At 44.9% G+C, this 57,671-nt stretch carries 49 protein-coding genes and 1 pseudogene (2 of these 50 only partly in view); 8 read left to right on the forward strand and 42 right to left on the reverse strand.

Annotation, left to right across the window (positions count from 1 at the left end):
- The 12 genes from EI981_RS24720 to EI981_RS24775 form a co-directional block, all read right to left on the reverse strand.
- Window positions 1-622, reverse strand: partial view of a glycoside hydrolase family 35 protein gene (locus EI981_RS24720; RefSeq protein ID WP_127002768.1) — the 5' portion only. 1,127 nt of this gene lie to the left of the window's left edge; the window shows 622 of its 1,749 coding nt (coding positions 1-622); the start codon lies at window positions 620-622; its stop codon lies off the left edge, out of view.
- 40 nt (window positions 623-662) lie between these two features.
- A complete protein-coding gene (locus tag EI981_RS24725; RefSeq protein WP_127002770.1) occupies window positions 663-1,937 on the reverse strand; it encodes a Gfo/Idh/MocA family protein in 1,275 nt (424 codons plus the stop codon).
- A gap of 30 nt (window positions 1,938-1,967) precedes the next feature.
- Entirely contained in the window at window positions 1,968-2,855 is an 888-nt protein-coding gene (locus EI981_RS24730) for a carbohydrate ABC transporter permease (protein WP_127002772.1), read from the reverse strand.
- Window positions 2,856-2,872: 17 nt separating this feature from the next.
- Window positions 2,873-3,763 (reverse strand): ABC transporter permease, encoded by an 891-nt coding sequence (locus EI981_RS24735; protein WP_127002774.1) that lies wholly within the window; start codon window positions 3,761-3,763, stop codon window positions 2,873-2,875.
- Window positions 3,764-3,846: 83 nt separating this feature from the next.
- Window positions 3,847-5,577 (reverse strand): extracellular solute-binding protein, encoded by a 1,731-nt coding sequence (locus EI981_RS24740; RefSeq protein WP_127002776.1) that lies wholly within the window; start codon window positions 5,575-5,577, stop codon window positions 3,847-3,849.
- Between the two features lie 134 nt (window positions 5,578-5,711).
- On the reverse strand, window positions 5,712-7,058 hold the full coding sequence (locus EI981_RS24745) for a response regulator transcription factor (RefSeq protein WP_127002778.1): 1,347 nt from the start codon (window positions 7,056-7,058) through the stop codon (window positions 5,712-5,714).
- Window positions 7,059-7,062: 4 nt separating this feature from the next.
- Entirely contained in the window at window positions 7,063-8,805 is a 1,743-nt protein-coding gene (locus EI981_RS24750) for a sensor histidine kinase (RefSeq protein WP_127002780.1), read from the reverse strand.
- Window positions 8,806-9,247: 442 nt separating this feature from the next.
- Window positions 9,248-10,864 carry a response regulator transcription factor gene (locus EI981_RS24755; RefSeq protein WP_127002782.1) on the reverse strand — a complete coding sequence of 539 codons (1,617 nt, stop codon included), beginning with the start codon at window positions 10,862-10,864 and terminating at the stop codon, window positions 9,248-9,250.
- Window positions 10,865-10,882: 18 nt separating this feature from the next.
- A complete protein-coding gene (locus tag EI981_RS24760) occupies window positions 10,883-12,622 on the reverse strand; it encodes a sensor histidine kinase (protein ID WP_127004993.1) in 1,740 nt (579 codons plus the stop codon).
- Window positions 12,623-12,824: 202 nt separating this feature from the next.
- Complete coding sequence (locus tag EI981_RS24765) at window positions 12,825-14,354, reverse strand: ABC transporter substrate-binding protein (RefSeq protein WP_127002784.1); 1,530 nt, start codon at window positions 14,352-14,354, stop codon at window positions 12,825-12,827.
- Window positions 14,355-14,477: 123 nt separating this feature from the next.
- Entirely contained in the window at window positions 14,478-15,338 is an 861-nt protein-coding gene (locus tag EI981_RS24770; RefSeq protein ID WP_193556517.1) for a carbohydrate ABC transporter permease, read from the reverse strand.
- Between the two features lie 60 nt (window positions 15,339-15,398).
- Window positions 15,399-16,268 (reverse strand): ABC transporter permease, encoded by an 870-nt coding sequence (locus EI981_RS24775; protein ID WP_193556518.1) that lies wholly within the window; start codon window positions 16,266-16,268, stop codon window positions 15,399-15,401.
- Between the two features lie 289 nt (window positions 16,269-16,557).
- On the opposite strand from EI981_RS24775, the gene EI981_RS24780 reads away from it, so the two are divergent.
- Both EI981_RS24780 and EI981_RS24785 read left to right on the forward strand, forming a co-directional pair.
- Window positions 16,558-17,382, forward strand: coding sequence for an alkaline phosphatase family protein (locus EI981_RS24780; RefSeq protein ID WP_127002790.1), 825 nt, complete (start codon window positions 16,558-16,560; stop codon window positions 17,380-17,382).
- A 271-nt stretch (window positions 17,383-17,653) separates the two neighbouring features.
- Window positions 17,654-18,616: a metallophosphoesterase family protein gene (locus tag EI981_RS24785; RefSeq protein ID WP_127002792.1), complete on the forward strand. Its 963-nt coding sequence runs from the start codon at window positions 17,654-17,656 to the stop codon at window positions 18,614-18,616.
- A 97-nt stretch (window positions 18,617-18,713) separates the two neighbouring features.
- On the opposite strand, the pseudogene EI981_RS24790 reads toward EI981_RS24785, so the two are convergent.
- The 6 genes and pseudogenes from EI981_RS24790 to EI981_RS24815 form a co-directional block, all read right to left on the reverse strand.
- Window positions 18,714-19,734: pseudogene (locus EI981_RS24790) on the reverse strand (HAAS signaling domain-containing protein).
- Window positions 19,721-20,068: a PadR family transcriptional regulator gene (locus tag EI981_RS24795; RefSeq protein ID WP_127002794.1), complete on the reverse strand. Its 348-nt coding sequence runs from the start codon at window positions 20,066-20,068 to the stop codon at window positions 19,721-19,723. The pseudogene EI981_RS24790 and the gene EI981_RS24795 overlap by 14 nt, the downstream one beginning before the upstream one ends.
- A 241-nt stretch (window positions 20,069-20,309) precedes the next feature.
- Window positions 20,310-21,062, reverse strand: coding sequence for an SDR family NAD(P)-dependent oxidoreductase (locus EI981_RS24800; protein WP_127002796.1), 753 nt, complete (start codon window positions 21,060-21,062; stop codon window positions 20,310-20,312).
- Between the two features lie 192 nt (window positions 21,063-21,254).
- Window positions 21,255-21,992 carry an MBL fold metallo-hydrolase gene (locus EI981_RS24805; RefSeq protein ID WP_127002798.1) on the reverse strand — a complete coding sequence of 246 codons (738 nt, stop codon included), beginning with the start codon at window positions 21,990-21,992 and terminating at the stop codon, window positions 21,255-21,257.
- Window positions 21,993-22,073: 81 nt separating this feature from the next.
- Window positions 22,074-22,352, reverse strand: a complete 279-nt coding sequence (locus EI981_RS24810) for a CD3324 family protein (protein ID WP_127002801.1) — start codon at window positions 22,350-22,352, stop codon at window positions 22,074-22,076.
- A gap of 200 nt (window positions 22,353-22,552) precedes the next feature.
- Complete coding sequence (locus tag EI981_RS24815) at window positions 22,553-22,924, reverse strand: MmcQ/YjbR family DNA-binding protein (protein ID WP_127002803.1); 372 nt, start codon at window positions 22,922-22,924, stop codon at window positions 22,553-22,555.
- Between the two features lie 516 nt (window positions 22,925-23,440).
- Between EI981_RS24815 and EI981_RS24820 the strand changes: the two genes are divergently transcribed.
- Window positions 23,441-24,052 (forward strand): flavin reductase family protein, encoded by a 612-nt coding sequence (locus EI981_RS24820; RefSeq protein WP_127002805.1) that lies wholly within the window; start codon window positions 23,441-23,443, stop codon window positions 24,050-24,052.
- 151 nt (window positions 24,053-24,203) lie between these two features.
- Window positions 24,204-24,638 carry a GNAT family N-acetyltransferase gene (locus tag EI981_RS24825; RefSeq protein WP_127002807.1) on the forward strand — a complete coding sequence of 145 codons (435 nt, stop codon included), beginning with the start codon at window positions 24,204-24,206 and terminating at the stop codon, window positions 24,636-24,638.
- Window positions 24,639-24,722: 84 nt separating this feature from the next.
- On the opposite strand, the gene EI981_RS24830 is transcribed toward EI981_RS24825, so the two are convergent.
- On the reverse strand, window positions 24,723-25,547 hold the full coding sequence (locus EI981_RS24830) for a helix-turn-helix transcriptional regulator (protein WP_127002809.1): 825 nt from the start codon (window positions 25,545-25,547) through the stop codon (window positions 24,723-24,725).
- Between the two features lie 161 nt (window positions 25,548-25,708).
- On the opposite strand from EI981_RS24830, the gene EI981_RS24835 reads away from it, so the two are divergent.
- A complete protein-coding gene (locus tag EI981_RS24835; protein WP_127002811.1) occupies window positions 25,709-27,013 on the forward strand; it encodes a Gfo/Idh/MocA family protein in 1,305 nt (434 codons plus the stop codon).
- Window positions 27,014-27,127: 114 nt separating this feature from the next.
- Here the strand turns inward: EI981_RS24835 and EI981_RS24840 are convergent, their stop codons facing one another.
- From EI981_RS24840 to EI981_RS24870, 8 genes are all read right to left on the reverse strand, one after another.
- The gene (locus EI981_RS24840; protein WP_127002813.1) at window positions 27,128-29,035 is read right to left on the reverse strand and encodes an ABC transporter permease; all 1,908 of its coding nucleotides are present in this window, start codon (window positions 29,033-29,035) and stop codon (window positions 27,128-27,130) included.
- Window positions 29,022-29,786 carry an ABC transporter ATP-binding protein gene (locus EI981_RS24845; RefSeq protein WP_127002815.1) on the reverse strand — a complete coding sequence of 255 codons (765 nt, stop codon included), beginning with the start codon at window positions 29,784-29,786 and terminating at the stop codon, window positions 29,022-29,024. The genes EI981_RS24840 and EI981_RS24845 overlap by 14 nt, the downstream gene beginning before the upstream one ends.
- Window positions 29,787-29,939: 153 nt before the next feature.
- Window positions 29,940-30,923: a sensor histidine kinase gene (locus EI981_RS24850; protein ID WP_227011581.1), complete on the reverse strand. Its 984-nt coding sequence runs from the start codon at window positions 30,921-30,923 to the stop codon at window positions 29,940-29,942.
- Window positions 30,920-31,612, reverse strand: a complete 693-nt coding sequence (locus tag EI981_RS24855; RefSeq protein ID WP_127002817.1) for a response regulator transcription factor — start codon at window positions 31,610-31,612, stop codon at window positions 30,920-30,922. The genes EI981_RS24850 and EI981_RS24855 overlap by 4 nt, the downstream gene beginning before the upstream one ends.
- 379 nt (window positions 31,613-31,991) lie before the next feature.
- Window positions 31,992-32,165: a hypothetical protein gene (locus EI981_RS29120; protein ID WP_162616263.1), complete on the reverse strand. Its 174-nt coding sequence runs from the start codon at window positions 32,163-32,165 to the stop codon at window positions 31,992-31,994.
- Window positions 32,162-32,620, reverse strand: a complete 459-nt coding sequence (locus EI981_RS24860; RefSeq protein ID WP_193556404.1) for a flavodoxin — start codon at window positions 32,618-32,620, stop codon at window positions 32,162-32,164. The genes EI981_RS29120 and EI981_RS24860 overlap by 4 nt, the downstream gene beginning before the upstream one ends.
- 65 nt (window positions 32,621-32,685) lie before the next feature.
- The gene (locus tag EI981_RS24865; RefSeq protein ID WP_127002819.1) at window positions 32,686-33,750 is read right to left on the reverse strand and encodes an ABC transporter ATP-binding protein; all 1,065 of its coding nucleotides are present in this window, start codon (window positions 33,748-33,750) and stop codon (window positions 32,686-32,688) included.
- Between the two features lie 347 nt (window positions 33,751-34,097).
- Entirely contained in the window at window positions 34,098-35,666 is a 1,569-nt protein-coding gene (locus EI981_RS24870) for a Vga family ABC-F type ribosomal protection protein (RefSeq protein ID WP_127002821.1), read from the reverse strand.
- Between the two features lie 787 nt (window positions 35,667-36,453).
- Here EI981_RS24870 and EI981_RS24875 point away from each other — a divergent pair.
- A complete protein-coding gene (locus tag EI981_RS24875) occupies window positions 36,454-37,062 on the forward strand; it encodes a DUF1796 family putative cysteine peptidase (protein WP_127002823.1) in 609 nt (202 codons plus the stop codon).
- A gap of 127 nt (window positions 37,063-37,189) precedes the next feature.
- On the opposite strand, the gene EI981_RS24880 is transcribed toward EI981_RS24875, so the two are convergent.
- From EI981_RS24880 to hcp, 8 genes are all read right to left on the reverse strand, one after another.
- On the reverse strand, window positions 37,190-38,044 hold the full coding sequence (locus EI981_RS24880; protein ID WP_127002825.1) for a carbohydrate ABC transporter permease: 855 nt from the start codon (window positions 38,042-38,044) through the stop codon (window positions 37,190-37,192).
- Between the two features lie 3 nt (window positions 38,045-38,047).
- A complete protein-coding gene (locus EI981_RS24885) occupies window positions 38,048-38,863 on the reverse strand; it encodes a carbohydrate ABC transporter permease (protein WP_227011582.1) in 816 nt (271 codons plus the stop codon).
- Between the two features lie 221 nt (window positions 38,864-39,084).
- Window positions 39,085-40,485 carry an ABC transporter substrate-binding protein gene (locus tag EI981_RS24890; protein ID WP_127002829.1) on the reverse strand — a complete coding sequence of 467 codons (1,401 nt, stop codon included), beginning with the start codon at window positions 40,483-40,485 and terminating at the stop codon, window positions 39,085-39,087.
- Window positions 40,486-40,769: 284 nt separating this feature from the next.
- Window positions 40,770-41,570, reverse strand: a complete 801-nt coding sequence (locus EI981_RS24895; RefSeq protein WP_127002831.1) for a response regulator transcription factor — start codon at window positions 41,568-41,570, stop codon at window positions 40,770-40,772.
- 420 nt (window positions 41,571-41,990) lie between these two features.
- Complete coding sequence (locus EI981_RS24900) at window positions 41,991-43,028, reverse strand: alpha/beta hydrolase (RefSeq protein WP_127002833.1); 1,038 nt, start codon at window positions 43,026-43,028, stop codon at window positions 41,991-41,993.
- Between the two features lie 162 nt (window positions 43,029-43,190).
- Entirely contained in the window at window positions 43,191-43,859 is a 669-nt protein-coding gene (locus EI981_RS24905) for a response regulator transcription factor (protein ID WP_227011583.1), read from the reverse strand.
- A gap of 5 nt (window positions 43,860-43,864) precedes the next feature.
- Window positions 43,865-44,815 carry a sensor histidine kinase gene (locus tag EI981_RS24910; protein ID WP_227011584.1) on the reverse strand — a complete coding sequence of 317 codons (951 nt, stop codon included), beginning with the start codon at window positions 44,813-44,815 and terminating at the stop codon, window positions 43,865-43,867.
- A gap of 381 nt (window positions 44,816-45,196) precedes the next feature.
- On the reverse strand, window positions 45,197-46,489 hold the full coding sequence (gene hcp / locus EI981_RS24915) for a hydroxylamine reductase (protein WP_127002839.1): 1,293 nt from the start codon (window positions 46,487-46,489) through the stop codon (window positions 45,197-45,199).
- Window positions 46,490-47,074: 585 nt separating this feature from the next.
- Here hcp and EI981_RS24920 point away from each other — a divergent pair.
- On the forward strand, window positions 47,075-49,507 hold the full coding sequence (locus tag EI981_RS24920) for an NPCBM/NEW2 domain-containing protein (RefSeq protein ID WP_227011585.1): 2,433 nt from the start codon (window positions 47,075-47,077) through the stop codon (window positions 49,505-49,507).
- An 82-nt stretch (window positions 49,508-49,589) separates the two neighbouring features.
- Here the strand turns inward: EI981_RS24920 and EI981_RS24925 are convergent, their stop codons facing one another.
- The 3 genes from EI981_RS24925 to EI981_RS24935 all read right to left on the reverse strand — a co-directional run bounded on the left by EI981_RS24925 (window position 49,590) and on the right by EI981_RS24935 (window position 52,111).
- Window positions 49,590-50,216: a hypothetical protein gene (locus EI981_RS24925; protein ID WP_127002841.1), complete on the reverse strand. Its 627-nt coding sequence runs from the start codon at window positions 50,214-50,216 to the stop codon at window positions 49,590-49,592.
- A gap of 111 nt (window positions 50,217-50,327) precedes the next feature.
- Entirely contained in the window at window positions 50,328-50,909 is a 582-nt protein-coding gene (locus EI981_RS24930; protein WP_127002843.1) for a TetR/AcrR family transcriptional regulator, read from the reverse strand.
- 92 nt (window positions 50,910-51,001) lie between these two features.
- Window positions 51,002-52,111, reverse strand: a complete 1,110-nt coding sequence (locus tag EI981_RS24935) for a fumarylacetoacetate hydrolase family protein (RefSeq protein WP_227011586.1) — start codon at window positions 52,109-52,111, stop codon at window positions 51,002-51,004.
- Window positions 52,112-52,176: 65 nt separating this feature from the next.
- Here EI981_RS24935 and EI981_RS24940 point away from each other — a divergent pair, with 65 nt between their 5' ends.
- Window positions 52,177-53,199: an MBL fold metallo-hydrolase gene (locus tag EI981_RS24940; RefSeq protein ID WP_127002845.1), complete on the forward strand. Its 1,023-nt coding sequence runs from the start codon at window positions 52,177-52,179 to the stop codon at window positions 53,197-53,199.
- Between the two features lie 306 nt (window positions 53,200-53,505).
- Here EI981_RS24940 and EI981_RS24945 read toward each other — a convergent pair whose 3' ends face one another.
- The 4 genes from EI981_RS24945 to glmM all read right to left on the reverse strand — a co-directional run.
- Entirely contained in the window at window positions 53,506-54,162 is a 657-nt protein-coding gene (locus EI981_RS24945) for a Type 1 glutamine amidotransferase-like domain-containing protein (protein WP_127002847.1), read from the reverse strand.
- 466 nt (window positions 54,163-54,628) lie between these two features.
- Window positions 54,629-56,461, reverse strand: coding sequence for a glutamine--fructose-6-phosphate transaminase (isomerizing) (glmS, locus tag EI981_RS24950; protein WP_127002849.1), 1,833 nt, complete (start codon window positions 56,459-56,461; stop codon window positions 54,629-54,631).
- Between the two features lie 221 nt (window positions 56,462-56,682).
- Window positions 56,683-56,868, reverse strand: a complete 186-nt coding sequence (locus EI981_RS29830) for a hypothetical protein (protein WP_227011587.1) — start codon at window positions 56,866-56,868, stop codon at window positions 56,683-56,685.
- Window positions 56,869-57,198: 330 nt separating this feature from the next.
- Window positions 57,199-57,671, reverse strand: partial view of a phosphoglucosamine mutase gene (gene glmM, locus EI981_RS24955; RefSeq protein WP_127002851.1) — the 3' portion only. 868 nt of this gene lie beyond the right edge of the window; only the last 473 of its 1,341 coding nucleotides appear in the window; the start codon falls outside the window, past its right edge — the gene reads right to left on this strand; it ends in the stop codon at window positions 57,199-57,201.

The following is a 57,671-nucleotide window of genomic DNA, read 5'->3' on the forward strand; positions in this document are numbered from 1 at the left end:
CTGTGGCCAGCACACCGTCAACCATGCCGCCCTGCAGCATATAATCTTCCGGTCCATCCGAAGTGAACAGCAGTACATCAATCCCGCGCTTGATCATCGCATCCTTCAGATAGTTCAAATAAGGCTTATCATTGCCGTAGCTTCCGTATTCATTCTCGATCTGCATCGCGATAATAGGCCCGCCCTGCGTGCATAGCAGAGGTCTCAGCTTAGGCAGCAATGCATCATAATAAGCATCAACATGCTCCAGGAACGGCTTATGATAGCAGCGCAGCCGCATATCCGGTTCCGCCAGCAGCCAGGCTGGCATGCCGCCGAACTCCCATTCCGCACATATATAAGGAGATGGCCTTACGATGACATGCAGGCCAATCTTCCCTGCTATCTCAATAAAGCGTACAAGATCGGCGATCCCCTCGAAGTTGTATTGCCCTTTCTGCGGCTCATGGATATTCCAGGCCGCATACGTCTCGACCGTATTAAAGCCACAGGCCTTCAGCTTAAGCAACCGGTCCTCCCAATATTCCGGTACGACACGGAAGTAATGAATCGCCCCGGAGATAATCTGAATCGGCTCATTATTAAAATAGAACGAAAATCCCGAATAATGAAAAGTAGACATAATTCCCTCCAAAGAATTATTTTCAGCCCATAAACTATGATTAGTGCTCCTGCTCCTGTAGATTGAAGCTTTCGGCGAACTCCTGCATATGGATGGTTCGGCCCTGGACGCGGGACTCCTCAGCTGCAAAGGCCATCAGGTGGCTCTGAACAGAATGATTCGCCGAGGTCAACCCCTGGCTCTTGCCATCAGCCCTTACCAAGTTCAGAAAATCCTTTACCAGCTTCATATCGCCGCCGCCATGTCCAACATGGCCGCCCATATCCTCGAAGCTAATCCGCTCCACCTTGCCGCTGAAATGGATCACTTCAATCTCATTCTTCTCCATGGCGCCGCGAATTTCTCCGGTTGTCCCCATCAGCTTGATCGTGCGGCTAATATCCCGTGTGAATGCACTCATGGTGAAAGCTGCAGTGACGTTGTTGGCAAATTCCAGATTGACGACCTGGTGATCGACCACATCATTGTCGCAATGATATACACAGCGGCCATAAGGCCCTTCCTGAAGCGCCTTATAACGAGCCTCATAGCTCATATCATTGCTGATTGCCGAGGTCGGCCAGTCTGTATTGTCTGTTAAATACAGGTTTGGCGCATAATACAGGCATTGATCCGCTACCGGGCAGCCGTCCAGACAGCGAAGCGGAGCGCCTTCTGGCGCCTCCGACGCCTTGAAGTGGTTGAGTGAGCCGAAGGAAGCGACTTGGGTGCAATCCGCATCGGCCAACCAGAGCAGGATATCAAGGTCATGGCAGGATTTGGCCAGAATCATCGGACTGGACTCTTCCTTGCGCCGCCAATTGCCACGTACGAAGCTGTGCGCCTGATGCCAATAGCCAACATTCTCATTATGCTGAATCGACATCAATTGTCCGATCTCTCCACGGCTCAGCAGCTCCTTCAGCGTCGAGAAGAAGGGCGCATATCTCAGTACGTGGCAGATGGAGAATACAAGTCCCGACTTGGCCGCCATTTCCCCCATTTGCATGCATTCCTCAGGATCAGGCGACATCGGCTTCTCCAGCAGAACATGATAGCCCAATTCGAGCGCCTTCATCGTCGGTTCAAAATGCTGCTTATCCTGGGTACAGATTAGTACAGCGTCGGCCAGCTTGGGCTTCGCGAACAACTCATCCCAGTGTTCGAAGCACAGTTCATCTGGAATCCCATGCCGTACCTGAAAAGCCTCTCTGCGTTCCCGTACAGGCTCCGCCACAGCCACAACCTCAAGCTCATGCGGATGCTGCACGGCATATTCCAAATAGTTAACTCCGCGCAATCCAGCTCCGACTAATGCAACCTTAACCTTCTTCATACGACCATCGTCTCCCTTTCTGCCATGTAACTATTCTTTGACACTTCCAACGGTCATTCCTTTAACAAAATATTTCTGTAAAAATGGATATACCACCATAATCGGCAGCGCCCCCATAAATATTTGCGCCGTTCGCAGCGTTTTCTCGCTTAGATTCTCCATCGCCTTGAGCTGCTCAATCGAGATCGAGGTCATCTGTGAATTGATCGCCATAATAAGAGTGGACAAATAGGTCTGAAGCGGATATTTAGCCGGTGAATTCAGGTACAATATCCCGTCAAACCAGGCGTTCCAGTGCCCTACGATCGTAAATAGCCCGATGGTTGCAATCGACGGCAGCGAGACCGGCAAATAAATGCGCCATAAAACTCTCCATTGTCCAGCGCCGTCGATCGTAGCCGCTTCGTCTAGTTCCCGTGGTATCCCCCGGAAGAAATTCAGCATCAGCACCATGTTCCAGACACTAAGCGCACCGGGCAGAATCAAAGCCCAGATCGAATCGATCAGCCCTGTGTTCTTGACGATAATATAGGATGGAATTAAGCCCCCGCTAAAGAACATCGTAACCGCGAAGAACCATACATATGGAGTTCTGAATTTAAACTGGTCATTCGACTTTGATAATGGATAAGCAGTAATAAATACAAGCAGCATATTGATCGCTGTCCCCAGCACAACCCGTTCGACAGAGACACCCAACGATCTGAAAAACTCGACCTTCTGACCCAGGTACCGGTAAGCATCGAGATTGAACCCAACTGGCCACAAACTCACTTCGCCGGCCATAGCCGCTGTGTTAGAGCTTAGGGAAATTGCGGCCAAATGAATAAATGGAATTATACCCAGTAAGGTAATTATGGTGAGCAGCAGTGCATTTCCGAACACAAATATTTTTCTGCTGATGGTTGACTTGTGCATCTCTTATTACCTCCTGGCTAAAAGATTCGATAATCGTTATATTTATAGGCCAAATAATAGGTAGCCGACACCATGATCAGTGAGACTACGGATTTGAACAACCCGATGGCTGCGGCCGGACCAAACTGCATGCTGAACATACCGAGACGGTACACGAATGTATCTATAATATCGCCGCCCTGATAGACGGTCGGATTGTACATAATTAAGATCTGCTCGAAACCTGCATTGAGAATACCACCCAGGCTAAGCACTCCAAGTAGAACCAGAATTGGCATCATGCCAGGCAGAGTAATATTCAACATCTGCTTCCATCTTCCGGCTCCATCCACTTCGGCCGCTTCATACAGCGTTGAATTGATTCCAGTAATCGCGGCGAGCATAACGATCATGTTATAGCCCATTCCTTTCCAGACGTCAGAACCAATGACGATTCCACGAAACCAGCTGTTATTGAGCATGAACATAATCGGCTCCATTCCTAACGACTCAATAACTCCATTCACCGGTCCATTCAGCGAGAACAGTTCGATAATTACGCCGCCTAGAATAGTCCAGGAGAGGAAGAACGGTAGGAATATAGCGGATTGAATAACACGAGAGAACCATTGCTTAGTGATTTCGTTAAGTAACAACGCCAGAATTAAAGGCACGAGCAAGAACAGAACCATTTTACATATGGCAATAATGATGGTGTTCCAAAGTACCTGCGTGAAATCCGGGAGCTCAAACACATATTTGAAGTTGTCCCAGCCGACGAATTCGGATTTAAAGAATCCAGATAAAGGCTCAAAGTTTTGGAAAGCCATAATCAAACCAGCCATAGGTCCGTATGCATATATCAATGTAACGATGACGCCGGGCAGTAACATTAAATGAAGTATAGATTCCTTCTTCAGCGTTTTCACAAATGCGACCTCCATGTTTAATGTAAAACGGGAGGAATTGCCGATTGCTTCAGGCGGATCCTCCCGTTCCAGCATCTCACGATTTATTTCACAGCTTCCTTGCTGTACCAGTCATTTACCTCTTGGGTGATCTGATCTCCACCAAGGGATTTCCAACTAGCGACGAACTTGTCGAATTCATCAAGTGGAGCGCCCATGATGATCTTGGTGAACGACTCCTGCATCAGCTTATCAAGTTGCGGCCCCTTCTCTACCTGTGTAGCCGTAGGCAAAGTATAGAATTCGTTGTTTACATAAGCTCCGCTTTCCTTGATCGTGCGAGTTACTCCCCAGCCGCCGTCTTTAGCCGCACGGCTGTAGTATTGGCCCCAGTTGATACCTTTGCTGGCCTTTTCCGTATTTCCTGCAAGGTAATCCTTCGTTGCGTCGAACACTCTCGCTACACTCGTGTAATTTTCATCATCAATTGTAATCTCTTCTTGATTGGCCTCGAGTGCTTTATTGACTTCCGTGTAGATCGTCTCGATATCAGCAGGGTTATAGATCCGAGGGTTAAACCAGTTATAGACATAACCCTTCTCTGCCCCTTTATCTTCCTTATATTTCTTGTAACCCATTTCAATATAGAAGTTGATCATTTTGATGGCAGCTTCCGGGTTCTTCATGCTCTTATTTACAACGAACAACTTGTTGCTACGGAGCTTAGGCACTAGAGACTTACCCGGTCCGTCCAATCCAGGAATTTGCAAAGCAATCCATTCTGCCTTCGGATCTTTATCCACGTTCAAGTTAAGCGGCCAGTTCGGATACCACCATTCGCCATAAGAAATGCCGACCTTGCCTGCCGTGAGGTCTTCAACTGCTTTGTTCTCATCCTTCAGGGCAAATTCCTTATCAAGGATGCCATTCTTATACCATTCCTGCAATTTGCCAAGTGCCGTCTTCATCTCAGGCTGAATCAGACCTGGGACCAGCTGGTCACCGTCACCTTTGATCCAAGCTGTCTGATTGTCTCCGACCGATGGATAAGCATTATAGCCATTGAAGAAGCCGCGAAGATCAAAGCCCCAGAAGAATAAAGTCTTCTGCAAAGAAATACCATACGTATCGTTCTTACCGTTCTGATCCGGATCGTCATTAACGAAGGCAAGTGCTACCTTGTCCAACTCTTCCATCGTTGTAGGAACCGGAAGTTTAAGATTGTCGAGCCAATCTTTACGAATCCACAGTAGTTGTGTCGACAGGAATGGGTCCTCGAATGCCGGGATAGCTAGCAGCTTGCCGTCAGAAGTGAAGGTACTCATTGCAAAGCCGCCATCGGACTCCATATACTTCTTGAGAGCTGGGGAAGCATAATCATTGTAGGCTTCAGTCAGATCGCCAAGTATACCCTGCTTCTTCAATTTCTCAAAGTCCTTCATATTCAGTTCCATAATGTCGGGCAAATCGCCCGAAGCCATAGCAAGCGAGAATTTCTGTTCGAATTGGCTTTGTGGAACCGTCCATTTGTATTTAATTTCGATGTTCAACATTTCTTTCAGATCTTCGAGATATTTATTCTGTTCCGGCGTAATTCCCTGCGGAGTTCTTGAATCCTCAGGTGGATTATAGCCGAGCACTTCCGTGACGGTTACCATCTCCGGATATTTGCCTAGCGGATCGGGAGGTGTACTGCTGTTGGCATTAGTCTTATTGCCGGCTCCTTGCGAATTAGGAGCTGCCCCATCCTTACTCCCTTGATTTCCACACGCCGTAATTACCAAGAGCATCGACATAACCAGAACAAGCATTTTCCATGGTTTGAAGCTTTTCATTGACTGCCTTCCCCCTTTGTATGCTGCAAAATAACTCTTGCTTACATCTTCATTATGGAACCGAACGTAAGCGCTATCAATTTTGAGTTTTTTACTTTACTTTCACTTTTTTTACTTGTTCCCAGATTGTTGAACTACGCCTGAGTATTGCGGTATTCCTGAGGGGACACCCCCATCTTCTTCTTAAAAAAGGTCGTAAAATAAGAAGGCGAATCGAACCCAACCCGGGCAGCTATCTCATTCAGTTTCAGATTCGTATCCTGCATCAGCCGAATGGATCCTTCCAGCCTCTTCGTCTGGATGTATTCCAGCAAATTATGGCCTGCTACCTGCTTGTAGAAGCGCGATAGGTAAGACGGATTGAAATGAACCTCCTCCGCGATCGCGGTCAAGGATACATCACCGGATAAATGCTCGTTCACATATCGCTGAATTTGATCAATGACGAATAGCTTCATCTCATCCTGCTCCATCCGGCCATATTCGTACATATTCTCCTCATGCGGATGGACTCTGCCCAAATCTACGATGATCATCGTCTGACCTAACGCGGCGCGTGCCTTAAGTAGAGAATGCAATTTCTCATACTGCTGCCCGGCTGTATCCCAGCTTCCTGCCAGATTATCCGATATACCAAAGGAGACCGCTACGCCTAGCAGCTCTTCACACTCATTTTGCACCAGCTCCAATATGCCCTTCATGTACATCGTTATGCTGTTCCAAGAAGTCCCACTGCTGGCGTTCCCCCCACGGAACCGCCCTAGTAGCTCTGCCCCGGGCTGCAGTATCCAGTAGAGGACGTCATCCTGCATGACAGAGCATTCACATTGGAACGAGGTCGGCAAATAGTTCAGGAATGATCTCTGCACGGCTTGTCGTAGTTCGGTGGCTCTGTCCACTTCATTTAAGGTCATTCTTCCAATCAGAAAAAATGCTGGCCGATCGGGAACGATCTGGAAATGCACTTCTTCATAACGAGGCTGGACCAATAATTGAACAAGATCTTCTCCCCCCACCATTTTCCGCAACAGTTCCTGCTTCAACAGCGGCGCAGCAATCTCGGAATGCAGCCTCGCTTTCTCCTCTTGAATTCTGAGTCGATTCTCCTCATCCAGCTTGGCAATAGACCTCTGCACTGCTTCGAAGATCAGCTCAATGCCTTCTGTCTTCAGAATATAATTGTCCACATTCTTGCGCAGCGCTTCATGGACATAATCGAATTCACTATATCCAGTGAGAAGGATAGAACGGCAATGCGGCCAGTAATAATTAATTTCATCGACGAGTTGTAGTCCACTCATCTGCGGCATTCGGATGTCGCTGACCAGAATATCCAGCTTCATTTTTTTGGCCATTTCAAGAGCCTCTTTGGCGGAATAAGCTTTACACACTTCGAGCTCAAATTCGGTATTGTCCTGGAACAGAAGAACCAGCCCATTCACAATGACAGGCTCATCATCAACAATCAACAATCTGTACATGATCTCAATCCTCCTCTTCTTCAACCACAATGATCAGATCTACTCTTAGGCCGCCATAAGCGCTGCGCGAGACGAACAGCCCGCTGCCCTTTCCGTATTTAAGCTGTAGCCGATTGTTCACATTAATAAGTCCGGTCTTCTCCATATATTTCGACTTGGTGGCCAGCTTGTCACGCATCTGCTCGATCATCGACCCAGTCACAAGCTTTCCGTTGTCCTCCACAGTAACGCGCAGCCTGCCGTCCGCATATTCCGTCCCCATATAGATCACACCCTCCATCGTCCCATCCTCAAAGGCATGCTCGAACACATTCTCTACAATGGGTTGAATAATAAGCCTGGGCACCGAGATCGATGGTGGTATATCCTTCACATCGCTATATTCGAAGGTGATCCGATTCGAGAAGCGAATGCACTGAATCTCGCAATAATCAAGCGCATGCTGATATTCCTTGTAGAAGGGGACCTCATCCGACCCACTTCTCGTAATATATTGATAATAAGTACCCAGCTTCTGAGAAAGCTCAGCGGCACTTTCGGCGTCTCCTACCTTGCACATCATATATATGTTAAAAAAGCTATTGTACAAAAAATGCGGATTGATCTGCGATTGGAGCTGCTTTAGCTGTGAATGCTGCAAGGCGATTTTCTGCTCATAATTTTCTCGAATCGAATTTTTCAGCTTAAGCGCCATATTGTTGAAGCTGCTGAATACGTAATGGAACTCATCATTGGTTCGCGATTCAATCATAATGTTCAAATTGTCGGCCTCAAGCATCCGGAACGCCTTGACCAGACGCGATAAAGGACGGTGAATCATTAAATTGACCGAGAAAGCGTACAGCACCATGATCACAATAGCAATAATGAACAATAAATAGGACCAGGTCGTAAACTGATTCAACGGACGGGTAATTTCATTCTGATTGACGTACATGATCAATGATAAATTCAGCGCGCTAACATCGTTATGGATAATAAAATAATTAACGCCATGAACCTTCTTCATTTCAGAGGTGCTTTGTTCCTGGAGACTCTGCTCAGAGATTTGTCCGAGAATCATGTTCGATTCCTGCACCTCCTTCGAGGTCGTCAGGACGGTGCCTAATTCCTTGCTGCCCAGCAGTACCTCTGATTCCTGATATAAATTGGAAATTTGCTCTAACGCTTCAAGTAGCTTGGGCCTGGAAATCTCGATATAAGACCATATTCCGTCGTTGTTCTCGCTCTCAATCAGGAAGATCCGATTTCCGCTCTGATAGAACGAAGGCTTCGGCTTCACGGATACAAGCGAAGCAACCAGGCTCATCTCAGGATTCGGTGCATTCGTTACTCCGGACATCATCGAAATGGTCTTACCAACCGCTTCGACATAGACGCCGGCATTCACGATATAATCGCTGAAGGCAGTCAACGCCATTTGTCTATCCCTTACCTGCTCAATCAGCTCCACTTCCTCGTAATTCTCCAGCATACTGCCGCGGAAGCTGAGCTTCTGCAAATCCTTGTCATTTAACAGTTGAAGCTGTAAATTTCGGATGAAATACATCTCTTTATCAAGCTGCTTGGAGTAGAAGGTAGCACCGGCTAGAGAAGAGCTCAGTATTGCATTTTTACTGATCGACATTCCTTTGTAATTGAACCAGATATTCATCGTAATGAGCGGCAGCAATAACAAAATAAATATAGCGATAACTTTCTGATATACGAACCACTTCGATTTCTTTCTAGCGATCCTAAGCTTCATCGCATTACCCCCGTTGCTGTATGATGGATGGTTGTCTTGTGGGCGCGCCGGCTAACAAAAAAAGAACCATCCCTGCGGGAGATTCCTTTCTTGTTCTTACCACTAGAAAGAGTACGGCTTCAGGATTTATTCCGAGATCGGAGGCAATTCAGAACCGCAACTTATGGAGCTCCGGGTGGCTACCGCCGATGGTACAGCTCCAGCTCATTCATCGCGAAGTTGCCCCATTTCAGAGTTGCCGCTTGGATATTAAGCCGTAGTTAATGATATCTTGCTGAAGGCAGCCGATCATATATACTATTTTCGACTACTGTTACTAAAATTGTAGACCTGCCCGCAGAGGCAAACAATTTAAAAACCTTTACCTGGACTTGCAATATTTTTACTTGTTTGCATTCGAAGCCCTCTAAGTTCACATTCAGAAAGTTCAATTGAATTTCCTCTATAGAGCTTCTCTTTCTCTTTGTCCGTCTGGGGGCTGCTGTCTAAGCTGCTGCGGAGAGACATCGTATACTTTTCTGAACATTTTGGAGAAGTAGGAGAAATTATAATAGCCCAAGGTCTTGGCGATATCCGAGATTGGCAACGTTGAAGTCGTGATCAGGTCCTTGGCCAAGGACATACGTGTATTCAAAATATAATCCGTGATCGATTCCCCTATCTCCCGCTTGAACAATCGCGACAAGTAGGCCGGATTCAAGTGCACGTAGCTGGCAAGCTGCTCTCTAGTAATCGGCTCACTCAAATGCTCGGTAATATAATATTGAATCCGCCGAATGACCGAATGATTCTGGTGCAGCTCATTATGGATGATTCCAGCCACCTGGAGTGCCTCTTCTTCCAGCTGCGGAAGACTGCGAGGCTGATCATTCAGCAGCAGCCCATCCCGGCCCTTCAATAGCTCAATGGCATTCAGTCCATTCTTATGCAAAACATAGTGCGCCATCTGCATAAATTCATTGCGGAAGGCCTCCAGCTCAGCCATAGATAGACGTTGGAACTGTGCCATCTCCGATACTCTAATTCGGATTTCCTCCTGCAACTCCTCCAGCTTGCCCTGCTCCAGCAGAATCGTCCACGTTGATATCCGTGGGATCATGGATTGGATGGAAGGAGTGCAATGCGAAGCCAGCATGTAGACCTGATTGGATCTATTCACATTGTTGTACTCGATCTCCAGAAGCTGTTTGCAAATGTCCGCAATTTCATACAAGCTAACGTTCCTGCCAATATAACAGGATATATTACAGTCGAAATATTCAAGGCAGCTCTGAATATATTTCTCACATCGCACATGCAATCCGGAAGGATCGTTCATCTCTTCCTGATCCCCCATCATGATGACGATGTTAACCCCCTGCTTGGTCTGGATTACCTCCCCTCTACCACTCATAAGCAGCACCTCAGCAGCACCTTTGCGAATCGCATACTCAATAATTTCCTCATCCCGCGTAGTGAACTCGCGCAGCCAAGATTCCACGCTGACAAGCACAGGCAGGAAGACGAACTGCTCCAGCCCTGATAACTGATGCTTCTCCAAAATGCCCGCGATATTATTCGGAGAGCATACAATCCTGCCCGTGAACAGGTCATTCCAGAATTTATCGGTAATCAGAGGCTTCTGTCTACGCCACATCTCATAATAAGGCTTATACTGCTCCCGCAATCTGTGTAATTCCCGTTCCTGCAAAATAGACTCTAGCGCCCGATTGATCGTGTCCTGAAGCACATCGAATTCAATCGGCTTCAGCAAATAATCGAACCCATCCAACTGGATCGCTCTCTTCATGAAGTTGAAGGCGGAGTGGGCGGTAAGGAAGATCGTCTCTGTCTCAGGAGAGATCTCATTCACTTTCTCCAATAGCTCAATTCCCGTCCCCTTGGGCATTTCGATATCGCAGATCATGACGTCGATTGACGTCTGCTCGAACACTTTCAACGCATCCCGCATATTATAGGCCTCGTATACCTCGGACACCTGCAGCCTTTCCCAATTCACACCACTGCGAATCCCCATTACCGCATAGATCTCGTCGTCTACTATCAAAGCCTTAAACATGCTTCTCCCCCATTCTGATCAATAAGATGTAAATTGTTCAACAGTTCGAAATGGAAGTACAATTTGAATTCGCGCCCCCGAGGCATTATCGAACTCCAGCCGGGCACCGTCTCCGAACAGATGCTTAATCCGGTACTGTACATTGGAAATACCGAGGTGCTCTCCGTTCTGATGCTCCAGATAGCTACCGGGCCCTAGCTTCTCCAGCATATCCTCTGGAAATCCATTGCCATTGTCCATGATCACGATACGCACCCTCTCCTGTTCTATTAAGCCAATAGCGATATAGATATGGAATGGGTGATCCATGAAGTCAAAGCCATGCTTAATAGCATTTTCAATGAACGGTTGAATCAACAGCGGTGGAATCGCAGCTTCTTCCGCACCGCTTTCCATCTGAATCTCATAGGTAATGCGTTCTGGAAAGCGAACCTGCTGAATTTTAATATAGCTCTCCATATGCTCCATTTCTTCTCGGATGGTGACAGCGACCTGATTCGTCCTCGTCGTGAAGCGGAAATATTTGACTAGATTCATACACATCAGCTGTATGACGTTATAATTTTTAATCTCGGCCAAGTTATAAATAATGTTGATCGTGTTCAGGAGGAAATGAGGATTAATTTGCAACTGCAAATGCTTGAGCTCAGCTTTATGTGCTTTAATCTGCTCCTCATATACACTGCTCGTCAATTCATGGATTTCAGCAGCCATGCTGTTAAAGGTCTCGTTAATAATCGCAAACTCCTTGGCTTTAGAGGATTGAAGCCGGATATTCCAATCCCCATACTTGATTCGACGCATCCCATGAACGAGGTTGTTCATTGGCTTAAGAATGATATCGTTCAAATAGACCAAATAAATGACCAGAATGAATAGCGCACCTACGGAAATAAGAATAATGCCGCGGCGAAAATTGTTCAGATCCTTCAACATCTGCTCTTCGGGCACAAAGACACTGAGAATAACATCCGTACCCTGCACCGGGTTCGTAACGGCAATGTATTTAAGGCCATCCTGCTTCACTACTTGATACCCTCCGTTGGTCCCCGAGTCCAGTGAAACGGAATGGGTCGGGTCGATAATACCCGCATTTGTGATCATCTGTCCCTGATTGTTGAGGAAACCGGCAAAACCTTCCTTCGAGTGAATGATATCGAGCGGAATCACCAGGTTCTCCAATTCGATAAAGGCTCCGAGATAGAAATCATCCCCTGTATTCACCAGACGAATTAGAGCATACTTTCCCTTGCTGTATTCAACCGCCTTCCATTCCCGAAAAAAATCGCTATTCGGCTCGATGCTCTTGACTATTCTCTCGATGGTCGTCTTGATCGCACTCAACCGTTCATAGGACGACTCCCTAATCGGCGTAGTGAAGAGATCTCGATTCCGCAACGAATAGATGAACTGTAGATCGACGCTATTATCAAACCGATGATACTTGCTAAAAGTACTCAGAATCCGGGCCTTGGCCAGATAATAGTCATTCGGGTCATTCAGCAGCTGCGGCAACGCGGCGAGATTCGGATCTTCTACGGCAACGTTATAGAGAAAATTTGTCTCTTTGTTCAATGCCGCCTCGATTTGTTGTGAATACAGGATCATTGAATTTTTGTTGGATTCGGCGACCTGCTCGCGGATCGTATTCGAAGCGTAATAATTGTTATAGAGCATGAGTCCAACTAAAGGAACTGTAATTACTATGAAACCGATGATCAGCTTGAATCGAAGCGACTGCTTAATATTCGACCTCATGAACATGCTTATCTACCCCGGATCATGCAAGATTAGTATGAACCCTCTAACATTCACAGCGACCCATCTTAAATGTTCAAGGCCCATCTACACCGAGTATAAATTCCGGTAGGACAAAAAGGAATCCCTAGTTAGGACTACTCTCGTCCCGGTTCAGAATTCCTTTATAGAGGTTGTTCAAAAGTTCGCCTTCCACTACTATCTATTTCTGTGTTGCAGCCCATTCAGCCAACTGCTTATCGACCTCAGCCTTTACTCTGTCAAAGCCAGCTGACTTGCGTTTCGCCTTCCACTTCTCGATCAGCTGCTCCGGCTCCACTGCTCCAGATCGCAAGGTATCTTCGAATTCCTTCTTTACATTCTCAATTGATGCCATTTCCGATTTAACTGGCTCCTGGTCAAAGGAGAAGCCTAGCGCAATGGAACGCTCCGATCTGTCATTGAACTTCTGGAATTCCTCCCATTTACCCGGATCTTCGTTCACCCATAGATAAGAATTGAACTGATTGCCGAACATCCAACCGCCTGGGTTAGGATAACCCTCTGTATCGGCATTAACACCCTCTGGATAATCGATAACATTGTCACTGACTTTCACATAATGCTTGCCTTCAATGCCCCAATCGAGCATATTCAACAGCACCGGATCCGTATAGAGCATGTTCAGGAACATCATCGCCCTTGCCGGGTCTTTCGAAGTCCGAGAAATACCAAGCATCGCGCCTTGGGCGTCCCCCGTTGTCGTGAATGGCTCCGCCGTCTCAACCTGAACCAGCTCCACGCCAGCGTTGATGCTCATCTCCTTGTCCTTACCGGGCTTCAACGATTGAGCAACGGCGAAGGCCTTCCCTGCTTTGATCATATTCATGCCCTGATCTGAATCCGAAGTCAGAATATCCTTGTCAAACCAGCCATTCTGACTCCATTGATGCATCCGTTTGTAGAAGTCAATGAATTTAGGGTCTTCCAGCGTATCAATCGCCTTAATCTCGGTGCTTCCCCGGGGGATACTCAAATTTGCCACGATCCCATCATAGTTGGCTGCTTCCCAAATATTCGTAAATTTTCTTGATACGATAGGAATTACGCCCGGCTCCTTCTCTTTAATCGTCTGGAACATTACCTCCATATCTTCAAGAGACTTCACACCATTAATATCAAATCCATATTTATCTTCTAATTTCTTGTCCAGCAGGAAGCCGAAGCCTTGACCGAATTCCTTCTTGGTAGGAAGGGCGTAAAGCTTACCGGAGATTCTTGCTCCTTTGATAAAGTCATCGCCAAGAACGCCAGGGATGTCTTTTCCATACTCAGCCATCAGGTCGTCCAGCTCCATATATTGCCCTTTGGCGACATCCTTCGCATACGAAAACCAGCTAGCTGTGAACATCAGGTCGAACGGTTCATTCGAGACCTTCATCAAGTTCGTCTTGTCGTCCCAGGACGCCCACTCGATCGGCTTCAGCTCAATCGTCGCATTAATCTTCTCTGTCAAATACTTGCTCATTTCGTCTTGGACAAGCTGCAGATCCTTAGCCGCTCCAGCCGGATAGACCATCGTGATTTTATACGGGCTGAGTGCGCTGGCTCCTTCTTTATTTCCCGCCTCTGTCTTATTGCCAGAAGTGTCCCCCGGATTGGCCGACTTGTTGGAATCCCCTTTGCCGCATCCCGTCAATACCAGTATTCCGCACAGCATAATCACGAACAGTAAATGAAATGCCTTCTTCATATTTGTGCTGTTCTCCTCTCAAATCATACTTGTACTAACCTAATCCCCCGGAATTCAGTAAATCTTATTCGTGGCGCTCAGCCCCACCTCCTTCAAGGAATGAACTCTATATTTCTGTCTTGTCTAACCTTTTACTGCACCAGACGTAATTCCGCTGATGTAATACTTCTGGAAGAACGGATAGGCAAACAATAACGGAGCCACCCCGACGATCGCTAGTGCCATTCGTACTGACTCTCGCGGCATCTTTGCCAGCAGCTCTCCAACCTGGGCTGAGCTATTGGACTTCATCAGCAGATATTGAATGTTAGTAAGCGTCTTCGTCATCAAGTATTGAATGTTGTACAGATCCGGCTTGTCGATAAATAGCATACAGTTATACCAATCATTCCAGTAAGCCAGCGTGTTGAAGAGTCCGATCGTCGCCATAATCGGCAAGGATAGCGGGACGACGATCTTGAAGAAGATCGTAATCTCACTTGCTCCATCAATCGTCGCTGATTCGATCACCGTCTCCGGGATAGTCGTGGAGAAGAAGCTTCTCATCAAGAGCACATTAAAGGCGCTTAATAGCAAATTCGGAATAATCATAGAGAAGATTGTATTCTTAATTCCGAGCATATTGACATAAGTAATGTACCAAGGTGCGAGTCCCCCACCGAACAGCATCGTGAAGAAGATGTAGAAGGATAGCGTCCGTCTGAATGGCAAGCTCGGCCGTGATAACGGATAGGCGAAGAGTGCCGTAATCAATAGGCTTACGACGGTACCTATAAGAGTAGCAATGATGGTAACTCCATACGCCCGGGCGATTTCAGAGAAATCATTGAACAAGAACTTATAAGCCTCGAAGCTGATCTCGTTGGGGAATAAGGAGAACCCCTTCTGCAAAATAGAATCCTCGCTTGAAATAGAGACCATGAATATGAGGATAAATGGTACCAATGATATGATCGTGAAGCACCAGAAGAACAGGTGAATCATCGTAGGGCCGATTCGTCTCGATATATTTAATTCTCTCACGTTGTTCTCTCCCTCCCCGCCCTAGAACAAGGCACTCTGTTTATTAATGCGTCTAACAGCGGCGTTGGCTATTAGAATTAAGAAGAAGCAGATTACAGATTGATAGAAGCCCGCTGCCGTAGACATTCCGATGTCTCCCGATTGGAGCATCGCGCGGTATACAAACGTATCGATGGTCTGTGTGGTCGGTATAAGCGCGCCGGTATTCATTGGCACTTGATAGAACAGACCGAAGTCTGAGCGAAGTATCGTGCTTACCGCGAGTAAGGTCATGGTGACGATGACCGGCATAATCAACGGTATCGTAATCCGGGTCATTTGCTTCCATTTGCTTGCCCCGTCGATCGTAGCCGCTTCGTAATATTCCTTGTCGATACCAATGATGGAAGCAAAATAAATAATCGATAAATATCCGGCGTTCTTCCAGGCGTTAACAATAACGAGAACGTAAGGCCAATATTTCGGTTCTCCGTACCATGAGATGCCATCCATACTGAACCACTTGAACAACAGTCTGTTCACCAGCCCGTTCTCTGCATTCAAGAAGCTGAATACGAGATACGCAACAACGACCATTGAAATGATATGCGGGAGCAAGAAAGTGCTCTGGTAGAAACGGCTGATCACTTTATCCTTGATCTCATTAATCAGGAGCGCGATCAGAACCGATAGGATGAGATTTAATAGAATGAAGACAGTATTATATAGAAGCGTATTTCGGGTAATGATATAAGCATCTTCCGTGTTGAACAGAAATTTGAAATTGTCCAGTCCGGACCAGGCGCTGCCCCAGATCCCATCCACATAGTTGTAATCTTTAAAGGCAAGGATAACGCCGTACATCGGAATATAGTTGTTGATGAACAAATAGATAATCCCCGGCACTGTCATTAGAAGCAGCCATTTATACTTTTTTACATCTCTTTTTAACCGTGATAGCTTACTCACGCTCCCACCCCTCCACGATGTTGTGTAAACCCTTACATTACCCATTCTAGAATTTCAGTCTAGACTCAACCACCATCTTGATGACTTTCTCATAACACGTTCGTGACTTCTTCTCATCAAGTCAAAAACAAGCGTATAACAAGTCAATAAAAGACATTGACAGTCCTATCCACGATCATTATGCTAAGGGCGTGATATCGCTTCATACATCTATTGAGGAGGGTATTCTATCATGAACACCAAGCAGATTAAACGTGTCTTTATACTAGGAATGGACGGAGCAGGGAACTTCATTCAGCATACGGACACGCCAAATATTGATGCATTCTTAAGTAACGGAGCCGTTACATATATGGCCCAGGCCCAATCGCCTACGATCAGTGCGGAATGCTGGGGCTCCATACTTCATGGCGTAGTTCCGGAGAAGCACGGATTAAATAATGAGATAGCTTCCACTCAGGCCTATCCTGCAAATTCCCCATATCCATCGATCTTTCGAATTGTGCGGGAAGCCCAACCTGAAGCCAAGCTTGCAGCCTTTTCTAGCTGGTCACCTATCATCAGCGGGATCATTGAGGAAGGGCTCGATGTTCACAAGGAAGCAATGCCGGACGATGAGCTCGTAGACGCTATCGAGACTTATATTCACAACAACAGCGACGTTAAGCTACTCTATATGCAGCTCGATGACCCAGACGCCTCTGGTCATAAATATGGCTATGGTCCTGATTCACCAAATTATCTCAAAGCTATTACCAAAATGGATGAGCTATTTGGACGCATACTGCGCGCAATTGAACAGCAAGGTCTGTTGGAGGACAGCCTCGTTATTCTCCTTACGGATCATGGCGGCGGTGGAGCTAATAAGCATGACCACGGCAGCGATCATCCAATGGACAAGAATGTATTCTGGGGCTGCGCTGGTCCTGGGGTAACTGCAGGTACTGTTCTTCCTGAGCTATTCATCGTAGATACTGCAGCAGTCGCACTTCATGCTCTTGGTTTTGAACTGCCTGCGAATTGGGATGGCAAATTTCCCGCTTCTTTGTTCAGCTAATCGTACGTACTTAGTAAGTTGGGAACTAGCTGCTCGTTTTTCGTCTAACGAAACTACAGAGCGCTATTTTCGCAGAAACAGCGGTGAAAATTTTTTAACGAAACACCATATCGTTATTCCGGGTAAATCCCGGCTTTGGGCCTCAAATTGGCTCCAATAGAGATACCCAGTTTCGTTAAAATTGGGGACAGTCCTTTTGGGCGCAAATAGCGATACCACGTTTCGTTAGCTGTTGCACGTTAGCAAAAGCGAAAAGGGAGGATTGTGCGGGATGAGAAAGCAGTTGCATTTCAAGGGGGATGGAACGTTCAAGATTGTTCAGTTCACGGACACGGAATTCTGTGAGCCGTGTGAGGAAGAAGCACGAATGAGTGCCATGATGCGGGCTATCCTTGAGGCAGAACGCCCGGACCTTGTAGTGTATACCGGAGATGTTATTGCCAGCAATAAGAGTCCTGACCCGGTACAGGCGTTCCGTGATGCTGTTGCGGTGCCGGAGGAACTGCAGATTCCTTGGGCAGCTGTATTCGGCAACCATGATTCCGAGGCGCCTGATTTCACACGAGAGCAGTTGCACAAGCTCCAGTTAGTGCATAAATTCTGTTACGCGAAGCCCGATCCGCCAGGTGTACACGGCTCAGGCAACTACGTGCTTGAGCTTCTGGATGGACATCATTTGCCTGCTGCAACACTTTATTTTCTCGACACAGGAAGCTATTCTCCCTTAGTGCATCACGGGGTAGGCTATTACGATTGGATAAGAAGAACTCAGATCGACTGGTATACAAGGACTTCCCATCAACTGACAGCAAATCATGGCGGATCACCACTGCCTTCGCTCGGATTCTTTCATATCCCACTGCCTGAATATAGTGATATTTGGGATTTCACCATATGCTATGGACAAAAGCTGGAGCGATTAATCTGCGCCCCACCATTGAATACAGGATTCTTCGCGGCTATGGTTGAGATGGGCGACATCATGGGTACCTTCGTCGGTCATGACCACGGCAACGACTTCTGGGGGACACTCCACGGAATACGTCTCTGTTACGGACGGACTACCCGGAACGCTTACTTGAATCAGCCGTTCGCTACTGGCGCTCGGGTGATTCAGTTAACGGAGGGACAGCGCAGCTTCGATACCTGGCTGCATCTTGAGGACGGGACGATCATCCGTGACCAGCCTAAGCATATGCCAGAGGGCCGTGCACCACAGATATCATTAAGCTAGAAGTTCTCAGTTCCACCAGGTGTATTCTCATAATAAAAAGGGGGTTATCTCTGTAGTAGACATTCTACCTACGAGATAACCCCTTTATTATGAGCCGTTAACGGATTTTTGCCTTGCGGAATCCCCCAATGACGCTGAGTGCACCGAACAACATAAAGAGGAAAATGCCTCCTCTAACAATGCCGGCTTTAAAACCCTCGACACTAACTGTAAACAAATCAGCCATATAAGCGATAAAGTCTGCATTGAAGAGATTCGGGTTGAGTAGGATGACGGTCATGATAAAAATACCTATCAGTTGAACTACCATATTAAATATCGCCAATCTCGTTGTCCATTGACCGACGATATATTTATACAAAGCTAAAGCGACCTCTAGTCCGGCCAGAATGAGTATAAGCGGCCAATATTGAAGCAGTACTTCTTGGTTAAACGTTGGATACTTCAGTAAAATCTCGTTCTCTGTTCTCAGATATACACCTACAAATACACCTACAAAATGAGCAGCATAGAAATATAGGCTTGCCCAGATCGTCGTCCATAGTAAGCTTCCAAATACATCAGCCTTAGAGATTGCTCTCTTCTTGGGAATATGAGCAAGCTTCTTCAAATCATCCGGCTTCCATTGTTTAAACTTGGAGGTGGGTAGCTCAGTCCCCTTATTCACATCTGCCCGCTCAATAATCGCAAAAAATTACCGTAATCCAGAAAAATGCCTGAGTAATTACTCCGAATGAGCCGACGATTCCTTCAACAATCAGATTCACAAAAGTATTGCTCATTGCATTCAATTCTTCACCGCCGCTATAATTGATCAGATGCTCAGCAACGGTAGAAATTACCGAGATAATGATGGCGATCGGTAATATTATCTTCAGTAATGAAACGTACATCTCATAATAACGTGGTCCAATCAAATGCATTGGCTGATCCAAATAGCCGCTGGCTAGCACGGCTGGGTTGCCCAGCTTCGCAAGAGCCTCCTTGATATCATCCTCGTTATAATCATCCGGTAGCATATCTTCGATCGTGGATCGCAGCTCCATCGATACATCGTCCCGATCCTTCTCCGGCAGTCGCCTAGTGACTTCCTGAATGTAAATATTAATCAGATCCATCGTCATCCCCCTCTTCTAATAAGTGATACAGTTCTTTCGAATTGCTCAACCACTCCTGCTTCAATTGCCTATAGATCTCAAATCCATATTCACTCAGCACATAATACTTACGCGGTCTGCTCTCGCTTGTATCCCAGCTGCTGGTGACCAGTTCCTGTTTCTCAAGCCTCCTTAGCAAGGGATACAACGTGCTCTGATCAATTCCAATACCGGACTCCTCTAGCAATTGCACTAGTGAATATCCATATTGAGGCGTTCGCAATTGACTTAATACGGCTAAGGTCAATGTCCCTCGTCTAAGCTCAGTTATTAGAGAATTCAGTAGAGTACTCATGAAGTACACCTCTTTTTCAACATACTTACTATGTGTCGTACAGTATATGATTTATACTATGCATCATACAGTATTGTTGTTTCGAAATCAATTTATTTTTTTCACTATTTCACAAATTCCTTTTATGTGCCCGTTTATCAAAGGTCAGCAGCCACAAAATATGCAAAAAAAATCGGCGGCTCGACTTCGGTATAACACCGAGATCAAACCACCGATGATAGCTATATTCAAATCCTGCAGCTTACTTGGCAGTTACGCCGCCGTCTACAGGCAACTCTATCCCCGTAATATAAGAAGATGCATCCGAAGCAAGGAACAGAACGGCCTTAGCTACTTCAGAAGCTTCACCTACGCGTGGCAGTGCCGTCTGCATCAAGAACCATTGTAGCATTTGCTCATTTTTAATCAGATCCGAACTCATTGGAGTCTCGATAAAGCCAGGGTGAACGGAGTTCACACGGATATTATCCTTACCAAAATCAACGGCCGCCGCTTTGCTCAGCATCCGAACCGCTCCCTTCGATGCCGTATATGCACCTGCACCACTACTACCCGTCAATCCGGCGATCGAAGATATATTGATAATCGAACCGCCTTGCTTCTTCTGCATATGTGGAATGACATATCTCATTCCCAGGAAGACGCTCTTTACATTGATATCCATCACTTTATCCCATTGAGAGACCGTTGTATCCAGTAATCCGGTAGGCAAAGATACACCTGCATTATTTACGAGAGCATCGATTTTACCGTGATTTTGTATGGTTCCGTCTACGACCTTTACCCATTCTTCTTCAGAAGCTACATTGTGTGCATAAGCGACTGCTTGCCCGCCCGCAGCTTCAATCTCTTGAACTACAGCTTGCACTGCGGCTTCATTAATATCTGTAGCTATTACATTAGCTCCCTCTTTGGCGAACAGAATAGCCTCTTCACGGCCCATACCGCTTCCTGCACCTGTGATGATTACTACTTTACCTGTCATGCTTGCCATACTTACATCCCCTTTGTGATTGGTAAGTAAATTGTCGATATAAATAATGATAGATATACTATCACTATGATATTTATCATATCACTATCTATTTACAAACTCAATCTCTCATCAAGCCCACCCGCGCCAGCAATACAAATATCAAAAAGCCTTCCTTTCGTCTAACGAAAAGAAGGCCTTAAATGAGTATACCTATGATGTATATTTCTGGACGAGCTCTTGCAGGGCTGCTTTTACATCTCCGTTATAGAGACCACCATGATAGCAGATGATACGCTCTATATCATAATCCAGCAAACGCTGGACAGAGCGTACAGCCTCTTCCAAATCAAGAGTAAATTGTGGATTGGCGATATTCAGCTGACCCTGCTCAATAACTACGGCATCTGCCGCAATTAATGTTTTGCTGGAGGGTAGATATAACGAGATATGACCTGGCATATGGCCGGGCGTATGAATAATCTCGATTCCCCCACACCAAGGCAGAAGTTCGTTGCTGTGGACCGTCTGATCGACAAGCGCCGGTTCAAGCGATTGCAGCGAACGAATAAGTTGCTCCGCCTGCGGTTTGGCTTCATCCGTTATAGCATTGAGGGTGGATTGCGCTTGCTCGAGCCGTAGCGAACGTCTCGTTCCGTCAACATATGGTGCATCCAATTCATGTGCAATGATCTTGATATGCGGATAAGTCCGCTTGATCTCCGCAAGGGAACCAATATGATCGATGTCGTGATGTGTCACGATCAGCTTGGTAATCGACTCGAAGGCGATGCCCTGCTTGTCAGCCGCAGCTTCCAACAGATGCATAAAATCAGGATAACCACAGTCAATGAGAATCGTATCCCGCTCATCCTGCAGAAGAACTGGAGTAATCACCTGCTTGTGCCCGCCATATTCAAATTCGATATGGAGTAAATGATAATTATTCATAGCTGCCTCCTTGATCTATGTTGTTCAAGACTAAGCTTAGCCGATAACATAGCTAGGGAAAAGGACAAGCATGACCCAGCATCAAAGTCGTCCGCCTCGCTGTTCGTGAATAATTCTTCTTACGCTACGCTCACTTAAATAATAATGTTGTGCAAGTTCCTTCACCGATATTCCTGAACAGAAGCTTTGCAGGATCTCGGCATTCCGTTCTTGAAGCATTCGCCTATAACCGGAACACTCCCCCCATTGCCGCTTCTTCTCTTGTCGGATCGGAATATATAAATAGTCGCCCTGGATATATTGTTGAATACTGCGTATCAGTTCCTCTGGTAATATCGATTGTGCATTCTGGTATTTCATCTTTCTACTCCCATCTATATAGCTTATTGCGATATATAGAGGAGCAGAGAGTTCCAGCTCAGTATGTGACAGGCTCTAAGCAAAGATACGTTGGAACCCTCTGCTCAGAGCCATATCCATAGATACGTACTAGCAAGTTTTTCATGCAATCAACTCCTGTCTTTTAGCAATGTGTAATGATGTATAATCCGTACTGCCTACTATTTTATTCTCAGGTTCTTCGTGATGGATTCACGCTCGCTCTTCGTCAGACTGCGGAATACAAGGTCATAGGAATGGTCGACCATCGCCTGCAGATCCGCAAATGGAAGACTGCCGTCCACAATGACTGTATTCCAATGCTTCTTGTTCAAATGATACCCTGCTACTACGCATTTATGCTGTTCCCGTAGGTTCTCGGCAATGATCGGATCACATTTCAATGAGATGTTCACCGTGTCCTGCTGTCCATGCTCACTCAGAAGGGCGAACATCTTCCCCCCCACTTTCATCACGAGGGGCTCCGGGCCGAATGGATAATCTTGGGCCGCCCCTTTTTTGGAGGTACAATAGGCACTCAGCTTACTATACACAGGAATCTCTCCTTTATCCTAAAAAATAATATGCTGGTGCTAATATACCATGTTTGCTGGAAATATCGTATCATCTGTGAGTTCATCCTTCCCCATGGATAGCTTTATCTTTAAAAAATGTCGTGTTATACTTACTTTTATAAAGTTACTTAATTTATCAATTCATTAGCAATAGAGTGTCGTACTCCAGAAACTCCTACAATCATTGACTTCTCTAACGAAACTGGGTATCGCTATTTAGGCCGAAAAAGGCTGCTCCGAATTGTAACGAAACTGAGTATCGCTATTGAAGCAAAAAGGTGGCCTAAAGTCTGCATTTCTCTCAACTAACGATATGGAGTTTCGTTTTCCTCGCTGTTTTTGGCGAAATAGCGATCTATAGTTTCGTTAGAGATTCAAACGGATTGATTTTTGCATGAGCCTGATCGATCAGTCTGAATTACCTTCCCTGGTCCGCTTTCTTATTGAATCCGAATCCCAGGGTACACTAAAATACTACACAAGCAGAGGTGACCTATGTTAACGATCTACCCGGAAAATCAGGCGGAAAGAGACAATTATAAGCTGCTAATTGGCAGCATCATCCCGCGCCCTACAGCGTTCATTACAACACAGTCCAATGCTGGCGTAGTGAATGCCGCTCCGTTCAGCTATTTCAATGTCGTGACCGCAGACCCGCCAATGATCTCTGTATCGATTCAACGGAAACAAGGCGATTATAAGGATACTTCAAGAAATATCATGGAGACGGGAGAGTTTGTCGTTCATATCTCAGATGAGGATTATATCGAAGCGATCAATCAGACGGCTGCCAATCTTCCGCCGGAAGAGAGTGAAGTAGAACTTGCCAAGCTCACCACCGTCCCCAGCGAAAAGATCAAAGTCCCAGGTATAGCTGAAGCTAAAATCCGTATGGAATGCGTGCTGGAGAGAGCGATTGAGTTGGGCGGAACGCCTTCATCCCCGACCTGTGACCTTATTATAGGCAAGGTCGTATGCTTCCATATCGAGGACAATCTGTACGAGAATGGGCGAATTGATGCCGAGAAGCTCAAGCCGGTCAGCCGCCTTGCTGGCAACAACTATTCGAAGCTAGGTGGAATTTTCGCGATTGCACGTCCAGAGTAAATAAGCAGATGCTAGCTAACATTCATAAGATGTCTCCCGGACAGGTACTAGGGAGCATCTTTTTTATTTCCCGATGAAAAAGCTGAAATCATCCTGATTCTTACTTGAGATGCTATAATAACAACAAGCCATATGAGAGGAGACAACTAACATGCATAATCGAAAAGCATCGGAGAAGGATTATGGTCTTATTCTGGATCTATGGGAGAGGTCTGTTATAGTTACCCATCATTTCTTGGCTGTCGATGATAGGCTCAAGCTAAAGGAAGAGATTCCTTTATACTTTCCACATCTTGATGTACGGCTATGGTATATTGAAGATCGATTCATCGGATTCTCAGGGGTTCATGAATCCCATCTCGAAATGTTATTTCTAGATCCCGATCTTACCGGAAAAGGGTTGGGGAAACAAATTATCCGCTCTTTGATCGACGATTATGGAGTAACGAGCGTGGATGTGAATAAAGACAATGAGAACGCCTCATGGTTCTACTTAAAAAGCGGCTTTACCGTTGTCGGCGAGAAACCGACCGATGGCGAGGGCCGCCCCTATCCAATCTTAAATCTAAAATTAAAATCCCGATGATTATCGCAATCATCGGGATTTACTATATCTCCTCCCCCTTCAACCCCGTCGTCGATATGCCTTCCACGAAGTATTTCTTCACCTTTACATCTGATTCTGCTTGCGGTACTGCAGCGGAGAACGCTTCACAATCTGCTTGAACACCCTGCCGAAATGAGCAATGCTGTCAAAGCCCGTCTCCTCAGCAATCCTCGTTATCTTATCATCCGTCTCCCGCAACAGGGTCTGCGCTTCCCGAATTCGAATATAGTTCAAATATTCAATGACGGTAAAGCCCGTAGTCTGCTTGAAAATACGGCAAAGGTAGGTCTCGCTAATATAGAATTGCTCAGCAATCTCCGGTAAAGTCAGCTTCTGCATATATTCCTTATTCAGATATTCTATGATGCGGTACACTCTGCGCTGCTTCTCGCTCGATTCAGGCGGAACCGGCTCCGGCTTGGCTTCGCGGATACGGGTCATAAGAATTAGCATCTGTAGAAGCAAAGCAAGCAAATATTCTGTTGACCCGCTTCTTGCCTCCTTCTGCTCACGCAGCATGGTATGGAACAGATCTTCAATCCGCCCCTGCTCATGTACATCTGGACGAAGCAAGAAGCTCTCCCCGTGATACAGAGGCAGCTCCCCCACTCCCCGGCCCAGCAACGGCTCAATGAACAGGTCATCGAAATTAACCAATATCCGCTCATGGGAGGACCGTCCCTTGCTTGTCGTTCGGTGTAAATGGTTCTTGTTAATGAACAGCAGATCGCCGACCTGCAGAGCATAAACCCGATCATTAATATAGTAGTACCGTTCTCCGGACAGTAAATAATAGATTTCATAGCTCTCATGAAAATGATCGGAATCCATATTAAAATGGCCGGTTCGCTTGATCTGCTCTACAGCAAAGTATGGTGTTGTACTCACAGAACATCCCTACCTTCTCGGTGCTGAAAACTGAACTTTTTGAACATGAAATTTTGGATAAAATATGCATAGTTTTTATTGAAATGACTAATAAATGCTTAGATTCTTGCATTTCATATACTATAAAATAGATTTATACCAATGTAAATGGAGTGATCATCTTGTCCAAGAAGAAATACGTCATCGTAGGTACCGGAGGTCGAGCAGAGTTTTTCTATAGTGAGTTGGTAACTACTTTCAAAGAGACTTCAGAGCTGGTCGCGATTTGCGATGTCAATCAAACTAGAATGAATTATGCGAATAAACTATTACAAGAGAAATACCATTATCATGAGGTTCCTACTTATAAGACTGAGAAATTCGATCAGATGATCGGGGATACAAAACCGGATTTCGTGCTTGTATGCTCGATTGACCGTACACATCATAAATATATCGTCCGCGCGATGGAGCTCGGCTGTGACGTCATCTCCGAGAAGCCGATGACAGTGGATGAAGAGAAATGTCAGGAGATCTACGATGCAATCGAACGCACCGGGCGGAACCTGCGCGTGACGTTCAACTACCGCTATGCGCCGCATAATACGAAGATTCGTGAAGTGATCATGGATGGAACTATCGGCGAAATTCTGTCGGTCAACTTCGAATGGCTGCTTAACACCCAGCATGGCGCCGATTACTTCCGTAGATGGCATCGCGATAAACGGAACAGCGGCGGACTGCTCGTACACAAGTCTACACACCATTTCGACCTGATGAATTTCTGGCTGGATTCCAGACCAGACACCGTATTTGCCATGGGCGATCTACGCTTCTATGGCAGGGAGAATGCTGAGAAGCGTGGAGTTACTGAATTTTATCAACGCGCTTACGGCAGCGAAGCGGCAAAGGACGATCCGTTCGCGATCCATCTCGACCAGAATGAGCATTTGAAGAGCATGTACCTCGATGCCGAGCATGAGGATGGCTACCAACGCGATCAGAGCGTATTCGGAGACAATATCAGTATTGAAGATACGATGAGCGTGATGGTCAAATACAAGAACAAGACGGTGATGAACTATTCGCTGAATGCTTACCTGCCATGGGAAGGCTTCATCATCGTATTCAATGGTACAAAGGGCCGTATGGAAGTACGAATCACCGAGCAATCTTACGTCAATTCCGGTGGCGATAAGGCGGATGAAGGCGCATTACAGGGCATGGACATCATGATCTACCCTCACTTCGCAGCGCCATATCGCGTTGAGATTGAGCAAGGCGTCGGCGGCCATGGCGGTGGCGACCCAGTTATGCTGGGGGATATTTTCGATAAGAAGCAGGAGGATCGCTTCAACCGTGCCGCTTCACATATCGACGGAGCAATGTCGATCATGACCGGCATTGCAGCCAATCGCTCCATCCGTACTGGCCAACCGGTCAAAGTCGACGACCTGTTCAAGTTCCCTACCGGGAGCTTGAAGTAAGAGCATTTAGGGACCCAATATCCACATACAGCAACAGCCTCCTGGTGATTCCAAGAGGCTGTTGCTTATTAGGGCTCTAGTCGGAGATGAGTTGATCCGTTCTAGCGCCATTTTTTATACCAAATCCTTAATCAATGCTCTTCTATATCTGTTGTTCACTGCCAGGTAACCCAAGCATTGAATGACCAAGAAGATAACAAAGCTGGCTGCTGTAACACTATCTAAAGAACCGCCGATGACATCACGCAGGAAGGCCACACCAATTAGGAAGAACAAGCTTGCCACAACAAAAGGCACGAATATTAACACAGCAAGTTGCCTCGACACGATCGAAGACAGCTCCTTCTTGGACAGCCCGATCTTCATAATGCCCTTATATTTCTCACGTTCCTTGTCCAAATCCGTAATCAGTCGGAAATAGATCATACTGAGCGCCGCGATCATAAATATCAAGCTGAGCATAAAGCCTACATAGAACATTAAATTTTTCGAGCTTTTCTCCACATAGAACAGATCCCCAGCGCTGAAGAAGCCAAATTCCCCATGATCACTGAATCCGATGCGGTCTATTAGGGCCTGTGTCGTAGCTACATCCTCTTTCCAGTTATCAACGTTATATGCAAATACATGTAGCAGATTCAAGCCTTGCATCCGTTCTATCTTCATGTAGTCCTGATTCGATACCACCATGAGACGATTGAAGTAACCGGTAGGCATGATATTCTGCCTACTTCCCCCCACAACCTGAGGATTCATATTCGTCTGCTGAAAGATCTTCTGCATAGGGGCAGGAATGTTGAGATCCGTCTTCTCCTTAGGCAGAACGTTAATCGCATAAATCTCATCCTTATCTAAGGAGATGGGTTCTCCACCCAGCCCTTGAATCCCTTCATTGTAGTTACTAAGAGAGATGATGGCCTGCCTCCCATGCTCATCAATATAGAGAACATCATATTTATAAGGGGCATAGCCAACCTGATCTTGCAAGTTTTGCTGCAGCAACTCCACATGCTCCGATTCACGCAGGTTATCCGCTTGAGACACATACATGTAGTCATACGGATAATTCGCCTTCGTATTCTGCTCTACATTAACATTCGCACTATACAATCCCACAATGGAGAAGTATGTTCCCATAAGGAGCAATGAGACAAGATACATCATCTTCACGTTACTTCGTAACTGCGACTTCATTGCGGATATGGTAAGCATATTCGTCTTCTGAAGATAACGCTGCTGCTTCTGAACGAGCTTCAACACGAACAAGGATAACTGCATATATAAGAAATACAATCCGATTACAAAGACGATGAATAAGGAAAGTACCCCCAGCGTGTTACCCGATATCTGACGCACGAACGCTGCATTGCGCCCAATCGTCATCATAGACAGGGTTCCTCCCGTTGCGATCAAAGCAAGAATCAACGTGATTGGGGAGAAGCGGACCTCTGCCTCAATTCTCTTATCCGACTTGAGCAACTGAATGATTCTTTGCTTTCGGATGAATATCGGAGAGAAGAAGGAGACGAGCAAGAACAAAATAAAGAACATTACCAAGGTTAAGACGATAGCCTTGATTGGAAAATACATCGCAAATCCTTCCACCTGCATAACCTTCCGCGTCACCATCAGAAATAATGGAGCAAATACCAGTCCTAACACAAGCGCAGCAATGATCGCCGCGATGCCGATGAACATATTTTCTCGGAAGACCATCTTCTTAATCTGCCGCTTGGAAGCCCCCATAATGACGAATAGCCCGAGCGTTTTCTGCCTTATCCTCATAAATGACATGACCGAATAGGAGATGAACACAAATGAGAATAAATACACCAGCACCGTGCCGACCATCATCGCCAAGGATAGAGATGAACCATTCGCAATAACCGATAGATCGGGATGGAACATCGATACTGAGAACGAGAAAAAGATGAAAATTGAAAATACGCTGCTTAGAAAATAAGCGAAGTACGTCCATTTATCCCGTAAAATATTGTTCAGTACAATGTTATTGAATGTCACTACGCCCACCTCCAAGGAAAGTCAAGGTGTCCATAATATTTTGGTAAAAATCCCCCTGATGGTTGCCGCGGTGGATCTCGTTATATAGCTTGCCGTCCTTAATGAAAATAACACGGTTACAGAAGCTCGCCACATAGGGATCATGAGTAACCATAAGAATCGTCGTCTGCAGGGTCTGGTTAATGGACTTGAACAGCTCCATCACATCTTTGACCGATTTCGTATCCAGATTTCCTGTAGGCTCATCCGCAAGCAGCAGCGAAGGCTGATGGATAATTGCTCTGGCAACGGCCACCCGCTGTGCCTGTCCCCCAGAAATCTCGAAGGTACGCTTCGGCAGCAATGACTCGATCCCCAGCAGTGAGGTTGCTTGCTCCAGGCGCCGCTCCATCTCAGGTACAGGAACGCTGTCTAAGGTAAGCGGCAAAAGAATATTCTCCCGGACCGTCAGCGTATGAACCAGGTTAAAGTCCTGAAACACAAAGCCCAGCTCATTCCGTCTGAACTTGGCCAACTCTCCATCATTCAGGGAGTGAGGATGCTGTCCATTCACGGTAATTTCTCCACCGCTGGGAATATCAATCGTGGAAATACAATTCAACAGTGTCGTCTTGCCGCTTCCGGAAGGCCCCATAATCGCCGCGAAATCTCCTTGCTCCAGATCAAAGGAGACGTCGTTCAACGCCGTATAGTTCACTTTACCAACATATATTTTCTCAAGTTGATGCACTTGTAATATTTTCATACTCATAAAATCTCCTTACTTCGTTGTCGTATACTGAGCCTCTGCCTTTCAAAGCATCTTCATCATAAGTGATGTACGACCAGCCAACCATTCACGTTCATTTCAGTTCCCTTACAAGTTCGTAATATTAAAAAATCTTGATACAAAAAAATCATGACCTTAATCATGATTTTTAAAATATAGATAAAATGTAGTAGCCCCATCGACAATCGATTCCAGCTTATATTCATGTTGCAGCATATCAGCTATTTTCTTCACCAGGTACAATCCCATTCCTGTAGATTCGCCGAACCTTCGTCCATTCTCACCAGTAAAGAACAAATCAAACACCCGGTATAGATCACTCGGCTCGATCCCGGCTCCTTCATTCGTAATACTAAGTACAACGGCATCCTCCGCTATTTTTGCTGCCATTTGGACGTTCTTGTCTGGTTCGCTGTACTTAATGGCATTATTCATGACCTGATATAACATGATTTTCAGCCATTTTCGATCTGTATAGACTGATAAATCTCCTTCGATAGAGACGCTCGGATAGACGGAGCTGGAGATGAAGAAATCCTTCAAATCGTTGATCACTTCAGACATGGCATTTCTTAGCGGCACCTGCTCAATTTTAAGGTCTGCGGCAAAATCCTCTGTGCGAAGATAAGTCAGGATCTGCGATAAATTGTAATTGATCTTGTTAACGGATGCCTGTATCTTAGCGAAATCTTCATTGCCTTCATTCATCTGTGTGAGCATACTGATGACTGACACCGGAGTCTTAATCTGGTGCACCCAATGACCCAGCATTGTCTGATATTCTTGTTGTCGATTCTTCAAATGGTTCATTTGGGAATGATATAGCTGTAAATTGGCGTACATACTCTGGGCATAGGCTTCCTCCAGAACCGAGTGCGGATTCTGAATGAGCATATCCTCTGGCTTGGTCGGTCTGGAGGATAACTGCCTATACACCTTCCGATGCGTGAAGTACCGATAAAGAAGAAATAATAACAAAAGAACCAAACTTACAAAGACAAAATAAACCTTCCCATCGACCTCAAACCCATCCAGCCAATCATATAGAAGAAATAAGCCGAGAAATGTAACTATATATAGTATTACAATAGACAGATGGTCCTTGATAAACAGCTTCATATCGGTTCCTCTATCAAGCGGTACCCAACACCGCGCACGGCCTCAATTCCGGCATCGGCCCCGACATCCTTCAGCTTCTTGCGGAGTCGAGCGATATTCACATTGAGTGTATTCTCCTCCACGAAGCTCTCATCATCCCATAGCTTGGAGAGCAGGGTCTCCCGGCTCTGCACCTTTGGAGCATTCTCTAGCAGCATACTGGCCAGCATAGCTTCCTTCTTGGTCAACGACACTTGTTGTTCCTGGTATTCCAGGATCAGGCTCTCCAGATACAGCTTCAGCTCACCGCGAACGACTGTACGCTCCGATGGATTGGCAGCATAATCCCCGTAAGTTCTACGAATCTGCCCGTTCACCTTAGCGACCACCACTTCTAGCGAGAAGGGCTTGGTAATATAGTCATCAGCCCCATTCTCTATGCCATAGATCTGCTCCACCTCACTGCTGCGTGCAGAGATAATGATGATCGGACAGATTGAGAATTGCCTGATTTTCCGGCACCAATAGAAACCATCATATTTCGGTAAATTAATATCCAGCAGAATCAGATGGGGATCGAACTGCTCAACCTCCCCCGATATATCGTTAAAGTCAGAGCAAACCTTACATTCATAATCGTATTTCTGCAAATGACCGGACAGTAATTCCGCAAGCGATTGATCATCTTCCACTAACAATATTCGATACATAGTCATCACCTAACCTATAATTCACATCATAAATAAGCTGTCTTTCTTACTATTATCTACATATTTTGGAGCAAATAAAAAGCCTGTATAGAGTAAAACATACAAACTCCATACAGGCCAATCAACAAATTCATAAACCTATGTTCACTTGAGGCTGATTTCTCCTTTACTTTCTCAGGGAGTTCATTCGCACCAATTACCGTAGGTTCACCAGCCTTCAAGACTGCGGGAAATACGACTCTCTCTCCTCTTCTTGCCTTCACTTTATAACAGAGCAGCATCAGTAAGGAATCGAGCTTCATTTCAGTTCAATTACATTTGTGTAATGTTAGACCGGTTTGTGGAACGGAAGGCCGATAATTGGACGGCTTAAAATTTATCAGGCCCAGGCGATTCCTGGTGATACCACTGCGTCCCGTTCCTTCTCGCCCGTCCCTTGAATTTCACTCTCCCTGGCATCGGACAGCAGCCTGACGTAATCCAACGATGCCTGCAAATCCAGTGATTCCCCGGCTATATCATGCTTCTGACCATCCGCAATCCGTCTCATCATGCTTGATGCAGTCCCTCCAGGCTTTTGGCGAAATTTGCCCCGAATTCCCGGCATAGCACCTTCTCTTCCCCGCTTGGCCCATACTCTACCTTCAAGCTTTCTTGCACAACCACAACACCAGAGTCCTTAAGCCGCTGCTCCACTTCATCGACGGCACCGCAATACAGCCGATAAGTGGTATCTCCGCTTCCAAAGACAGTGCTGCGGGTCCCTTGCAAATCCAGTTCTTTCATTTCGTCCAAGAAGTCCTCGAATTCATCAGGAATCTCCCCGTCCCCCCAAGTATAGGCTCCTAGCAGGTAAGCATCATATTCAAGCAGGCAGATAGCATTGCAGTCCTCCACCATTTTCAAATCCGCGGTTGCCCCTGTACTGCGCACACCTTCGGCGATCAGTTCGGCCATTTCCTCTGTATTACCGGTCAAGCTGGCGTAAACGATGACAATTTTACTCAATCTCTTCAACTCCTCCATCAGAGTGACTTGATATATCGGAGTATAATTGATAATGATTATCATTGTCAATTGAGTTCTGTAACTAAAACTGGATACTCATAGACTCCCTCCAAAAGGCGCCGTTTTCGGGCTATCGCTTCAGGCGGGGTAACCGTCGGAGCATGAGGATGCATCAGCCATGATTTCACTATATGGGTATCCGATACCCGGTATAAAGGGGGCTCTTGCTCGTAATCGATCTTCATCGCATATTGGCTGCGCAGAGCAAAAGCATCCCCCTTCGGCAGACGAATCAGATCTGGTGGTGTACCAGGGATTGAAGCCAGCTTCCCTCCTTGCCCGTCGAGGCTCGGCATCGAAGCCAGGAGTCCCCACGTATAAGGGTGCCGTGGATCGTAGAAGATTTCCTCAGCCGTCCCTGTCTCCACGATCTGCCCAGCGTACATCACCGCGACACGATCGGCCATTTTAGCCACGACGCCCAGGTCATGCGTGATAAAAATAATCGCCGTCCCGATCTTCCGCTGTAAATCCTTCATTAGTTCCAGAATTTGCGTCTGAATCGTAACGTCCAGCGCCGTGGTCGGTTCATCGGCAATCAATAGCTTTGGACTGGCTGCCAACGCAATGGCAATCACTACCCGCTGTCGCATCCCGCCGCTAAATTCATGCGGATACCGCTGAAACCGTCGCTCCGGCTCCGGAATCCCTACCAAGTCCAACAGCTCGACCGCTCTCCGGTACGCTGCTTGTCTGGACATTTTCGCATGGGTATGAAGCACCTCCGTGATCTGTTTGCCCACTTTCATCGTCGGATTCAGCGACGTCATCGGGTCCTGGAAGATCATTCCGATCTCTTTGCCGCGAATCCGCTGCATTTGCTTCTCCGTCTTCCCAATCAGTTGCTGACCGTCGAACCAGATCTCACCCCGCTTATATATTCCATTCGGCTGGGGTACGAGCTGCATCACAGCTTGGGATGTCACACTTTTGCCCGAGCCTGACTCGCCGACGATAGCCAGTGTCTCCCCCTTATCTACATGAAAGTTAACGCCGCGGATAGCCTGCACCTCTCCTTCCCTTGTGTTGAATGAAATCGCCAAGTCCTTTACTTCCAATAAATTGTCCATAATATCTGCTCCCCACCTTACTAAAATAAAAAGCCGCCGTCCGCAAAACGTCGCGTAACAGCAGCGGGTAGTTTGAAATACTGTTAATGATAATTGTAAAAAGGCAAATCAAAATAAAATTTGATAATTCATAATCAACTCTTAATTGATAATGATTATCATTATTAATTATATCATGGGCTTTCTCCTGACTCAATCAGGAATCTACTTCCAAACTCCAAGCTTACTATTCATCAATTGCCTTAGGCATTCCTTCCCTGAGCAATCCATTCTAACCTCTTACATCTAAGCCGCTATTTTGCATAAAAAAACAGGATAAAGCCGAGTGGCTCTATCCTGCTGATTTTTTATCGACTCATGTCTCTCTTTTCTTTTAGCAGCCGCTGGAACTCCATCTCTAACTCCTGGGACGGTTCGAGGCTTAGACGGCTTAGCACTTCTGATATTTTCGTCTCGAGCAAGAGATAGCGGTCTTTCTCCGCATCATGACTGCTCTTAGGAGGTGCTTGCTTCATCTGCTGTAACGTCCCTTCGAACAGTTCCATCTTCTGATCATGAATCGTCAGAACCCGCGTAGCCACATGATCAATAAAGCGACGGTCATGAGAGACGAAGATGACGCTGCCTTCATACTCCTTGAGAAGTGACTCCAACGCTTCCACAGCTTCCATATCCAGAAAATTCGTCGGTTCATCCAGAATCAGCGTATTGATATCGCTCAGGAACAGCTTGGTTAGCGCCACCTTCACCCGCTCTCCCCCACTTAGCACAGAGACTGGCTTATATACGTCCTCTCTAAAAAAGTGCATCCTGGCCAGGACCGTCCGTATTACGGTCTCCGTCTGCTTCGAAGACGATTGCACATTCTCCAGAATCGTCTTATCCAGATCAAGTATATTTAAATTTTGGCTGAAGTAGCCTACCTTCACCGAGGGAGAAAGGGTCACGCCCGCCTCTTCCCTGATGATCTTCTTCACTAGCGTCGTCTTCCCACTGCCATTCGGACCTGTGACCGCTAATTTGTCACCACCCCGAATCTGAAAGCTGGCAGGATCCCACAATTTTCGTTCGCCGATTCTGCCTACTACATCTTCTATACGAATAATGATACGATTCATAAACGTATCTACGTTTGGCAGATCCATTTTTAGGGGCGGCAGCTCTCGCACCTTTTCGACCTTTTCGAGTTTTTCCAGCCTTGTCTCAATCGCGGAGGCCGTTTGCTGCAGCTTCTTTTGTTTTTTAGCAAAGTAAGGCTTGGCTCCTGTAATCCGCGCTTCTGAATTACTTACTTTCTTGGGAGTCTTAGTCGCTCTTTCGGCCTTTCTCTCTTTCAGCCTTAAGGCTTCCTCCAGCTGTGCTTTCTTCTTCTCATACTTCTCATAAGCCGCTTGCCGCTGGTCCTGCTCTAATTCCTTCTGCTTAAGGTAATCACTGTAATTCCCAATATACTCCTTCATCTTGCCTTCATGGATTTCCCAGATCGATGTGCAGAGCGCGTCCAGGAACGCCCGGTCATGGGAGACCACAATAAATGCCCCTTGCCACTCTCGCAGCTTCTTCTCAATCCACTCGATATGCTCTGTATCCAGGTTCGTCGTTGGCTCATCTGCAAATAACAGCACCGGATCTCTGACCAGCGCCTGTTGAATGTATTCCTGTGTAACTTCACCACCGCTCTTGGTCGCATCGCTCCGTTTGAGCTGAGGCAGCAGTTCACATTGAACATGCCTAACAACATGCCCTTCATCCGGAACAATCTGATTCGCTAAAATTTGCAGCAGCGTTGTCTTCCCGCAGCCATTGCGGCCCACCAAGCCAATCCGGGCATCTTTATAAACTTGCAGCCGGTCAATATCCAGTAATAAACGGTCTTGTACATAATACTTAATATGTTGTGCTTCTAGTAAGAACATATGAACATCTCCCTTCATTCGTACAGGAGACAAAAAATGCCCCCTATGTCCATACAGAATAGGAGGCATTTATATATAGGTGTACACCAAAAGAGATTCTTATAAGAGTGCTCCTTCAGGCCAACTATAGAAATCCAATCCTATTCTGAAAATTAACAATTGATGGCATCACAAATTAAGCAGTATGGGTCTGCTTAAAATCACCGTCAATTGTTCTCTTCAACAAATAGGATTAGTACTTCATTTCAGTTGGGTCACCCTTTCGTTCTTTTAGAGGTTGTTTAAAAAGTCCCCCTTTGATCACGAAGTATCACTTGCAGCATATTCGACATCGAATCTTGAATTCAACCGAGCCTTCCGGTGCTCACGTACAAATTACGTACGCTCCGCTCCTCATGCCCTAGCTTCATCCAACCTTCTCGGTGCTGAAAGTCTGACTTTTTAAACATACACTTTAATTAAGATTATTGTAAAAAGTGGCAGGTGTCAATATTTCTCGAATCCTTACCTCTTAAAGATTTGCAATTTTCCGTAACTGTATCCACATTATATGGTGTCCCAGCGTATCCGTTATATTCTTTAGTACGAATCTTTTCTCACAAATATCGGCGGAAACTGGATGCTGCGCGAGCAATTGCAATACTACACCTCCTTTTCAGCAAAAAATTATCATCTAGGCATTTGAACAGGCTAAATTCCTAGATACCCATACAATAGGAAATGAGTAGGGGAAATGCTATGTATTCGCGTATATTCGCCCAATTATTTGAATTTGAGGTGAAGATCATTGGACTGGGATCAAAACAGAGGAACTTACCATGCCTTTATCAGCCTTGGAGCAATGTGCCAGACTGCACATCAATTAAGAAGATTGGGACTCCGCAGATTTAGTGGTCCACTTGATTGGTTCATTACCAATTCTTCACCGAAACTTTCCCATCTTCTCAACACAAGGTTCAATGGATTTATGGAATTGAACAATTTGCGTCATATAAACATAGTCGATAATCACTATGTTTTACGTGATACGGTATACCAAGTAGATTCGTATCATGATTTCCCCGTTCATTATAATCCCAACCAACTCTACCCCCAGTTTAAAGAGCAAGTTGACCGTAGGATATCTAGATTTTTAAATACGATAAAAACCGGCCCCGTTTGTTTCGTGCGTACACACACTTCAAGTTCGGAGGCGCGGCTCCTAGAACAAGCTTTATATAACATTTCGCACAGAGATTTCAGGATGCTCATAGTTAATCTCCATAATCAGCGGGGAAAGGGCGTCATTTATGAAGATTGGGGATTGCAACGTGTTTCTTCTGTCACAATTCCATCAGGCAGGGATTGGAGAGGCTCAAACCATCATTGGGATCTCATTATGAAAGGGTTTAATTAAAAAAAGCCAAGCAAATGCCAGGAAATGATCCAAGGATTCACTTGACTCTTATAAGACTTGTATTTACTCAATACGAGTTTATTTTGCTGGTAAAGGGCTTTATTTGCTTGTTACCTGTATGACGGGGTTATTCTTTGACTCCCCCCAATGCTACGCCCGCGATGATATAACGGGACAACAGGAAGTACACAATGAACAGTGGTAATGCCGTCAAAGCCAGACCTAGGTATATCGAGCCAAATTCCGTCTTGTAAATATCGCCTTTCAGCAAGCTCACCATGATCGGCATCGTATATTTTTCCTTCTGTGTCAACAGAATCAGCGGCATGAACAGGTTGTTCCAGTTACCTACAAAGGCAAAGATAGCCTGCGTCGCTACTGCCGGAATCATCAACGGGAGAATAATTCGGTTGAACGTTTTGAATTCACCAGAACCGTCTACACGCGCTGCTTCCACGATTTCTAGCGACAACGTTGCCAGCAAATATTGGCGCATGAAGAACACCACTGCCGGCGCCGCAATCGCAGGTAGAATCAATGGAAGGAAGTTGTTCGTCCAGTGCAGCTTATACATGAACTGATAGAATCCAATTGCGCTTGCTTGAGAAGGAATCATCATGATACACAGGATAAAGGTAAAAAATGCATTACGTAGTTTCCAATTGTAAGTAACGAGTCCATAGGCTGCCAGGGACGAGAAGTAGACCGTTAGGATTGTCGCTGAACCAGAAATAATGAATGAGTTCAAGAATCCTTGAATCGGATCGAAGCTCTTATTGATCAACACATGCCAGTTATCCATAAAGTGGGTAGAAGGAAGTAGTGAAAGACCCCTTTGGATTTCAACAGATGAGCGTGTGGCGTTTACAAACATGATCCAAAACGGAAAGATGCTGAGAATCGCCAAAGCAATGCAGACAATATAGATAATCACTTTACTTAATTTCAAGCCAGCGGATCCGCTTCTTTTAGTCTCTTCCATGTGTTACACCTCCCTCTCAGCTGCTGCACGAGCAGACCGTCTATACATTTTTTCCGCTTTTTTTATTTTAGCCGCATCACGATCCCGCATTAAATAGAACACTAGGCCTGACAATATCGCAGCGATCACGAACAGGATCATACTCGCCGCTGCTGCACGGTTATACATATAACTGCCTTTGAAGGCCTGCCCATAGATGAACATGGTTGCGGTAGTCGTGGAGCTGTCTGGTCCGCCATTAAGGAACAGCTGCGGAATATCGAACATCGTAAGACCGCCGACCATCGATGTAATCAGGGTAAACAACAATATCGTACGCAAACTCGGCAGCGTAATCCGGAAGAAGGTTTGAACTCCGTTCGCGCCGTCGATCGCTGCAGACTCGAAGAGAGCCGGATTTATGCCCATAACTCCTGCAATCAGAATAATCATCGTGTTGCCGTACCACATCCAGAACTGGATGAACGACACAATACCACGCGCTGTCGCCTTACTCTGGAGGAAGTAGATTGGAGCGTCGGACCATCCTAGCATCTGAAATAAACTATTTATGGGACCCATCGGATATGCAAACAGAGAGCTAAAGAGTACGGCGATCGTACTCGCAGTGATAATATTAGGCATATAGAGCAGAACCTTGAATGCTCCCTGTCCCTTTATGTTAAGGCGCCGATTCGTGAACCATGCAGTGAGTAAAAGCGCAAGACCGATCTGAGGGACGAAGTTGACAATCCAGAGCAATGCCGTGTTTTGCAGAGACTTAATGAACAAGGGATTATCAAAGAGGAGATCTTTAAAGTTCTGAAAAGGGTTATCCATAATGTGGATTGGTTTTGGTATTAATCCCTTCATATCGGTGAATCCAATAACTGCGGTGTATAAAATTGGATATAGCGAAAAAATCAGAAATGCAACTACAAACGGAAAGGTAAAAATATAGCCGAATCTCGAATAGTTGACATTTTTGCGACGCATGGCCCTCACCTCACTAGTTGATATGGAAAGGGGCGGGGGAACTCCCCCGCCCCTCCAATTCCTTCTTATTCGCTATCAATGCCAAGTTGGTCTTTGACTTGCTGTTTGAAGTCTGCGATCGCAGCATTGCGATCCTTGCTACCTGCTGTATATTGACGTACTTGATCGCGCCAGATAGTGTTAATAGACTCGTCATACTGGGTCAAGTTCTTACCTGAAGCGTTAGCGTTAGCTGGAACGAACACGTCGAACATGTTCTGCCCGCCGACCAATGCTGTTTCGCCATTTGAATTTGACATAACGACGGAGGATGCGACGCTGTCCTTCGTACCTTGCTCGCCATCCTTCATTGTGCCGTTAGCCCAGTAATATTGGAGGCCCGTGTCAGAAGTATCGAGCGTAACCCATTTGATAAAGTCTGCTACTGCCTGTTTCTTAGCATCGTCCTTGGCTACATCCTTGTTAGCGAGCAGCCATGTGCCTCCCCAGAAAAAGCCTGTTGGCGGCTCAGTAACAGCCCAGTCACCAAAAGTATCTTTCACATTATCTTTCAATGTATAGTTGATGAGCCATGCAGGACCGAAGAAACCGAAGACCGGTTTAGGTCCAGTACCGGACATATCTGCAAACCAACCTTCCTGCCAGTCTTGAGTATCATTAAAGTAGTCATTATCCTTCAGCTTCTTGGCGAGATCAAGGAACTGTTCACGCTTCGGATCGATATGAAGCTTGCCATCGACAATCCAACCCTTGTCAGAACTGTTCTCGATTGGGTGCCAAATGTCGCCGTCGCCAGATACGATACCGTATCCTTTAGCTTTCAGCTTCGCAGCAGCTTCGAAGAACTTATCCCAGCCAGGTCCAACTTCATTCTTGATTGTAGCTGGATCGTCCGTTCCAAATGTCTCTTTCGCAAGTGAACGGCGATAGATAAAGGCGCCACCGGTCGCTTGATAGCCGAGGGCTTTCAGTTGGCCGTCTTTGCTGCCGATATCAACTGAATATTGAGCGATGCCTGCGTCCTTAACCATTTGGTCGTCAAGACCCAGGTCAGCATAGTTTGCTGCATAGTCGGATGCATCGCCTTGCGAATACTTAAGCACGAATGCAGATTCAGCTGCATAAATATCAGGGGCATCTTTGCCGCCTCCGGCCAGAGCCTGGTCAAGAGCTGGCTGATAAGCTCCATCGGTAGTTGCGATTACTGTTGTTTTAAATTCCACATTTGCGTCAGGATGAGTTGCAATGTACTTTTCCGTCATGTTAGGAATCTCGTCCGTGAAGCTCCAGAGATTTACAGTAACCTTCTCATTTGACGGTGGTGGAGTATTAGAATTGTTGGTTGTTGGGGCTGGACTTGAGTTCGGCGCGTTCGATGAATTTGATTTTCCACCACACGCTGCGAGTACGGATGACATTACAAGCAGTAAAGAAAGTCCTACTAAAACACGTTTCATTTTTTTCATACTTTTTCCTCCCCTTTTTTATCTCATTGTTCGGTTTTTGTGTAACCGCATACACAATTATAAATCCTATACTCTCTGTGCATAAGGAGCCTGTGTTTGGGGAAAGTTCCACTATTTTTGGATTTTGGGCAAATTACATAAAACCGCGTTCACAAAGTATGGTTTTTGAATCCAAACTTACACGTTGGCTTCATTTTTTTCAAAACCTGATCAGTTCAAATTCAAAAAAGACACCATGGACCTCTCCCCTGGCATCTCTACAATCTGTATATTTAACTGAGTCACTATTGAATTTGGGCCTCCATTCCGTTCCTCATCGATCGATACCGCCCCGGACTCATTCCTTCATATTCTTTGAACAGTTTATTAAAATAATTGACTCTCTGATAACCGCTACGGCAAGCGATCTCTGCGATAGGCAGATTCGTCTTCAGCAGCAATTCTTTCGCTTTCTGTAATTTCCTACGGGTGACATATTCGCTAAAATTGATCTGGCATTGCTCCTTGAAAAGTGCGCTAAAATAACTCCCGTTCAGATGCACATGCCCGGCAACTTCCTGCAGACTTATCACTTCATCTATATGTGTCTCTATATAGTGCATCGCCTGACGGACAGCTTCGCTTAATACGGCCTCTTCATCCCTGATAGCCATGAGTTGCGGATCAGCCGTCTTCCGCATGAAGATGAGATGTTCCTTCTCTTCCCCTGCCTTCAGAGCACCCTCTACGGATGCGATCAACTTCTCCCGGCCAACCGGCTTCAACAAGTAGTCCACCACGGACAAACGAAGCGCTTCCTGGGCATACTCGAACTGAGCATGACCTGATACAAAAATAACGGAAGGTTGACGCTGAATCCTTTTCGCCCTCATCTGACTCACTAAAGCAAGGCCGCTGATTTCCGGCATACGAATGTCCGTAATCATCAGTTCTATAGGCGTCTCCTCGAGAATCTGCAGAGCGGCTCCCCCGTTGCTCGCCGTGAGGATTTCATATTGACCGGCTGCCCATACCCCGAGTATCTTCTTCATTCCTTCTCTCGATCTCGGTTCATCATCAACGATAAGAATCGTTCGGCTCCTCATGGCATTCGCCCCCTCGGATACAAATTATTTCTCTTGCCCTGATTGCCTTTGGAAAATCCTTATAATGCAGCATCGATTATTTATTATGTATTAGACATCCTAAGCTCCAAATAAAAACAGGGATAGCCCATTGATATTTACCATTAGGACCACCCCCAGTTGCTATCATTATTGTGTTATCATTTGCTTTAAGTACTTCCTTTTTATCATTGAACAAACACAAGATCAAGTTTAAATTTTTACTATTTCCTGTGCGATAATCTTCTGAAAATCTACACCAATTCTCCCCCTGGTTCTTCTTTCTTGCTGCCTTAATTTATTGGTCTTCTAGATAAAATAAAGAGAGGCATCGGAAGGAATCTCCAATGCCTCTCTGTGATTATTTAAGCTTGCTGTTTCTTAATTAAATCAACAAATGCATCAATGAAGGATTGTAGCATTTAATACAAATGTATCGCACATCCATTCATAAAATTTTTCCTTCTCCTCAAAATTTGGATAATGAGCTGACTCTTCAAAAGAAATGAACCCCTTTTGGTCCGCCTCAATCTTATCAAAATACTTTTTTGCTGCATTAGATGAAGTCATAGCGTCGTATTTACCCATTACAAAATAAAATGGTAACTCAAGTTTGGTAACGATCTTAGGTAGCGGCTTATCCAAGGTTTCTTTTACAAGTCGTTCTTGTGAATTAGCAACTCCATATGTATAGCGAATTGAATCTAATAAATTATATTCACGACTTAATAGTATATCGCCATCCGACATATTAATAAGTCTTGTAGCGCCGCCGTACTTATACACATAACCTCTTGGAGTCACTGCCTCTCCAGCATGTATTTTTTCAGCGATCCTCTCTAAGTACTTCACATCTTCTGTATTTCCGGCTTTTTTCGCTTCACTTATCGTATTATTCAAATTATCTATTTCACTTTCTTGCATATTACTCATCTGACCAACCCCAATATAGGCTTCATATTTTTCAGGAGCTTTATAAGCAGCCATTGTTCCTAAGTATGTGCCGTAAGAATGACCTATTAAGATCACTTTCTCTTTACCAAATCGTTTTGAAATATAATCCGTAAGTTCTAATAGATCATCTACAAGTACATCTGCCGTTAAGTTAGAATAATCCTCATTAAAATGATACGATTTGCCGCTTCCTCTTTGATCGTAATTAACGACCGTGAAATCCTTTTCTAATAAGTCCTCGTACTTGGCATAAGGAATTTCGGACACACTCGGTCCCCCATGTACATATATAATGACCGGGTTATTTTGATCACGACCTCTAATCATGATTTGCTGTTTTGTGCCATTGATCTTCACCTGTTCTAAGACACTAATACTGTTATCCCCTTTTATATTCGAAGTCCATGTAGGCCTGAAAAGTGCGATTACCAGTATTATAATAATGAATACACCGACATATTTTATTAATCTCTTTAAGTTTCTCATCTAATCCCTCCTCACCCAATACTCTACAATTGAAAAGTAATCTACTGTAGTGCCGGTAAGTCATAAATAAAGAAGACAAATAATGACCTTTGGCTAAATAAGGGGCTGCAATCAAAAAAGAATGCAAACAAAGTCGATTTCACTTTGCTTACACTCTCTTACTTAATATTTCTTATCTCCTATAAGACTCTCTTCCATAGCTTTAATAATCGCAGAAGATCTGTTTTTTACATTTAATTTCGAATAAATGGTAGAAACATAATTTTTCACAGTTCCCAGGGATAGATACATTTTTTCTGAAATATCTCTATTGGACAATCCTTGGGTTAAACATCTTAGAACTTTTATCTCTTGATGATTCAAATCATATGGATGATTCATATAGCTAAGGTCCTGATCTGAGTTGGAGTTACTTAATTCTATCTGACCAAACACTTCTTTGGCTAATTGTTGAGGAATGAGGGAACCTCCGTGATACACTAGTTTAATTCCCTGAACTAAAAATTCTGGATCAACCGCCTTTAATATATAACCCTCTGCACCAGCATTTAAGGCATTCAATACGTAAGTAACATCTTGAAAAGTAGTAAGTATGATCACTTTAATATTAGGCCAACGTTTTTTGATTTCTTCCGTAGCCTTTACCCCATCCATCACCGGCATTTGAATATCCATTAAAAGAACATCAAGGTTTTCCCTTTCACATAAAGCAATGGCCTCTTCTCCATTTTCCGCAGTTCCAACAATCTCAATGTCAGAAATATTTTCAATCACAATTTTCAAGCTTTTTCTTAAAATCTTTTGATCTTCAACGATTGCCGCTTTAATCATGATCATTAAACTTCCTTTGCCATAGGTATGTTACACGTTATCTTCATGCCACTATTCAATTTAGAATCAAAGTTAACTGTACCTGCTAATGCCGATATTCGATCTTTCATGGAGCGTAAGCCAAATCCTAAATTCAATTCGTCACAGCCGTTTCCATTATCTTCGATATGAACCATCAATTCTTCCTGTTTAAATGAAATATTTACTTTAATGAAAGTGGCCTGACCATGTCTTTTTGCATTTGTAAGACCTTCTTGGATACAACGAATAATGGTAAACTTTACTCTTTCGCTGATTATGACAGATTCCCCTTCGACATTTAGTTGTATATCTGTTGCCGTATGTTTCATAAAATCAGCAATCAGCTCTTTCACTGATTCAACAAGCGTTCGATGACTCGTCGGCGACATATGGTGAATTGTTTTTCTTACATCGTTCAATCCGTTTCGTGCTAAATCTGAAATCTCTTTTATGCTTTTTTCTGCTTCTTTTTTGTCTGCCTGATATATAAAAGGAAGTGCATCTAAACTTGTTATGACTGATGTGAAAATATGGCCCACTGTATCATGCAAATCTTGTGACACTCTATTTCTTTCTTCCTTAATCGTCAGTTCCTCAATCTTTTTTGAGTAATATTCCAGATCCTTATTCTTTGCCTCTATTGAGGCAATTAACTCTTTATTAGCTTTATTAACGATGGTCACCCTACCTAAGCAAAACCCAATCCCATAGAAAATAACTGTGTCAATAAAAATGGCAAAGAAATCCTTACTAATGAAGAGGCTTCCAGCCCAAGTACCAACTACTAAGATAGGTCCTAACCAAATTAATGGCTTAGCTTGACAAGCATAGGCAACTGTAAGGATAGGCACGAGTAGAAAGCTATAAGTCACTGTTATTTCATACTGGCTTGATAAGTAAATAAACAGAGAACCCGTTAACAACACCTCAGCCATTAAATAATATTGGAACTTTATAAACCGAGGCCGATAAAATAGATGGGGTATTAAATAAGAACAAGCAGCCCATAAAAGTATGATCCACTTTTCTGAACGAGTCGAACTAACGAATATCGCGTAGCCATTAAATATAAACCATACCGTACGCATGAGAAATAGAAAATAGTCGGGCCAATGCCATTTCCTTTGATCGATAATTGCGTTCATTCTTCTCCTCCATCTTCGGTGTCTATTAGTCCAATTAAAGGATATAACTTTGTTTAAGGATTTGTCCATACTTTAGATTAGAAGAAGAAACACCCCTCTAGATTATCGTCATCTAGTGGGGTGAGGCTATTTCAGATTTAATTAGATGGGCTATTAATTTAGGGGGGCGCTCTACGACAGTGCCAACATTGCGTTCATATCCTCTTCAGCGGTAGTGATCAACTTCAATCCAAACATCTCTACCAGCACATCAAGCACTCCCGGCGAGATAAATTCGGGCGGCTTTGGTCCGATGCGAATGTCCTGAATGCCGAGGCTGAACAGACCCAGTAGAATGGCGACCGCTTTTTGCTCAAACCAAGACAGCACGATGCTGACGGGCAGCTCATTTACGGTACAGCCAAAAGCATCAGCTAGGGCCAAAGCAATTTTCACGGTCGAACCCGAATTATTACATTGCCCAAGGTCAATATAACGCGGAATGCCTGTGTCTCCTACGGTACCATAATCTACATCATTAAAGCGGAATTTGCCACAAGATGTAGTTAAAATAACAGTGTCGTTCGGCAAGGAAGTCGCCAACTCGCGGTAATAATTCCCGCCTGTACCCGGTGCGTCGCAGCCTGCAATGACGAAAAAGCGGCGGATATGTCCGTCTTTGACGGCTTGAATAATCTCAGGAGCGAGTCCGATCACGGTTTCGTGGTGGTATCCGGTCGTGAGCACCTGCTCAGATTCTATATTTGCCGCAGGTAGTGATAAAGCACGCTCAATCAGCGGAGAGAAATCATTATCCATAATCTTCGTGACACCTTCTAGCCCCGCTACATCATAAGAGAAGAAGCGATCCGCATATGTGCCTTTAATCGGCATCACACAGTTCGTTGTAGCGAGAATTGCACCGGGGAACCGCTCGAACAGTCTACGCTGATCATACCAGGCCTTGCCGATATTGCCTTTTAGATGTCCGTACTTCTTAAGCTCCGGATAACCGTGAGCAGGCAGCATTTCCGAGTGGGTATATATATTAATGCCCTTCCCCTCTGTCTGCCGCAGCAGTTCCTCCAGTGCGTACAAATTATGTCCTGTCACTACAATACATTGACCTTCAATTTTATTCTGACTGACTGTTATCGGCTGCGGGATGCCAAAGCGATCTGTATGCGCGCGATCCAGCACGTCCATGATCCGTACCGCCGCATTTCCAACCTTCATCGCCATCTCCAGATGCTCCTGCGTATTAAAGTTAGAATTGGTCAAGGTCATGTACAAGGCTTCGTGAGTAATTCGATCCACCTCGGGATCGCTATAACCCAGCTGTCTAGCATGCGTCGCATAGGCTGCAATCCCTTTTAATGCAAAAATCATCGTATCTTGCAAGCTCGCTATAGTTTCATTTTTGCCGCATACCCCAACAACTGTACATCCACCATCCGGTGTCTGTTCACACTGATAACAAAACATATCGTTAACCCCCATAAATGAGATGATAGATCGTTATCATCAACGTAACAAAACCAAAAAAATCCATGTGTGATTGCACTCACATTCTTTATTTCGAGTTCTTGAACTATATGCTGATCTGCAAAGCCGGTTACGAGCCTCCTGTCCTGTAATGGTTCGAAAGTGCCGGGAAGAATCCAATATTAAATACTATCGGGAATTGAATTAATCCTGTTCCACAAATACGCAATAACTTAGTTCTGAGCACTAAATTAAGACGACAGCCAATTACCGGCTGTCGTCTTAATTGCTTTTGGATAAAAAGGTTAACTTTACCTGCCCGTTAGCTTAGAGGCTCTGACCCATCTGTAAAAGTCGTCCTATTCATATCGATCTGTCGCATAGCCTCGGTTGCATCAAAATCGCTACGTAAAAAAACCACAGCTTATATTATGATTTTCCTTTTATTATTTAAATAAGAATAAAAATGGTATTTGCTCAGTAGAGATATTGAGCAGTCTGAAATTCATTTAATACCTATCAAGATGGATATGCCCGCATTTAAATGCCGGCTATACATAAATTAATTTATTTTAGGAGGATTTGATGAGAAACCTTAAGAAGTCGCTTCAAATTTTAACTCTAATGGTGGTAACCGCAGTTGCAGTACCTGTCTCGCCATCCTGGGCTCTAGCCCAAACTTCAGAGGCAGCCATCATACTGACAGAGGAAGCCACTACACCACCTGAGGGAGCCATCACACCTACAGAGGAAGCCACTACACCACCTGAGGAAGCCATCACACCTACAGAGGAAGCCACTACACCACCTGAGGAAGCCATCACACCTACAGAGGAAGCCACTACACCACCTGAGGAAGCCATCACACCTACAGAGGAAGCCACTACACCACCTGAGGAAGCCATCACACCTACAGAGGAAGCCATTACGCAGCAAAGGAATCTTGTTGTACAGCGGAATTTTGAAGTAAAAGCTCTTGGAGATATATGGGCGGAAGGCGCGCGAGAGCGTAGAGCGGCGGGATATGCAGATGCTCGAAAAATATTTCAGCCAACAGGTCTATATGCAGCAGCTAATGAACAAATTGTGATTGAAGTCTCAGGTGACAAACCAATTACAGCGATTATTGGGACACATCGTCATGATAACGAGTGGGCGATTAGGTATCCATTACAAGCAGGTACAAACACTATTTCCTCACCCAATGGCGGTTTGTTGTCTTTTGATAACAGCAACAATGAAGGCAGTATTAATGTAACTGTAGTGAGTGGGGGGAGTCCTGTTCCATTCTTTGTATTAGGCAAGAATACAAAAGCGGATTGGCAGGCAATGATGAGTGCTTATCCTAATGCACCTTCTGTTGTTCTTCAATCAGAAAAAGCCCTCTTAGTCTTTACTTATGCTTCTGCTCGAGACCATATCTTGAATCAAGACCCAGTTCCTGTTTTACAGACTTATGATACGTTTATTGGAGCACAGGATAACATTTCTGGACTATCAAATTCTGATGCTGATCCTAGACATCGGTTAGATAAGCATCTAATTGGCGTTATTGAACAACCAAACTACACAGGCGGAGCGTATGCATATGCAAGTTGGGATGGGGCAATTATGCCTACAAGTACCGGAGCAAATGCGGATGCTTTAGACCTTACTAGAATGGGTTGGGGGCAGTATCATGAGGCAGGTCATTTGAGACAACAAGGACCTTGGACTTGGGGTGAGATGACTGAGGTAACAGTAAATCTATATTCTCTAGCCGCTAAGAAGGTTCTTAAACCTACGGAGCCTGCAAGGTCACAAGGCGAGTACTTAGCTGCTTTCACGTTTGTAGATCAGCCAACCAAGAATTTTTCAGACTCTAATTCAAAATTAGAAATGTTGTGGCAGCTTAATCTTGCATTTGGGGATAACTTCTATCCAGCGTTACATCGATTATATCGTGAGTTAGCACAAGCAGATCTGCCAACTACAGATGATCAGAAAAAGCAGGCATTTATTCTAAACACTTCAAAAGTAGCTCAATATGACTTGACGCCTTTCTTTGATAAATGGGGTTTACCTGCAACAAATGAAACAAAAAACAAGATTAATGCATTGAATTTACCTCTTCTAACTGCACCAATTTGGTTTGGTTCGGAGTATAACAACATTAAACCGACAGATGGAATGGATAAGGTAAAAGGTATTATTGGGGTAACAGCAAATAGCCAAGAGACTTCAAGTGCTTATGATGCCGCAATAAATGCATTTGATGGAGATACAAATACTATCTGGCACAGTGCATGGAATAAACAAAATCAGTTCCCTTTCAATATTACAGCAAAGTACGCAAATCCGCTAACTTTTAACAAGTTGACATATTTACCACGTCAAAGCCAAGAAAATGGTATTATTACAAATTATAAAATCCTAACTAGTCTTGATGGGGTAACGTTCACTGAGGTTGCAACAGGCACTTGGGCAAAGAACAGCACAGAAAAGACAGTAACTTTCACACCTACTCTTGCTAAATATGTTCGACTTGAAGTACCTCAAGGTGGTGGAACAAATGGTTTTGCATCTGCAAGTGAGATTAAAATCTTTGAAACACCACAACCTGTTACAACGTATCTCAGCGATATTGATTGGTTTTCTGCCACAACTGGTTGGGGAACAATCCAAAAAGATCTTAGTGTTGATGGAAATACACTTAAGTTAAATGACAAGACCTATACAAAAGGTTTGGGCACACATGCTAACAGTGAAATTGTCTACAAATTGAATGGGCAGTACACATCCTTTGCCGCGCTAGTTGGGGTAGATAGTGAAGTAGGTTCTGTAGGTACTGTGGAGTTCCAAGTTGTTGTAGACAATCAAGTTGTATTCTCTAGTGGTGTAATGAATAAAAATATAGAGGCAAAAGAGGTAAACGTTAATCTTACTGGAAAGAATGAGCTGAAACTTATTGTAACAGATGGTGGAGATGGTATAAATAGTGACCATGCCGATTGGGTAAATGCTCGTCTTCTCAAATAGTATTGAAGGTTAATGCACGTCAATAGCCCTTACCTTGTTATCAAGATGAGGGCTATTTTCTTTTTAATCGGCCTTAAATGCGCTACAAGTCAAGGTATTTCATGAAAACTTTGTGCTTTTCTATTACTTCAGGTGAGAAAACATAATCGTCATTTGCAATTATTATTTTCACCCAACTATCTTGTATGGGATCTAACTTGCTTTTCTCTCTTATTTGATTTAATTGATCTATCGTTTCCAATATTATCCGTAAGCTCTGAATCTCCTCTTCCGATAACTTGAGATATTTCCTTGATTGTTCTTCCCCTACTGCCGATGTTTTAGATAAATAGTCAATGAACCCAGAATAGTCCTGTAACATTTCTAGTAACGGATAAATGCCAATTACTCGATTACCCTTCCATTCGTGCAAATTCGCATATAGTTGAATTAATTCTTGGTACGCGCTCCGTACCTGCATTAATGACCTTTGCAAATAGGCTGCTTCATCAAGATACATCTTTTTTTCAGAAATGGCTTGGTTTAACGAAAAGGAAATAGAACTAATTTTGTCGTAATCAATAAAATCGTTATGGATTACAATATTAGAAATTTGATTCAGAGTAGCTTCTGTTTTAGTTAATTCCCGATAAAAGTAATAGTTAAATAACAAGGATATAGGAAGTAACACTAGTAGCACGGTTTTAAGGATTTTACTGTGTCTTAACATGCATTTCCCCCTTTACCGAAAAAACAGGTATTGGCGGCCCTTTCGAGCATCTTGGTGCATCTTCTTTCAATTATTCTAGAGTTAGAGTCATATTAAATAAATCAACAAAGCTTATGACTGGGACAAAATTCCTTTAACAAACAATGAGACACTGTGCTTGTAGAACTCTTCCTCGGTGACGAGTTGGGACTGATATTGCCGGTGAATCAGATCGCTCATCTGAAATCCGTAGCACATCGAGAGAAAAGACATGGCGGCAAGACGCTCGTCCTGTTTGGCTATAACTTTTTTCTTCTGCAGGCGTTCAAAATATTCAACCAGCAAAGAGTGCAGCTTCACCGGCGGATCGGCCAGCATTCTGTCCAATTCGGGAAACATTCCTTTGTCGCGAATGCCAATCAAAATGATGTCCGCATTTTTATGGAAAAACGATCGGTACTGCTGGCTTACATTCAGCAGATCGACTTCTGGATTATCGGTCGCGTCCTCTTTTAACAGCTTCTCAAATTGTGGGATATCCGCATGTCTTTCAATGATGGCTTCCAATATGCCTTGCTTGCTTCCAAATTGCCGAAAAATCGTAGATTCATTGACTTTAGCTTCCGTTGCAATGGCTTTGGTGCTTACTCCCCGATAGCCCTTCTTTTTGATGAGCTGTATCGCCGCTTCAATGATTCTGTCCGAAGTATGCATTGTATTTCTCCTTTTATATATGTTAAACCTATTCTACTACAAGTTTTGCATATTCAGCAGAATCAAGGTTCATCATTTTCATAAATGTTTACTTAAGGAAAATCGATTCTTTTTTCCCAGCGACTTGGTTCCGTAATCTTGACATGATCAGGCACCAATTGCGTGAGCGTGCCTAATTTATCAAATGTAATCAGGATTCGGTCAGAGGGCAACAGCCATTGTTCGGTCTCGATTGCGCAGCAATCCGGTATCGTCCCCATTCCTATTATCGTGCCCGGGAGCGGCGTGAAAACTTTGAGAACCTCCTCCATCACTTTTGCAGGGTGTGTAGAATACTCGGATGTGCTTCCCTTCCAGTGTAATCTCTCCCCGATGCGTACATCCACATCTAGTGCCAGCGGGTTGTCGATTTCATCCGGCGTAACCAGAAATGGTCCTATTCCTTTGCTGCGATCAAAATCTTTGCAGCGCGTCGGTCCGGTCAGCGCCTGGAAATCCGGCCACTGCACATCGCGAACAGTACTGTCGTTAAAAATAACATAACCTGCAATGCAGTTCCCCTTCCCTGTAACAAAGGCCAGCTCCGGCTCGATATCCAGATAGGAAGAGTACGAAGGCCAATGAATCGTATCCCCATCGCCAATTAATGCATTATGGTTACACTTGTAATAACTGAAAGTTACTTTATTCGGATCTTGCTGAAATTTTTCAGCAATTTTTTGTTTAAGCTCTTCTCTTTCCGGCCCTGTATATTCTCTTTGCAGCAGATTTACGCCAGCATTTCTTAGATGTCTTGGCGTCAGCCCGAAATCGATAAGCGCAGCCGGATTCGGGACCGGCGGCAGCAGTTTTACTGCTGCAATCGGACAGATTTCATTTTCATTGAATTGATGCGACTGTTCAACAGCATATTGCATCAATTCCTTAGCAGCATCATAACTTGCCGGCAAATAATGAAGATAGCTATCCATACTTTCAAGACTGTCAAAGAATGTTCCCTGCATTTTCATAATTGCGGCAAAAGACACAACAAATTTCTCGTTAATTACAAGCCAAACAAAGGTTCCTGGGATGTCTTCGTTTGAAAGGTTACTAGCTTCATATCGAAGCGCCTCCATCCATGCAGTGTGATGTTGTTCTGTTGCTATCATATAGCATAGAATAAATGCAAGCAAGTACTTGCTTGCATTTATGTTTTCCATTCTCTATAATACAGACATAGTCAGTATTCCTTACCTCAAAAACATATACGTAAAGGAGAATTTTCATGAAGTATGGACGTATTATCCAAAAGCCTCGCGTTAAATTTTTTGAAGTCGCAGATGGCGTCTTTGCCGGTATTTCGCCGTATCGCGGCATCAGTTGGGCCAATGCCGGGTTCATCAACAAGGGTGAAGGGCTGGTGTATGACACGTTCTTCGATTTGTTCCATGCGCGGGAAATGCGGGAGGCTTTTATGGAAGTAAGCAACGGCAGCTCTCCCGCATATGTGGTGAACTCGCACTATAACAGCGACCATGCCTGGGGAAACAAAGTGTTTGAGGATGCTTGCATTATTATGCACAAGGAAGCGTCCAGAGAACGTCTCACCGAAAATATCGCCTGGATGGACAGCGTCATCAGAAGAGGAAAGGATTCTCCTGAATCGACTTCGGGCGAGCGGTTTTTTGCAGCGGAATTTGAAGGATTCGACCTGGAAGGCGTAGAATGGGTGCTCCCGAATATTGAGATAAAGGACGATATCAACATCCGTCTTGGCGATACGGAAGTTATGATTTACAACGTAGCTCCGGCCCACTCTGGCAGTGACTTGCTGCTCTGGATGCCAAAAGAAAAAGTACTGTTCGCCGGTGATGTCGTGTTTAACGGTTGTACGGCATACAGCGAAGAGGGAACCCTCAATTGGGTTAAAGTGCTTGATCGCATTATTGATGAAATTAAACCTGAAATCGTTGTTCCAGGACATGGCGCCATCTGCGGCCTGGACTTCGTGAAGGAGCAGAGAGACTACCTCCTGAACCTGATCAGCGAGTTCAACAAGCATTATAATGACGAAATTGATGCCTTGTCTCTGACCAAGCAAATTGATATTTCCCGCTTCCTTCATTGGATTCAGCCAGAACGCTTGTATGTTACAGTAGACATCCTATTGAAAAGCAAACGAGGGTTACCACCCCTTCCAGTTTGGAACGAGGTGCCTGCTAAGCTGGAAGACATGAAAGCTTTTTTGGCCGGAAAATATGGCAATCAGATCAAGCCATGGGACCCTATGAGTGTTTGGCAAGAATAGCAATTTGAAGCTAGCCTACGAAAAACAAAAATCGGCCCTGTCGCAAACGATGCGAACAGCGGCCGTTTTTTTGGATTCTTCCACGGAAATAAAATCGGCGCTAAGAACCGATTATGAGAAAAATGGAGATGGACTTCTAACTTACTAGTAGAACTCTTCCAAAACGATATAACCAAAATCACTTAACAACATATGTTGCTTTAAAATAAAGTTTGATTATCTTTTTGTTGCTCCACAATTGTTGGCTTAAAATAGAAGCTTTGCATAAAGAAATTAATTCAGTTAAGCCATAGCCATTCACCACAACTAGAGCGTCTCATCCAATTTCTGAATCTTTGAGTGGGAAATTAAATATACATCGCCTAAAATGTCGATTTTGTCTCCCTTTACACGTACAGCGCAATCTTTGTTCGACGCATAAATATTCATTTCTTCCGATAAGGGAGATAGTTCGTCTTGAACCAACGCAATGTTATTTTCAAGATCAAAATGAGATAGGATGGAAAAATCGTCAAGGCCGATTCCATCGTAAACAGAGCTTATTTCAACTTTATAGCCAAAGTTTTTCGAGCATAACCATTTAGCGGACATGTTGATCGCACCAGCGCTTGCTCCCATCACAATGGCTCTGCTTTTTTTAATCAAATCCGACAATTCATATTCCATCAAAAACTCATTTTGTCTAACAGTATTTCCACCCAACATGAAAATGACTGAAGCATTTTGAATTAACGTTTGGGCATCTTCCTTCTTTACGCGATAGTTAATTAAATGATATTCATCAAACATAATGCCGGCCTGGTCAAGCCACGAGCGTTCAGTAGCACCATCATCTTCATAAAAAGATGGATTTGAGCTAATCATAGCAAGCGATTTTCTATCAGTTATATCCTCCTGTAACACCCTGCCCAGATTCTCTGGAAAAAAATCGTTAAACCAACCTAAATAATAGTGAGTTTTCATAAGTACCCCCGTTGTAAAGTGTAAATAACATTAACTTCCTTCGTTATACATCTTTTTTCCAAACAGTACGACTTTATTTCAAATCTACAACATATATGTAGCGAAAATAAAGTCGTATCGCCACTTCCAATCCATCCCAACCCTCTCAAACCCTTGCCCCAACTGGTTTTTCTCGCCCTTCCCCTTCAACTGTCCGAGAACTTAAGCAAATTAAAGTCTTATCGGGAAAACAGGGGGAAAGACAGGGAGAGAGGCTTGGGAGGAGCTTGAGATATCATTCGAGAAGAACCCTACATTATCCTGCCTCCCCAATCTCCCGTCCCCTGAAACAAAAGAAAGCCGAGCAGTTGTCAGGAAATAATCCTGGGTCTGCTCGACTCTAATACGACTTTTAATTGCTCGTTACGAGTTTAAATTGCTGGTGAATTTGTTGGCTACAACATTTACATAGCTTCTAACTACTCCTCTACTCCACCGTCACGCTCTTCGCCAAATTCCGCGGCTTATCTACGTCGTTGCCTCTGGCAAGGGAAGCGTAGTAAGCGAGCAGTTGCAATGGCACGACGGACAAGGCCGGAGCGAGGATCGACAGCGTCTTCGGAATGGCGAAGGCCTGGTCAACGGATTTCAAGAGGCCAGCAACATGCTCCTCATATGTGAGTGCCAGGACATCGGCGCCACGGGCTTTCACTTCCTTAATGTTGCTGACGGTCTTCTCCAACACGGATTCCTGCGTAGCCAATGCAATCACCGGAATGCCTTCTTCAATCAATGCCAAGGTTCCATGCTTCAATTCGCCAGCAGCATAGGCCTCGGAATGAATGTAGGAGATCTCCTTCAGCTTCAACGACCCTTCCATGGCCACTGCATAATCCAAGCCACGACCGATGAAGAACAAATCTTTGTGCTTGGCGATGTGCTCAGCATATGCCTTGATGGCATCGACATTAGCAAGCATGCTCTCCACTTGTTCTGGCAAGGCATGCATTGCTGCGATGATATGAGCGATCTCGTCAGCCGTCTGGGTACCGCGAACTTGAGCCAGATACAAGCTGAATAGATAGAAAGCGATCAATTGCGACGTATATGCTTTGGTCGAAGCAACAGCAATCTCCGGACCAGCGAGCGTGTTAATGACATCATCCGCATCGCGGGCAATTGAGCTACCCACCACGTTCGTGATCGCCAGTACATGAGCTCCATTCGCTTGTGCTTCACGCAAAGCAGCTAGTGTATCCGCAGTCTCCCCGGACTGGCTAACAACGATCACCAAGGTCTCTGGGGTAATTAATGGTGAACGATAGCGATACTCAGAAGCGACGTCGTACATTACCGGAATTCTTACGAGACGCTCAATCACGGCTCCCCCGACAAGGCCAGCATGATACGCAGTTCCGCACGCCACGACGTGGACGTTGTTAATCGACCGTATCTTATCCTCGGTCAGATGCAGATCAGGCAGAATGATACGGCGTCCGCTCTCATCGATCCGGCCCAGCATCGTGTCACGATATGCCTTAGGCTGCTCATGAATCTCCTTAAGCATGAAATGAGCAAAGCCGCCTTTTTCTGCAGTGACTGCATCCCAATCGACATTTATCATTTCCCGAGAAATAAAATTCCCTTCAATGGTCATCAATTCGACAGCATCCTTAGTCAATACGGCCATCTCTCCGTCGTTCAGAATATACACTTTACGCGTATAGTTCAGCAACGCAGGGATATCAGAACCAATGAAGTTCTCACCATCACCAATCCCAATAACAAGCGGACTGGCTTGGCGTACAGCAACCAACTTCTCCGGTTCATATTCCGTCAGCACTCCAAGCGCAAATGCGCCACGCATATAACTAATCGCCTTCTGAACGGCCGCTACGATATCACCATTATACTCACGTGCCAACAGGTGAGAGATCACCTCAGTATCCGTCTCTGAGACGAATTCATAGCCTTGGCTGATCAACTCATCCTTGAGTTCCAGATAGTTCTCAACGATCCCGTTATGCACCACAGAGAACTTCTTGCTGTGATCCGTATGAGGATGAGAGTTCACATCAGACGGCTTGCCATGAGTTGCCCAGCGTGTATGTCCAATTCCAGCGCTACCTACCAATGGCGCATCCTCCAATTTGTGCTCCAAATTGGCTAGTCGTCCAGTCGCCTTGGTAATCTTCAACCCTTTGTTCGTATACACAGCGATGCCCGCGGAATCATATCCGCGATACTCTAGCTTCTTAAGCCCCTCAATTAATACCGACTGCGTGTCTCTCTTCCCGATATATCCAACAATACCACACATATTTATATAATCCTCCGTTCGAATTCTGCAGTTATGATCGCAAGCAGAATAAGCGGAAGACCAACCGCGCGGTATACAGAGACAGAACTATTCAATTATCAAAATGCAGGTTCTACGATATGAAAAATATGAAAATCACATCAGCCCAACGTTCTTTTTTCATGAATGTCCACTGTTGCTCCGTTCACCGCGGATTCTTCCGCTCCATCTCTTGCGTACACTCATGAGTTTAACTCATCGAAAATTAAACTATCCTGCATCCATCCGTAAGGTTTGTCGGAACAGTCGCCTATTCGTTTTGCCTTTACGGTTACGGTGTGATGCCACACCGGGAGGTCCCCGCCGAATATTTCGAACACCCCCACCTCGTCAGCTTGCATTTGCCGGTACAAGATTCTTTGCAGCATCACCCAGACAACCGCTCCAAATCTCTTCCCGCGCGAAACCAAGCTCTGGCGCTTATATTGCTTGTAACCCCACGATCCTCACTCTCTATACTTGAATATGCTTATTATATGCATCTGCGTTCAATTTTGCAATCATTCATCGCTCTCCCGAGTGACTATCCAGCTCTCCCCCCTCCAATTACAGGGCTATATACCAACTGTAGAGGGCCATAGAGCATTTGTGAGCAAATCCGAAATTATGACCTTACTGACTTTCATATGACGCAACAAAGCCGCCTCAGCAGCACTCTAACATCACTGCCTGGCGGCTTTACTCATTATAAAAATAGATTATACCAATTCCGTCTCTACTACTGCCACAATTTCCGCGACTAACTGTTCGATTTCTTCTTTGTCCGGTCCTTCTGCCATAACACGGATCAACGATTCCGTTCCAGATGGACGTACCAAGACACGGCCGTTATCGCCAAGCTTGCGCTCTACAGCCGCTACAGCTTCCTCGATTGCGGCATTCCCTGCATACTTGCTCTTATCCTGTACACGGACATTTACAAGCACCTGCGGATACTTCTTCATCACCTTCTTCAACTCGCTTAGCGGTTGACCAGAAGCCAGCAGTGTGTCTGCCAATTGAATGGCTGTCAGAATACCGTCACCAGTCGTATTATGATCGAGGAAAATAACATGCCCGGACTGCTCCCCGCCAAGATTATATCCCCCACGGATCATCTCAGCCATAACATAACGGTCGCCGACCGCAGTCTGTTCCGTATTCAGAGACAGCTTCTTCATAGCCTTGTAGA

Origin of the sequence: Paenibacillus lutimineralis (assembly GCF_003991425.1) — a bacterium.
In the GTDB taxonomy this organism is placed as follows: domain Bacteria; phylum Bacillota; class Bacilli; order Paenibacillales; family Paenibacillaceae; genus Fontibacillus; species Fontibacillus lutimineralis.

What these genes read in the sequence shown, in the direction of transcription:
- hcp (WP_127002839.1), bottom strand. Translation starts at nt 46,489, where the DNA reads ATGTTTTGTTATCAGTGTGAACAGACACCGGATGGTGGATGTACAGTT.
- EI981_RS24785 (WP_127002792.1), top strand. Translation starts at nt 17,654, where the DNA reads ATGAGAAAGCAGTTGCATTTCAAGGGGGATGGAACGTTCAAGATTGTT.
- EI981_RS24885 (WP_227011582.1), bottom strand. Translation starts at nt 38,863, where the DNA reads ATGGATAACCCTTTTCAGAACTTTAAAGATCTCCTCTTTGATAATCCC.
- EI981_RS24935 (WP_227011586.1), bottom strand. Translation starts at nt 52,111, where the DNA reads ATGGAAAACATAAATGCAAGCAAGTACTTGCTTGCATTTATTCTATGC.
- EI981_RS24820 (WP_127002805.1), top strand. Translation starts at nt 23,441, where the DNA reads ATGTTAACGATCTACCCGGAAAATCAGGCGGAAAGAGACAATTATAAG.
- EI981_RS24895 (WP_127002831.1), bottom strand. Translation starts at nt 41,570, where the DNA reads ATGAGGAGCCGAACGATTCTTATCGTTGATGATGAACCGAGATCGAGA.
- EI981_RS29830 (WP_227011587.1), bottom strand. Translation starts at nt 56,868, where the DNA reads ATGCTGCAAAGAATCTTGTACCGGCAAATGCAAGCTGACGAGGTGGGG.
- EI981_RS24870 (WP_127002821.1), bottom strand. Translation starts at nt 35,666, where the DNA reads ATGTTCTTACTAGAAGCACAACATATTAAGTATTATGTACAAGACCGT.
- EI981_RS24825 (WP_127002807.1), top strand. Translation starts at nt 24,204, where the DNA reads ATGCATAATCGAAAAGCATCGGAGAAGGATTATGGTCTTATTCTGGAT.
- EI981_RS24940 (WP_127002845.1), top strand. Translation starts at nt 52,177, where the DNA reads ATGAAGTATGGACGTATTATCCAAAAGCCTCGCGTTAAATTTTTTGAA.
- EI981_RS24865 (WP_127002819.1), bottom strand. Translation starts at nt 33,750, where the DNA reads ATGGACAATTTATTGGAAGTAAAGGACTTGGCGATTTCATTCAACACA.
- EI981_RS24845 (WP_127002815.1), bottom strand. Translation starts at nt 29,786, where the DNA reads ATGAGTATGAAAATATTACAAGTGCATCAACTTGAGAAAATATATGTT.
- EI981_RS24880 (WP_127002825.1), bottom strand. Translation starts at nt 38,044, where the DNA reads ATGGAAGAGACTAAAAGAAGCGGATCCGCTGGCTTGAAATTAAGTAAA.
- EI981_RS24900 (WP_127002833.1), bottom strand. Translation starts at nt 43,028, where the DNA reads ATGAGAAACTTAAAGAGATTAATAAAATATGTCGGTGTATTCATTATT.
- glmS (WP_127002849.1), bottom strand. Translation starts at nt 56,461, where the DNA reads ATGTGTGGTATTGTTGGATATATCGGGAAGAGAGACACGCAGTCGGTA.
- EI981_RS24780 (WP_127002790.1), top strand. Translation starts at nt 16,558, where the DNA reads ATGAACACCAAGCAGATTAAACGTGTCTTTATACTAGGAATGGACGGA.
- EI981_RS24775 (WP_193556518.1), bottom strand. Translation starts at nt 16,268, where the DNA reads ATGACAGTGCCGGGGATTATCTATTTGTTCATCAACAACTATATTCCG.
- EI981_RS24930 (WP_127002843.1), bottom strand. Translation starts at nt 50,909, where the DNA reads ATGCATACTTCGGACAGAATCATTGAAGCGGCGATACAGCTCATCAAA.
- EI981_RS24800 (WP_127002796.1), bottom strand. Translation starts at nt 21,062, where the DNA reads ATGGCAAGCATGACAGGTAAAGTAGTAATCATCACAGGTGCAGGAAGC.
- EI981_RS24795 (WP_127002794.1), bottom strand. Translation starts at nt 20,068, where the DNA reads ATGAGTACTCTACTGAATTCTCTAATAACTGAGCTTAGACGAGGGACA.
- EI981_RS24910 (WP_227011584.1), bottom strand. Translation starts at nt 44,815, where the DNA reads ATGGCTGAGGTGTTGTTAACGGGTTCTCTGTTTATTTACTTATCAAGC.
- EI981_RS24725 (WP_127002770.1), bottom strand. Translation starts at nt 1,937, where the DNA reads ATGAAGAAGGTTAAGGTTGCATTAGTCGGAGCTGGATTGCGCGGAGTT.
- EI981_RS24850 (WP_227011581.1), bottom strand. Translation starts at nt 30,923, where the DNA reads ATGAAGCTGTTTATCAAGGACCATCTGTCTATTGTAATACTATATATA.
- EI981_RS24745 (WP_127002778.1), bottom strand. Translation starts at nt 7,058, where the DNA reads ATGTACAGATTGTTGATTGTTGATGATGAGCCTGTCATTGTGAATGGG.
- EI981_RS24925 (WP_127002841.1), bottom strand. Translation starts at nt 50,216, where the DNA reads ATGTTAAGACACAGTAAAATCCTTAAAACCGTGCTACTAGTGTTACTT.
- EI981_RS24920 (WP_227011585.1), top strand. Translation starts at nt 47,075, where the DNA reads ATGAGAAACCTTAAGAAGTCGCTTCAAATTTTAACTCTAATGGTGGTA.
- EI981_RS24890 (WP_127002829.1), bottom strand. Translation starts at nt 40,485, where the DNA reads ATGAAAAAAATGAAACGTGTTTTAGTAGGACTTTCTTTACTGCTTGTA.
- EI981_RS24905 (WP_227011583.1), bottom strand. Translation starts at nt 43,859, where the DNA reads ATGATTAAAGCGGCAATCGTTGAAGATCAAAAGATTTTAAGAAAAAGC.
- EI981_RS24750 (WP_127002780.1), bottom strand. Translation starts at nt 8,805, where the DNA reads ATGAAGCTTAGGATCGCTAGAAAGAAATCGAAGTGGTTCGTATATCAG.
- EI981_RS24810 (WP_127002801.1), bottom strand. Translation starts at nt 22,352, where the DNA reads ATGAAATACCAGAATGCACAATCGATATTACCAGAGGAACTGATACGC.
- EI981_RS24805 (WP_127002798.1), bottom strand. Translation starts at nt 21,992, where the DNA reads ATGAATAATTATCATTTACTCCATATCGAATTTGAATATGGCGGGCAC.
- EI981_RS24760 (WP_127004993.1), bottom strand. Translation starts at nt 12,622, where the DNA reads ATGAGGTCGAATATTAAGCAGTCGCTTCGATTCAAGCTGATCATCGGT.
- EI981_RS24730 (WP_127002772.1), bottom strand. Translation starts at nt 2,855, where the DNA reads ATGCACAAGTCAACCATCAGCAGAAAAATATTTGTGTTCGGAAATGCA.
- EI981_RS29120 (WP_162616263.1), bottom strand. Translation starts at nt 32,165, where the DNA reads ATGATGAGACGGATTGCGGATGGTCAGAAGCATGATATAGCCGGGGAA.
- EI981_RS24765 (WP_127002784.1), bottom strand. Translation starts at nt 14,354, where the DNA reads ATGAAGAAGGCATTTCATTTACTGTTCGTGATTATGCTGTGCGGAATA.
- EI981_RS24740 (WP_127002776.1), bottom strand. Translation starts at nt 5,577, where the DNA reads ATGAAAAGCTTCAAACCATGGAAAATGCTTGTTCTGGTTATGTCGATG.
- EI981_RS24855 (WP_127002817.1), bottom strand. Translation starts at nt 31,612, where the DNA reads ATGTATCGAATATTGTTAGTGGAAGATGATCAATCGCTTGCGGAATTA.
- EI981_RS24770 (WP_193556517.1), bottom strand. Translation starts at nt 15,338, where the DNA reads ATGATTCACCTGTTCTTCTGGTGCTTCACGATCATATCATTGGTACCA.
- EI981_RS24755 (WP_127002782.1), bottom strand. Translation starts at nt 10,864, where the DNA reads ATGTTTAAGGCTTTGATAGTAGACGACGAGATCTATGCGGTAATGGGG.
- EI981_RS24945 (WP_127002847.1), bottom strand. Translation starts at nt 54,162, where the DNA reads ATGAAAACTCACTATTATTTAGGTTGGTTTAACGATTTTTTTCCAGAG.